This is a genomic window from Hymenobacter sp. (assembly GCF_035709525.1).
In the GTDB taxonomy this organism is placed as follows: Bacteria; Bacteroidota; Bacteroidia; order Cytophagales; family Hymenobacteraceae; genus Hymenobacter.
In genome coordinates, this window is the sequence record NZ_DASTEP010000093.1 from 1 (window position 1) to 41788 (window position 41788).

The 41788-nt window shown below is 66.8% G+C and carries 16 protein-coding genes; 10 read left to right on the top strand and 6 right to left on the bottom strand.

Going from position 1 to position 41788, the window contains the following annotated elements; all coding sequences use genetic code 11:
* Positions 1 to 83 precede the first annotated feature (83 nt).
* Together purU and VFO93_RS08045 are read left to right on the top strand one after the other, a co-directional pair.
* Positions 84 to 917 carry a formyltetrahydrofolate deformylase gene (gene purU, locus VFO93_RS08040; RefSeq protein WP_325133841.1) on the top strand — a complete coding sequence of 278 codons (834 nt, stop codon included), beginning with the start codon at positions 84 to 86 and terminating at the stop codon, positions 915 to 917.
* Between the two features lie 81 nt (positions 918 to 998).
* Entirely contained in the window at positions 999 to 3179 is a 2181-nt protein-coding gene (locus VFO93_RS08045; protein ID WP_325133842.1) for a bifunctional alpha,alpha-trehalose-phosphate synthase (UDP-forming)/trehalose-phosphatase, read from the top strand.
* Positions 3180 to 3680: 501 nt separating this feature from the next.
* On the opposite strand, the gene VFO93_RS08050 is transcribed toward VFO93_RS08045, so the two are convergent.
* Positions 3681 to 5465 carry a glycoside hydrolase family 15 protein gene (locus tag VFO93_RS08050; RefSeq protein ID WP_325133843.1) on the bottom strand — a complete coding sequence of 595 codons (1785 nt, stop codon included), beginning with the start codon at positions 5463 to 5465 and terminating at the stop codon, positions 3681 to 3683.
* 69 nt (positions 5466 to 5534) lie between these two features.
* Positions 5535 to 5873: a helix-turn-helix domain-containing protein gene (locus VFO93_RS08055; RefSeq protein ID WP_325133844.1), complete on the bottom strand. Its 339-nt coding sequence runs from the start codon at positions 5871 to 5873 to the stop codon at positions 5535 to 5537.
* Positions 5874 to 6177: 304 nt separating this feature from the next.
* On the opposite strand from VFO93_RS08055, the gene VFO93_RS08060 reads away from it, so the two are divergent.
* The 4 genes from VFO93_RS08060 (at position 6178) to VFO93_RS08075 (ending at position 17758) form a co-directional block, all read left to right on the top strand.
* On the top strand, positions 6178 to 6936 hold the full coding sequence (locus tag VFO93_RS08060) for a glucose 1-dehydrogenase (RefSeq protein ID WP_325133845.1): 759 nt from the start codon (positions 6178 to 6180) through the stop codon (positions 6934 to 6936).
* 190 nt (positions 6937 to 7126) lie between these two features.
* The gene (locus VFO93_RS08065; protein WP_325133846.1) at positions 7127 to 8536 is read left to right on the top strand and encodes an MATE family efflux transporter; all 1410 of its coding nucleotides are present in this window, start codon (positions 7127 to 7129) and stop codon (positions 8534 to 8536) included.
* Positions 8537 to 8841: 305 nt separating this feature from the next.
* Complete coding sequence (locus VFO93_RS08070) at positions 8842 to 12354, top strand: fibronectin type III domain-containing protein (protein ID WP_325133847.1); 3513 nt, start codon at positions 8842 to 8844, stop codon at positions 12352 to 12354.
* 277 nt (positions 12355 to 12631) lie between these two features.
* Positions 12632 to 17758: a reprolysin-like metallopeptidase gene (locus tag VFO93_RS08075; protein ID WP_325133848.1), complete on the top strand. Its 5127-nt coding sequence runs from the start codon at positions 12632 to 12634 to the stop codon at positions 17756 to 17758.
* Positions 17759 to 17866: 108 nt separating this feature from the next.
* On the opposite strand, the gene VFO93_RS08080 is transcribed toward VFO93_RS08075, so the two are convergent.
* Both VFO93_RS08080 and VFO93_RS08085 read right to left on the bottom strand, forming a co-directional pair.
* A complete protein-coding gene (locus VFO93_RS08080) occupies positions 17867 to 19654 on the bottom strand; it encodes a hypothetical protein (RefSeq protein WP_325133849.1) in 1788 nt (595 codons plus the stop codon).
* Positions 19655 to 19897: 243 nt separating this feature from the next.
* Positions 19898 to 20596 carry a phosphatase PAP2-related protein gene (locus tag VFO93_RS08085; RefSeq protein ID WP_325133850.1) on the bottom strand — a complete coding sequence of 233 codons (699 nt, stop codon included), beginning with the start codon at positions 20594 to 20596 and terminating at the stop codon, positions 19898 to 19900.
* Positions 20597 to 20779: 183 nt separating this feature from the next.
* On the opposite strand from VFO93_RS08085, the gene VFO93_RS08090 reads away from it, so the two are divergent.
* The gene (locus VFO93_RS08090; protein ID WP_325133851.1) at positions 20780 to 22108 is read left to right on the top strand and encodes an amidohydrolase; all 1329 of its coding nucleotides are present in this window, start codon (positions 20780 to 20782) and stop codon (positions 22106 to 22108) included.
* 206 nt (positions 22109 to 22314) lie between these two features.
* Here the strand turns inward: VFO93_RS08090 and VFO93_RS08095 are convergent, their stop codons facing one another.
* Together VFO93_RS08095 and VFO93_RS08100 are read right to left on the bottom strand one after the other, a co-directional pair.
* Complete coding sequence (locus VFO93_RS08095) at positions 22315 to 23073, bottom strand: hypothetical protein (protein ID WP_325133852.1); 759 nt, start codon at positions 23071 to 23073, stop codon at positions 22315 to 22317.
* Positions 23074 to 23157: 84 nt separating this feature from the next.
* Complete coding sequence (locus VFO93_RS08100; RefSeq protein ID WP_325133853.1) at positions 23158 to 23931, bottom strand: hypothetical protein; 774 nt, start codon at positions 23929 to 23931, stop codon at positions 23158 to 23160.
* A gap of 148 nt (positions 23932 to 24079) precedes the next feature.
* Here VFO93_RS08100 and VFO93_RS08105 point away from each other — a divergent pair, with 148 nt between their 5' ends.
* The 3 genes from VFO93_RS08105 to VFO93_RS08115 all read left to right on the top strand — a co-directional run.
* Entirely contained in the window at positions 24080 to 26866 is a 2787-nt protein-coding gene (locus VFO93_RS08105; RefSeq protein ID WP_325133854.1) for a 4-alpha-glucanotransferase, read from the top strand.
* A gap of 742 nt (positions 26867 to 27608) precedes the next feature.
* Positions 27609 to 32483: a beta strand repeat-containing protein gene (locus tag VFO93_RS08110; protein ID WP_325133855.1), complete on the top strand. Its 4875-nt coding sequence runs from the start codon at positions 27609 to 27611 to the stop codon at positions 32481 to 32483.
* A gap of 710 nt (positions 32484 to 33193) precedes the next feature.
* Positions 33194 to 41788: beta strand repeat-containing protein (locus VFO93_RS08115; RefSeq protein ID WP_414653563.1), on the top strand; the 8595-nt coding region annotated here is incomplete at its 3' end.

Here is a 41788-nt window from a genome sequence, read left to right on the forward strand (position 1 = left end):
CGTAAAAAACGCGAACTACAAAGTTCGCGCTACGGTACCCGGACACCGAAAAACCGCTATCCTTGCGGCAAAACCAGCTACTGATGCCGCATCTGCTTCTCATCCAATGCCCCGACGAGCGCGGGCTGATATATAAAATCACGGCCGTGCTCTACGCGCACGGCCTCAACATCGAGCGCAACGACGAGTTTGTGGAGCGCGATGGCAACGTATTCTTTATGCGGACCGCGCTAACCGGCGAAGTAGCTGCGGCGGCGCTACTCGCCGAGCTGCGGGCAGCCCTGCCCCCGGCCGCCGACATCCGGCTGACCGACAACCGCCGCAAGAACCTCGTGCTGCTCGTGACCAAGGAGCACCACTGCCTGAGCGAGCTGCTGGTGCGCCACGCCTTCGGCGAGCTCAATGCCAACATCCTGGCCGTGGCCGGCAACCACGAAGTGCTGGGCGAGCTCACGCGCCGGTTCAACTTACCGTTTCACTACCTGCCGCACGAGGGGCGCAGCCGCGAAGCCCACGAGGCCGAGGTGCTGGCGCTGCTGGCAAGCTACGCGCCCGACTATGTGGTGCTGGCCAAGTACATGCGCATTCTGTCGCCCGAGTTTGTGGCGCCCTGGGTTAACCGCATCATCAACATTCACCATTCGTTTTTGCCGGCCTTCGTGGGGGCCAGCCCTTATGCGCAGGCCTACGAGCGGGGCGTGAAGCTCATCGGGGCCACGGCGCACTTCGTGAACGAGCAGCTCGACCAAGGGCCGATTATCGCCCAAAACGTGATTCCGATAAACCACACCCAGCGCGCGCGCGACCTGGCCCAGGCCGGGCGCGACGTCGAGAAAATAACCTTGGCGCGGGCCCTCAAGCTGGTGCTTGACGAGCAAGTGTTTGTGCACCGTAACAAAACGATTATTTTCGACTAGCCGCGGCTGGAAATTGGGTTTAACCTGGCTTTTAGGTGAATTTTCCCGTATCAGGTAGGATTCACTATTTCTGTCAGGTCTATGTCCCGCACGCTAATCGTCTCTAATCGCCTTCCCACCAAAGTGCAGCGCACCGACGACGGGCTCACCTTCCAGCCCAGCGAAGGCGGGCTGGCTACGGGCCTGGGCTCCATCTACCGCCAGGGCGACAACCGCTGGATAGGCTGGCCGGGGCTGTTTGTGGAAAGTGAGCAGGAAGAAGACCACATTCGCACCGAGCTGGCCGACGACAACATGACGCCGGTGTTCTTGACCGAAGACGAAATCCGGGATTTCTACGAGGGTTTCAGCAACTCCACCCTCTGGCCTACCTTCCACTATTTCAGCGAGTTAGCCACCTACGAGCAAACCCACTGGGACGCCTACGTGGCGGTGAATGAGAAATTTTGCGAAGCCGTGCTGGCCCAGGCCGGGCCGGAAGACACCATCTGGGTGCACGACTACCAGCTGCTGCTGCTGCCCGAGATGCTGCGCCGGGCACGGCCCGAGGCCAGCATCGGGTTCTTTCTGCACATTCCATTTCCGTCGCAGGAGCTGATACGGGTGCTGCCCTGGCGCACCGAGCTGATGCGCGGGATGCTGGGGGCCGACCTCATTGGCTTTCACACCTTTGGCTACATGCGACACTTTCTCAGCGCGGTATCGCACCTGCTGGGCTACCCGGCCCACAACGGCCAGATTGAGACGCCCAACCGCTCGGTGCGCGTCGATGCCTTCCCGATGGGCATCGACTACCAGCGCTACGCCGAGGCGGCGGCCTCCGAGGCCACGGCCGCCCACATCACCGAGTACCGCGAGGCCCTGCGCGATACGCGGGTGATTCTCTCTATCGACCGGCTCGACTACACCAAGGGTATCGCGCAGCGCCTCAAGGCGTTTGACCTGCTCTTGCAGCGCTACCCCGAGTGGCGCGGGCAGGTGAGCCTGTTGATGCTGGTGGTGCCTTCGCGCGACCAGGTGGCGCAGTACGCCTCGCTGAAAGAGGAAATCGACAACCTCGTGGGCCGCATCAATGCGCAGTACCGCACCATCAGCTGGAACCCGATTCTGTACTTCTACCGCTCGCTGCCGCTAGAGGAGCTGACGGCCCTCTACCGCCTGGCCGAGGTAGCGCTGGTGACGCCCGTGCGCGACGGCATGAACCTAGTGGCCAAGGAGTTTATTGCCAGCAAACTCGACCAGCGCGGGGTGCTGATACTAAGCGAGCGGGCGGGCGCGGCCCGCGAATTGTCGGACGCGCTGCTCATCAACCCCACCGACGTAAACCAGGTAGTGGAGGCCATGCACGACGCCCTGGTGATGCCCGAAGAAGAGCAGCAGGCGCGCCTGAAAGCCATGCAGGCGCTGGTGAAACGCTACAACGTATTCTCGTGGACCAAGCTGTTTATGAACCAACTAGCCTACACCAAGATAAAGCAGCACACGCTCGAAGCCGAGCAGCTGACGCCCGCCGTGACCAAGCAGCTGCTGGCCGATTTCCACGCCGCCGAGGGCGAGCGCCTGATACTGCTCGACTACGACGGCACGCTGGTGGGCTTTCATCCCAACCCCCAGCGCGCCCAGCCCGGCGAGGAGCTGCGCCTGCTGCTGCGCGCCCTCTCGGACCTGCCCAATACGCGGGTGGTCATCATCAGCGGGCGCGACCGCGACACGCTGCAAAACTGGCTCGGTGATTTACCGCTTGACTTCATTGCCGAGCACGGCGTGTGGCTGCGCTCGGCCGGCGAGGACTGGCACCTGTTTCAGCCGCTGCGCAACGAGTGGAAGCGCGAGTTGCGCCCGGTGCTGGAGCTGTACGTGGCCCGCACCGCCGGCTCGTTTATCGAGGAAAAAGACTACTCGCTGGTGTGGCACTACCGCCGTGCCGATGCCGACCTGGGCCAGGAGCGCGCCCGCGAAATGCTAAGCCACCTCACCTTCATGACCGCCAATACCGACCTGCAAGTGCTGGAAGGCAATAAAGTCATCGAAATCAAAAACGCGGGCATCAACAAGGGCACCGCCGCCGCCCGCTGGCTGGCCCAGTACCAGCCCGGCTTCGTGCTGGCCCTCGGCGACGACCGCACCGACGAAGACACCTTCCGGGCCATGCCCGAATCGACCTACACCGTGCGCGTGGGCACCGGCGTGCGCTCGCTGGCCCGCTTCAACCTAGCCTCGCCCACCGAGGTGCGCCAGCTGCTGCGCAAGCTGCTGGCGTAGCGGCAACCAAAAAACGTGGGCGGGCGTTATATTCGCAGCATAAACAAGGGGCTGACCCTCACGGCCCAGCCCCTTGCCAACCTTACAAGTAGTGGACGGCCGCCGACAGGGCGCCGCCGCTAATTGCCAGCCCCACGAGCCACTTTAGTAGCCCGTTAGACATCCGAAGCTTGAATATCAATTCAAACTCCGTTTTCGCACGTTCGTTTCTCATTGTGAGTGAAGAATGTAGGTGCCTGGTACACCTGCTTCTTTGAAACCCTGGCTGTTCCACGAGCCGGGGTTTCGTCTTTTTAGGGACGACCCGTGTGGTGAGGTGACATAACCGTGCGATGCGGTAAAGGTACTGTCTTGCTACGTCGACTGACTATATATACTGGGGGCAAACCGGGGCAAATAAAAAAGGGCTTGCGTACTACACAAGCACCTCCTTTAATCATTCTTAGTGAATAACTTACTGTTTAATAGCAAGTTAAATGCAGCCCCACTTTGCCCCCGGTGTCAACTTACGAAATTGGGTTTATCTAACTTCTTGGCAATGCGATACGCCGCGTTCACTAAGCCCACGTGGCTGTAGGCCTGCGGGAAATTGCCCCACTGCGAGCCGGTTTTGGCGTCCACGTCCTCGCTCAGCAGCCCGAGGTGGTTGCCATACGAGATGAGGTGCTCAAACTCGCGCACGGCATCATCGAGGCGGCCCACGCAGGCCAGCGCCTCTACGTACCAGAAAGAGCAGATGAGAAACGTGGTTTCGGGCGTGCCGAAATCGTCGGGGTGGCGGTAGCGGTAGAAGAGGCCTTCAGGCGTTTTCAACTCCTTTTCCAGCTCTACGAGGTGGTGCTTAGCTTTTTCCGAAGCCGGGTCGAGGTAGCCCATCGTGATGAGCTGAATGGTGCTGGCGTCGAAATCAGTCGAGCCGATGGCGTTGGTATACGCGCCGCGCTCTTCGTGATAGCACAGCTCGATGCGGCGCTCGGCCTCGGCCAGCAAGCGCGTGGCAAAGGCTTCGAGCTCGGTGTCGCCGTGCTGGCGGGCCACTTTGAGGGCGGCGTGGCTGCCGGCCCAATGGAATAAATACGTGTAGCAGTGCTTCTGGGCGATGTGCCGGAACTCCCACAAACCCGCGTCGGGCTGGTCCATGGTGGCTTCGATGAGGCGCAGGCACTCCTCTACCAGGCTCAGCGGGGCGGCGCGCTCGGGGTCGCGGAAGCGGCAGTCAGTATAGAGCGGCAGCAGGGCCACCAGCACCTGGCCGTACACGTCGTTCTGGATGTGCGTGTAGGCGTCGTTGCCGATGCGCACGGGCTGGTTGCCGAGGTAGCCGGCCAGTGGCAGCTCAGTTTCCGTCAGCGTGGCCTGCCCGCCGATGCCGTAGAGCGGCTGGTACTTGCCCACTACTTTGGTCGAGATGTTGGCGATATACTGGAAGTACCGCTCTATCTCCTCAAAGTGGCCGATGTTGTTGAAGGCCGTGAGCGTGTAGTAGGTGTCACGCATCCAGCAGTAGCGGTAGTCCCAGTTGCGGGTGCTGCCGGGGGCCTCGGGCAGGCTAGTGGTGCTGGCCGCGATGATGGCCCCGGTGTCTTCGTACTGGTGAATCTTGAGCGCCAGCGCCGAGCGAATCACCGCCGACTGGTGAAAATTGCCGATACTGGTGCTTTTCACCCAGTTGCGCCAGTAGGTTTCGGTGCTTTTGAGGAAGCGCTCGCAGGTGCTTTCGAGCGGCGCTTCGAGCGGCGCGCCGTAGGTGAGCACGAGGTACTTGGTTTCGTTGAGCACGAAATCTTCCTCATCGAGCACGTAGGTGAGCGGGATGTTGGTAGTGAGGCGAATCTCCTCTTCCAGCCCCAAAAACGCGATGTGGTTGGAGCTGCGGCGGCGCGTGAGCTCCTGCTCGCCGTAGCTGCCCACCGGGCGGCAGGCCACCCGCACGCGGGGCGTGCCCGTCAGCGGCTCCACCTTGCGGATGAACATCAGCGGTTTATAATACCGCTCGTACTGCAAAAAGCGCGGCGCAAAGTCCGTAACGCGGTAGCTGCCCTCGGCCGTGGTGATGGTGGTGCGCAGCACGTTGGTGTTGGTGTGGTAGCGCTGCTCGGAGGTAAACTCGGCGCTGGCGGGCTTGATGCTGTACTCGCCGCCCTTCTGCTCGTCGAGCAAGGGGCCAAATACGAAGCTGCTGTCGAAGCGCGGCCAGCAAAGCCAGCGCACGGCCGTGTCGGTGCCGATGAGGGCCAGGAAGGCGCAGTTGCCGACCACGCCCATGTCATAGGTGTGTTTTATCATAAGGAAGAGGAGCCCCGGCTACGCACCGGGCTGGTAGTAGCGGGGTGTACCTCATTCGGGCGGCCGGGGTTATGCGCCGAGCGGGCATTGCCCCGTCTCGCCGGCGCTGTGCCAGGCGCACAGCTGGTCCAGGATGGGCAGCAGCAGCGCCCCGCGCTCGGTAAGCCAATACTCGACGCGCGGCGGCAGCTCGGCAAAGGCCTCGCGCTGCACGATGCCGTCTTCTTCCAGCTCCTTGAGCTGCTCGGTGAGCACCTTGCGCGAGATGAGCGGCACGCGCTGGGCCAGCTGCCCAAAGCGCCGCCGCTGCGCCAGCTGGGCAATAATGATGGGCTTCCACTTGCCGCCCAGCACGCCCATCGTGCGGGTCATGGTGCAGGTCGAGGTTCCAAATGCAGCGTCGCGCATGGGGAGGTTGGATGGTAAGGTTGGGAATATGCATCGTCATGCTGAGCGGAGCGCAGTGAAGTCGAAGCATCTTGGCAGGTTCGTTGCGAACGATAGAAGTTAGTTGACCAGCTAAGATGCTTCGACTTCGCTGCGCTCCGCTCAGCATGACAGCAAAAGGGGCACGGGGTTCTGCCCCGCGCCAAAACGGCCGTTAGTTACGCCGAAGTAACCAGTTTGTGGGGCAAAATGATTGGCTTTAGTAACCAGGAGTAACTATCACTAGTTCCTTGCCGAAACCAACCCCAAACACCCTTTTTTCAACATGGAAACCTCTCAGAAACTCGCCGGTAAAATCGCCCTCGTCACGGGCGGCAACTCGGGCATCGGTCTGGCCACGGCCCAGCGCTTCGTGGCCGAGGGCGCGTTCGTCTTCGTCACCGGCCGGCGGCAGGCCGAGCTCGATGCGGCCGTGCAACAGCTTGGCGACCAGGCCATCGGCATTCAGGGCGACGTAAGTAGCCTCGCCGACCTCGACCGGGTCGTTGCGACCATCAAAGCGCAAAAAGGCCGCCTCGACGTGCTGTTTGCCAACGCCGGCATCGCCGAGTTTGCGCCGCTCGAAACCGTGACGGAGGCGCAGTACGACCGGCAATTTGACATCAACGTGAAGGGCACTTTTTTCACGGTGCAGAAGGCCTTGCCGCTGCTGGCCGACGGCGCGGCCATCGTGCTCATGGCCTCCATCGTGGGCATCAAGGGCTTCGAGGCCAACAGCGTGTACAGCGCCACCAAGGCGGCCATTCGCTCGCTGGCCCGCACGCTCACTACCGACCTCAAGGCGCGCCGCATTCGGGTGAATGCCGTGAGCCCCGGCCCCATCGAAACGCCCGGCCTTAACAACGTCCTCCCCGACCCTGCTCAAATGGCGCAGTTCAAAGCCCAGATGGCGGGCGGCGTGCCGCTGGGCCGTATCGGCGAGGCCGACGAAATCGCCAAAGCCGTGGTCTTTCTGGCTTCGGACGACAGCAGCTTCGTGACCGGAGCCGAGCTGTTTGTAGACGGCGGCATGGCGCAGGTGTAGTAGTGAGACATGAGACGGTAGACATGAGACATGAGAAAGCTGAACCAGCAGTTCTCATGTCTCATGTCTACCGTCTCATGTCTCACGTTAGCCAGACGTTCTTAGCAAACGTAGCCGCACGGCTGGCAGCACCCGCTGCCAGCCGTTTTTTGTGCACCCTGCCGCCCGCCCCGCCGTACTACCGGGGCGTATGACTACTCCCGCCGCCCGCCCCCACCTCACGCAAGGCCCCATTCTCAAATCGCTGCTGGCGCTGGCCTGGCCCATCGTGTTTGGCAACTTGCTGCAAACCGGCTACCAGCTGGTCGATGCCTTTTGGGTGGGGCAGTTGGGGGCGCGGGCGGTGGCGGCGGTGGCCATCAGCTTCCCGATTAATTTTCTGGTCATTGCGCTTGGGTCGGGGTTTTCGGTGGCGGGCTCGGTGCTGGTGGCCCAGAATTTCGGGGCCCGGAATATGACGATGGTCAACCACATTGCGCGGCAGGCGCTGGTGCTCGAAACGGGGCTGGCGCTGCTGCTCACGGTGGGGGCGCACGTTGCCTCGCCCTACATCCTGCACCTGCTGGGCGCGGGGCCCGATATTTTTGAGCAGGCCAATCAGTTTCAGCGGGTGCTGTTCTGGGGGCTCACGTTCAGCTTCGGCTTCCTCATGTTTCAGGCGCTCATGCGGGGCGTGGGCGAGGTCAAGATTCCGCTGTATATCAACCTCGTAACGCTGGCGCTCAATTTCGCGCTCGACCCGCTTTTTATTTACGGCTGGGGGCCGGTGCCGGGCATGGGCGTGGCGGGCTCGGCGGCGGCTACCATCATCACGCAGGCCATCAGTTTGGCGGTGGGGGTAGCGGTGCTGGTGCGCGGCAAGTCGGGCATCAAGCTGAGTCTGAAGGGCTACCGGCCCGACTGGCCGCTGCTGGGGCGCACCTTCCGGCTGGGCGCGCCGTCGAGCATCGACTTGTCGGCGCGGGCGCTGGGGCTGTCGATGCTGACCACGCTGGCGGCGGGCTTCGGCACTACGGTGCTGGCTACCTACGGCATTGGCTCGCGCATTATCGCGCTGGGCATCATTCCGGCGCTGGGTATTTCGCTGGCCTGCTCCACGCTGGTGGCCCAGAACATCGGGGCCAGAAACCTGCCCCGCGCCGTGCAAACGGCCAACTACGCCATTGGCGTCAGCTTCGCGGGCTTGCTGGTAGTGGGGGCGGCCATCTGGGTGGCGGCACGGCCGCTGGTGGGCTTTTTTCTCCGGGGCGATGCGGTAGTGGCCGGGCAGGCGGTGGAGTTTATTCGCATTGCGGCCTTGAGTTTGTGCTTCACGGGGGTGCAGCAAACGGTGTCGGGCGCGTTTCGCGGGGCGGGCAATACGCTGTCGGCGATGGTGCTGACTATCACGGGCATCTGGGTGATGCAGTTTCCGGTGGCGTGGTACCTGTCGCACCACACGGCGCTGGGTTTCCGGGGCATCTGGTGGTCGTTTGTGGTGGCCAACGTGGGCATTGCCGTGGTGGCGGGGCTGTGGTACTGGCGCGGCCACTGGCACAGCCAGGAGCTGGCCGACCCGCTGCAAAAGCAGGTCGATAAAGAAGTGCCGGCCGAAAGCTGAGCGGGAACGCGGGCGCGGCACTCGGGCGCGGGTGGTTTCGGCATTGACGTACAGGCGGCGGGTGTAGAGACGCATCCTTGCGTCTCGCGTTAGACGAGGCTGAATGACGCGAGACGCAAGGATGCGTCTCTAACCCGTCTGTTCACTGGCAGAAACAATTCTAAGAGTGCATAAGCCACCGCCGCTACGCCCGTGCTTACCCAGTGCGCGTATGTTGCCTACGTTACCGCGCCTCGCCAAAACCGCTTACCTTTAGCCACTTCCTATTTCATCCCCCTACTCATTTTTCAACCTCTACCCTGCTTATGCAAAACCTCAACTCGCTGGCCTCGGGGCTGCGCGCGGCGCTACGGCGCAGCCTACCCGGGGTGCTGGGCGTGGGCGTGGCCTTCGCGGCCCAGGCCCAGCAAACGCCCGCTAGCTTCTTTAGCGACGATGCCGCCGCCCGCCAGGCCGCCGCTACCTCGCCCCTGAAGGCGGCCCTGGCCGCCAGCCGCCCGCTCACCCTCAATGTGGCCGGGCTGCGCGCCGCCCTGGCCACGGCCCCGCTCGAAAGCCGGGCCGGCACCCAGGCCTTGCTGCTGACCCTGCCCCTGCCGGGCGGCACCAACGCTACCTTCCGGGTGCAGGAAGCGCCCGTGATGGCCCCGGCCCTGGCGGCGCAGTTTCCCGGCATAAAGACCTACGTGGGCGTGGGCGTGCAAGACCCCACGGCCACGCTGCGCCTCGACCTCACGCCCCAGGGCTTTCACGCCCAGGTGCTGTCGCCGCGCACGGGGGCGTTTTACATCGACCCCGCCAGCCGGGCCGATACCCAGCACTACCTCAGCTTCTGGAAGCGCGACATGCCGGGCAATTCCTTTGCCTGCGACGTGGTAGAAACGGCTACCAAAGGCAGCACCGGGGCCAAAGGCGCGGCTGGCACGGCCCAGCGCGCCGTGGGGCCCACCCTGCGCACCTACCGCCTGGCCGTGGCGGCCACCGGCGAGTACACCCGCTTTCACTGCCGCACGCTGCCGGCCGGCTCTACGGCCGCCGACTCGGTGGCGGCGGGCCAGGCGGCCATCGTCACGAGCATCAACCGCGTGGTGGGTGTGTATGAGAAAGAGCTGGCCGTGCGCCTGGTACTCATAGCCAACAACAGCCAGCTGGTGTACATCCGGCCCAACGCCGACCCCTACACCAACAACAGCGGCAGCGCCATGCTGGCCCAAAACCAAACCAGCCTCGACGCCCTCGTGGGCGCAGCCAACTACGACGTGGGCCACGTGTTCAGCACGGCCAGCGGCGGGGTGGCGGGCCTGGGCGTGGTGTGCCGCAATGGCCAGAAGGCCCGCGGCACCACCGGCACCAGCTCGCCGGTGGCCGATGCCTTCGACATCGACTACGTGGCCCACGAACTGGGGCACCAGTTTGGCGGCAGCCACACCTTTGATGGCAACGCGGGCAGCTGCGCGGGCGGCAACCGCAGCGCGGCCTACGCCTACGAGCCCGGCTCGGGCACGACCATTATGGCCTACGCCGGCATTTGCGGGGCGCTCAACAACACGCAGGTGAACTCGGACGCCTACTTCCACGTGGCCAGCTACGACCAGATACTCGACTACCTGAGCACCACCAGCTGCGCCGCCACCACCAGCGTGGCCAACAACCCGCCCACGCCGATACTGCCGGCCAGCGGCAAGGTGCTGCCCATCAGCACGCCCTTCAAGCTCACGGCCGGGGGCTACGACTCGGACGGCGACGCCATCACCTACTGCTGGGAGCAGTACGACCGCGCCGCCACTACCCGCGCGCCGGGCGATGCCCAGGTGGCCGGCGTTACGTCGCCCATCTTCCGCTCGTACTACCCCACCACCGACCCCACGCGCTACTTCCCGCGCCTGAGCGACCTGGTGAGCAACACCGTGACGCTGGGCGAGCGCCTGCCCACGGTGTCGCGCCCGCTCAACTTCCGCCTCACCCTGCGTGACCGCTTCACGGCGGCCAACACGGGCCTGGGCGTGGTGGGCGGCGTCAATAGCGGCCTGCCCATCTTGCCGGTATCGCTCACGACCACCAGCGCGGCGGGGCCGTTTCTGGTAACCTCGCCCAACACGGGCGTGACGCTGCCCGGCGGCAGCAGCCAGGTCATTACCTGGGACGTGGCCGGCACCACCGCCAACGGCGTGAACTGCGCCAATGTCAACATCCGCCTCAGCACCGACGGCGGCCTCACCTACCCCACCGTGCTGCTGGCCAACACGGCCAACGACGGCTCGGAAGCCGTGACGCTGCCCAGCGTGGCTACTACCACGGCCCGCATCATGGTGGAGGCGGCCGACAACTACTTCTTCGACATCTCGAACGCCGACTTTATCATCTCGGCGCCTACCGTGGCTTGCGGCGCGCCTACCGGCGTGGCGGTAAGCGCCATCACGGCTACTACGGCCACGCTTAGCTTCGTGGGCGGCACCTCGGCCACGGGCTACACCATCACCACCGTGCCGGCTACTACCACCGTCACGGCCACGGCCTCGCCGGTGAATTTAACCGGCCTGATTTCGGGCACTACCTACACCGTGAGCGTGCAAAGCAGCTGCGCGGGCGCGGCCATCTCCACGGCGGCCACGGCTACCTTCAGCACCACGCCGCCGCCGGTGTGCAACGAGGCCACGGGCTTCACGTTCACGGGCGTCACGGGCACGTCGGCCACGGTGAGCTTCACGTCGCCTTCGGCGGCCACCAACTACTTCATCACCCTGCTGCCGGGCGGCGCTACCCAGACCGTCACCAGCCCCACGGCCAGCTTCACGGGCCTCACGCCGGGCGTGGCCTACACGGTAATCGTGCAAACCAACTGCTCGGCGGGCGGCGTGGCTACTACCTCGGCCCAGTTTGGCACCACGCCCTCCAACGATGCCTGCACCAGTGCTGTAGCGCTGACCGTCAACCCCACTTGCGTGGGCATCACGGGCAGCATTTCGGGGGCTACGCAGTCGCAGGCAGCGTCTTCGTGCAGCGGCGGGGCCAGCACCACGGCCAACGACGTGTGGTATAGCTTCGTGGCTACCAGCCCGCTGCACCGCGTGTCGGTGACGGCGGCGTTCGACGCCGTGGTCGAAACCCTGTCGGGCAGCTGCGGCACGCTCACCAGCGTGGCTTGCGTAGATGCCAACGCCTCGGGCACCGAAAACCTAAACCTGACCGGCCTCACGGTGGGCACCACCTACTACGTGCGCGTGTTTGCCTACACCACCAACACGGCCCCCGTGTACGGCACCTTCACCGTGTGCGTAGTGCCGGTGTGCCCCGCCCCTTCCGGCCTCACCGTGAGCAACCTCACGGCTACTTCGGCCACGGTTAGCTTCGTGGGCGGCGCGTCGGCCACGGGCTACACCGTCACGACCTCGCCGGCCACGACCACCTACACCGCCACGGCTTCGCCCGTGAACCTGACCGGCCTCGCGCCCGGCACGACTTACACCGTGAGCGTAGTAAGCGCCTGCCTGGGCAACACTACCTCGACCGCCACGGTAAGCCTCACTACTACCACGCCCACGGCCACGCAGTCGGCCTTCGCGGCCGGGCAGGTATCGGTAGCGCCCAACCCCGCCCACGGCAGCTTCACGCTGACCTTGCCGGCGCTGGGCAGCCAGCGCACGGCCCAGGCTACGCTGCTCAACGTGCTGGGACAGGCTGTGGCCACTCGCACCATCGCCCTTACGGCTACCGGCGCTACTGCCGAGTTCAGCACCCGCGCCCTGGCGCCCGGCATGTACGTGCTGCGCCTCGTGGCCGGGGCCGAGACGGTCGTGCAGCGCGTGGCGGTGGAGTAGCAGGTGTTGGGCGTTGGGTGTTGAACTGGCCAGCGTTTTAAAGAACCTACTGCCAGAGCACCCAACGCCTAACACCAAGCACCCAACACCCAAAAAAGAAGGCCCGCACCATCTGGTGCGGGCCTTCTTTTTTGGGTGTTGGGCCAGCGCAACTACCTCCGCAGGCCTTTTCAATTTCTTCTTGAGCGAGAACAGCTAGATTAATCCAACAACAAGCATTACTATACTTACTTTTGACGGTGTATTTACCCCCACCATTCCCCCTTCTTTTTTACTTATGGCAAAGCTCTTCTCTCTGGCTACTGCTATGCCACCGGGCCAGGCCCGGCGCTGGCTAAGCGGCGCGCTCGGCCTGCTGCTGCCCGCGCTGGGCGCGCAGGCGCAGCAGCTCGCGCCACCCTCGTTTTTCAGCACCGATGCCAGTGCCCGCCAGGCGGCGGCCGCTTCGCCGGTGGCGGCCAGGCTGCGCGGCGCGCGGCCCCTGACCCTGAACGTGGCCGGCATGCGCGCCGCCCTGGCCACCGCGCCCCGCGAAGGGCGCGCCGCCGCTGCGCCGCTACTGCTGGCCCTGCCGCTGCCCGATGGCAGCACGGCCACCTTCCGGGTGCTGGAGGCCCCGGTGATGGCCCCAGCCCTGGCGGCGCAGTTTCCGGCCATCAAAACCTACGTGGGCGTGGGCGTGGAGGACCCCACCGCCAGCGTGCGCCTCGACTTCACGCCGCAGGGCTTTCACGCGCAGGTGCTGAGTGCGGCCACGGGCGCGTTTTACATCGACCCGGCCAGCCGCACTACTACTACGCAGTACCTGAGCTTCTGGAAGCGCGACATGCCGGGCAATTCCTTTACCTGCGAGGTAAAGAACAGCCGCGTGGCGCGGCCGGCGGGCGGTGCCAACCAGCGCATCACGTCGCGCACGCTACGCACCTACCGGCTGGCGCTGGCCGCCACCGGCGAGTACACAGCCTACCACGGCGGCACCGTGGCGGCGGCCCAGGCGGCCATGGTCACGAGCGTCAACCGCGTGGTGGGTGTGTACGAAAAAGAGCTGGACGTGCGCCTGGTGCTGGTGGCCAATAACAGCCAGCTCATTTACACCAACGCCGCTACCGACCCCTACTCCAACGACGACGGCAGCGCCATGCTGGGCGAAAACCAGGACAACGTAGACCAGCTTATTGGCAATGCCAACTACGACATCGGCCACGTCTTCAGCACGGGCGGCGGCGGCATTGCGGGGCTGGGCGTGGTGTGCCAGCCGGGGGCCAAGGCGCAGGGCGTGACGGGCTCGCCGGCCCCGGTGGGCGATGCCTTCGACATCGACTACGTGGCCCACGAGATGGGGCACCAGTTTGGCGGCAACCATACGTTTAACAGCACGGCGGGCAGCTGCAACGGCAACCGCAACCCCAGCACGGCCTACGAGCCGGGCTCGGGCTCAACCATCATGGCCTACGCGGGCATTTGCAGCGCCAGCGACTTGCAGCCCAATTCGGACCCGTATTTCCACGTCGCCAGCTTCGAGGAAATTCAGGCGTACATCGGCACTACCCAGTGCGCGGCCACCAGCAGCACCGGCAACTCGGCCCCGGTGGTGACGCTGCCGGCGGGGGGCAAGGTCATGCCCATCGGCACGCCCTTCCGGCTCACGGGCAACGCCTACGACCAGGATGGCGACGCCCTCAGCTACTGCTGGGAAGAGTTTGACCTGGGCGGCAGCGGCTCGCCCACGGCCACCCAGACGGCCAACAACAACGTGCCGCTGTTTCGCTCCTTCAACCCCACGGCCTCGCCCACGCGCTACTTCCCGCGCCTGAGCAGCCTCGTGGATAACACCGTAGTTATCGGCGAGCGCCTGCCCACGGTGTCGCGCAGCCTCAAGTTTCGCCTCACCGTGCGCGACCAGCACCTTGGTGCGCAGGGCATCGTGGGCGGCATCAACAGCGGCTTCTCGACGGTAGACCTGACGACGACCAGCGCGGCCGGGCCCTTCCTGGTAACCGCGCCCAACACGGCCGCGACCTGGGCCGGCGGCACCAGCGAGACCGTGACCTGGAACGTAGCCGGCACCACCGCCAACGGCGTGAACTGCGCCACCGTCAACATCCGCCTCAGCACCGACGGCGGCCTCACCTACCCCACCGTGCTACTGGCCAACACGGCCAACGACGGCACCGAAAGCGTGACCGTGCCCACCGTGAGCACCACCACGGCCCGCATCATGGTGGAGGCGGCCGACAACTACTTCTTCGACATCTCCAACGCCAACTTCACCATCGTAGCACCGGCTACGCCCTGCGTGCAACCCAGCAACCTGGCGGTGAGCAGCCTCACGCGCACTACGGCCAGCGTGAGCTTTACGGGCAGCGGGGCGGCATCTTATACGGTTACGACCTCGCCGGCCACTACCACCCGCACCACTACGACCTCGCCGGTGAGTTTGACCGGGCTCACGGCCGGCACTACTTACACGGTGAGCATCACGGGTAATTGCGGCAGTGCCGGCTCTTCGGCCACGGCTACTACCACCTTTGCCACGCCTGCCCCGCCTGCCTGCAACGAGGCCACCAACCTGGCCGTGCGCAACGTCACGGGCACCGGGGCTACGTTTAGCTTCACGCCCGATGCCACGGCCGGCACCTACACCATCGCCACCGTGCCCGCCACTACCACCCAAACGGTGGCCGCCGGGCCGGTGAGCTTCACGAACCTAACGCCGGGCACGAACTACACCATCTTCATCACGAGCAACTGCGCGGGCGGCGGCACCGTCACCGACGCGCTGGCCTTCGCCACCCGGCCCGGCAACGACGAATGCAGCACGGCCGTGAGTTTGACCTCGGGCACCAGCTGCGTGACTACGGCCGGCACCCTCACGGGGGCCACCGAGTCGCGGCCAGCCTCGGCGTGCAGCGGCTACGTGAGCCCCTCGGCCAATGATGTGTGGTACACCTTCGTGGCCACCGGCCCCACGCACACCATCCGCGCCGCGGGCACCCCCGACGGGGTGCTGGAAGTGCTGACCGGCACCTGCGGCAGCCTCAGCAGCCTGGGCTGCATCGACGCGTCGGGCTCGGGCGGCGAGACCTTCTCCAGCAACAACTTCGTGCGCGGCACGCGCTACTACGTGCGCTACTACGCCTACGGCCTCACGCCCACCGATGGCACCTTCACCATCTGCGTCACCAACCCGGCCTGCAACCCGCCCACGGCGCTGGCGCTGGCGGCCAGCACGGCTACCTCGCTCACGGTCAGCTTCACGGCCGCCAGCGGCACCAATGCGGCCAGCTACACCGCCACCGCCACGCCCAGCGCGGGCGGCGCGGCCCAGACGGTAACGGCCACGACCTCGCCCGTCACGTTCGGCAACCTGACGCCGGGCACCAGCTACGTGGTGAGCATCGCCACCAACTGCACCAACAGCGGCCCCTCGGCTACGGCTACCGCCACCTTCAGCACCGCCGCGGCCCTCACCGACCTCACGGTGAGTACGGCGCAGGCCGTGGGCGGGGCGTATAACAACGTAACCATCACCGGCACCGGCGCGGCCACGCTGGCTTCCAGCCTCACCGTGAATGGCGTGCTGACCGTGCAAAGCGGCGGCTCGCTCCAAACCGACGCCACCTTCGACGTGCAGGGGCCGGGCAGCCTGGTGCTGGCTGCCGGCGCGACGCTGATTGAGGTGAATGCCACCGGCCTGGCCAACGCCACCGGCGGCGGCTTCGCGCTCACCGGCGCGGCGGGTCTTTCCTTCAGCCCCGATGCCAACTACGTATTCGTCGGCACGGCCGCCCAGCAAACCGGACCGCTACTGCCCAACGGCGCGCGCAACCTGACGGTGAACAACCCCGCCGGCGTAACGCTGACCAACAACCTGGCCGTGCGCCAGGTGGTGCGCCTGCAAAGCGGCAACCTCACGCTGAACGGCAAGGTGCTGCGCCTGCTATCGACAGCGGCGGGCACGGCGCTGGTCGATAACACGGGCGGCGCGGTGCTGGGCAGCACGGCCTCGATGCAGCGCGCCATCACGGGCGGCGTGCAAAGCGGGCCGGCTTACCGCCACTTCAGCTCGCCGGTGGCGGCGGTGGCGGTCGACAGCCTGGGCACGGGCGGCGTGGCCCCGGTTTTCAACCCGGCCTACAACACCAGCGCTACGCCTAGCCTGGTAACGCCCTTCCCCACGGTGTTTGGCTACAACCAGGACCGCATCGCCACGACTACCTCCAACTACGGCGACTTCGACAAGGGCTTCTTCTCGCCCGCCAGCGGCAGCGACGTAATGACGCCCAGCCGGGGCTACACCGTGAACACGCCGCCCACCGCTACGCCGGTGCGCTTCACGGGCACTTTCAACACGGGCGCGCAAAGTGTGGGGCCGCTGGCGCGGGCCAACGCTACCGCCGCCACCGGCTGGCAGTTGCTCGGCAATCCCTACCCCTCGCCCCTCGACTGGAGCACCGTGACCTCGACGCAGCGCCCCGGCGTGGGCGCGGCCATGTACGTGTTTGAAAGCACCAGCCAGTACAACGGCGTGTACCGCACCTACGTCAACGGCATGGGCAGCGCCTCGCCGCTGATTGAAGCCGGCTCGGGCTACTTCGTGCAGGTAGCCGCGGCGGGCACCACCGGCAGCGTGAATTTGACCAACGCCAACCGCGTCACCACCTTCGGCACCCAGACGCCCTTTGGCCGCCCGGCCGCCGACCCGCGCCCGCAGCTGCAACTGCGCGTGGCCGGCGCGGGTTTCACCGATGAAGCCTACCTCTACTTCGAGGCCGGGGCCACGGCGGGCGTCGATGCCGACTACGACGCCACCAAGCTGCCCAACAGCACCGGCCTGAACCTGGCCGCGCTGGCGGGCTCCGCGCCGCTGGCCATCCAGGGCCTGGCCCCGCTCACCGGCACGGCCGAGGTAGTGGTGCCGCTGGCGCTGGCTACGCCGGTGGCCGGCAGCTTCGCCTTCGAAGTGGCCGACTTGGCCAACTTCGCGGGCCTGTCCGTGTATTTGCGCGATACGCAGGCTGGCACCCAGCAGCCGCTGCTGGCGGGCACGCGCTACGCCTTCACGCAGGCGGTGGGCGCGGCCACTACCGGGCGCTTTGCGCTGGTGTTCCGCCCGGCCGGGGTGCTGGCTACCCAGCCCGGCCTCAGCGCCGCGCAGGTCAGCGTATTCCCCAACCCCGCGCACGGCAGCTTCACGGTGCAGCTGCCGCCGCTGGCGCGCCAGCGCGCCGTGCAGGCTACCCTGCTGAGCGTGCTGGGCCAGCCCGTGGCCAGCCGCAGCATCGCGCTGAACGCGGCCGGCGCGTCGGCCGAGTTCGACACCCGCGGCTTGGCCGCTGGCGTGTACGTACTGCGCCTCGTGGCCGGCGACCAGGTGCTAACCCAGCGCCTGACGGTAGAGTAGGCGTTGTTTCTGGTTTCTGGCTGGCGCTTGCTAACCAGAAGTCAGAAACCCAAAAAGGCCCGCACCAGTTGGTGCGGGCCTTTTTCGTAGGGCTTTGGTAGTAAAGGGCTACTCTACCGTGAGGCGCAGGGCGGCGCTGCCGGCGCGCACCGCGTACACGCCCGGGGCCAGCCCGGCCGCCACGCGCGCCGTGCCGGTGGCATCGGCCGTGGCCGTGGCCACTACCCGGCCCAGGCCGTCGAGCACCTGCACCGCCGCGCCGGGCGCTACGCCGCCGAGGGTGGCCGCCCCGTGGGCGGGATTGGGGTAGAGGGCGGCCCCGGCCGCCGGGGCGGCGGGCGCGGCGGCCAGCGGCAGCAGGGTATTATCGACGAGGCGGGCCAGCACGTTGAGGCTGCCGGGCGCGGCGCTGGCCAGGGGCAGCGCGCCGAAGTTGGCGGGGCTCATCACGCTGCCCACGGCGAAGATACTTTGGCCGCTCACGGCCACGCCTAGGCCCTCATCGACCTGCCCGCCGCCGGCCACCTGCGCCCACTGCACGGTGGCGGTGGGGCCGTTGTCGAGGTACTTGGCCACTACCAGGTCTTTGTGGCCGATGCCCTGGCCTATCAGCGTCTGGGTACCTATGGTGTTGCCCGCGCCGCCAAAGTAGGGCGGGTACACCTGGTTGGGCCCGCCAAAGATGCTGCCGGCCACGTACACGCTGGTGCCGCTCACAGCCACGGCCTCGCCGCTGTCTTCGCGGTCGGCACCGGCCACCTGCGCCCAGTTGAGGGTAGCGCTGGTGCCGTTATCAGTATACTTGGCCAGCAGCAGGTCTTGGGTAATGAGGGGGGTAGCCCCGACCTGGGCTGCCGTGCCGGCCAGCACCACGCCGCAGTCGTTTTCGGTGTTGTTGGTAAGGTGGCCGGTTACGTACACGCTGGTGCCGCGCACGGCCACGCCCCGGCCGGCGTCGGCCTGGGTGCCGCCGGCCACCTGCACCCATTGCAGGGTGGCCGTAGCGCCTTGGTCAAGGTACTTGAACAGCACCAAATCGGGGCTGGCGATGGGCTTAACGCCGTTTACGACCACCCCGGCCGGCCGGCCGGCGCTGCCAAACGTGACGGCCTGGGCATTGGTGGAGGTGTTGGTGATGTAGCCCGTCAGGTAGAGGTTGGGGCCACGGGCGGCGATGGCCGCGCACACGTCGGTGCCGAGGCCGCCGCCCGCGTAGGTCCAGCCCTGGCTGGCGGCGCGGCCCGCGTCGGTGAGCTTGGTGAGGTACCAGTCGCCGCCGCCGTTGCCGGCCACGTACAGGCTCGGCCCATCGGCGGCAATGGCCTCCCCGCTGGTGCCGCAGGCCGTGGGCAAGGCTTGCACCCAGCCTAGGGCAGCACTGGTGCCCTGGTCGGTGTACTTGGCCACCACGATGTTGAAGCCCCCGAAGCCGGTGAGCGGCACCGGGCTGGTGGCCGCCGTAGTGCCGCCAAACGTCATGTTGGTGAAGCCCGGCGTGAAGCCGCTGTTGAAGGTACTCACCACGTACACGCTACCGCCGCTCAAGACCAGGCCCGCGCCCCGGTCGGAGAAGTTGCCGCCTCCGCGCTGGGCCCAGGCCCAGGTGTTGGTAGCCGACAAGTACTTGGCCACGAACATATCGGAGTCGCCGTTCTGGCTTACCAGCACGGTGCTGCCAAAGGTGGCCGTGCCCTTGAACATGCCGGTCACGAAGACGTCGCCGCTGGCGTCGGTGGCCACGGCGGTCGTCACGCTGGCCAGCGCGCCGAGGCCCGTGGTGTGGGTGCCGGTGGCCACCTGGGCCCAGGCGGGGGCCTGGGCGCGGGCCCCGGCCAGCGGGGCGGCCAGCAGCCAGCAGCAGAAGGCCCGGCGGGCATAGCGTAGTAGTGTTTTCATAAGCAAAAAAGAAGTACCCCCCGCCGCCGGGCAGGTCATTTGTACCGCGCCGGGGACTGGCCTGGCTTGCAAGGTAATGCACTTCTTCTTACGTTGTATCAGCGCCTTGCGCGGGCCGGCCCCCGGCGTGCGGGGCGGCCAGCCGGGGCCCGGCGCGGCCCCCACGCAAAAGGCCCGCCCCCGCTAAGCGGGGGCGGGCCTGAATACTACTTACAGCAACGTGCCGGGCAGTTGCCCGGCCGGCTACCAGCCGCCCGGGGCCGCCACCGCCCGCGTGATGAAGCCCGCCGCCCAGTAGGCCAGCCAGGCAAAAAAGGGCGCGGCCAGCACATCATACGAGTAGTGCACGCGCTGCACCAGCACCAGCAAACCCACCAGCACGGCGGCCACGGCCAGCCCGGTGCGCCACCAGCGCCCGCGCACGGCCAGCGCCAGCAGCACCACCGTGGAGGTGTGCCCCGAAAAGAACAGGTCTTTGGTCATGGCCTCGCTGGCTTCGGTGTGGTACACGAGCGCCAGAAACGGGTCGGGCATGGCTATCAGGTCGGCGGGCGGCAGCAGCGGCAGCGCCCAGATGGTAGCCATGCGCAACACGGCCAGCAGCAGGTAGGCCCACAGGCCGCGCAGCAGCAGCGCGGGGTGGCGGCCCAGCCAGCCCAGGCCCGCCACGCAGGCCCCGTACATGAGCACGAAGATGGGCACCGCTACCTGGCGGCAGGGTAGCAACGCCAGCAGGGGGTCGGCGAGCAGCTGCCCCGGCCGCTGCTGCACGTACACGAAGTAGGGCGGCAGCGCCACGCCCACCACCGCCACCAGCAGCAGCACTACCAGCGCCGCCCGCCCCCGAAACGCGGGCTGCGCCAGCGCCTGCGCCCAGGGGCCGGGGGCAGTGACATCGTACTCGGAAAGGGTGTGGGTAGAAAACGAAGGAAGCACGCGCATGGCAATCTGCAAAAGGCAAGGGCCGGATATTACCACAAAATTAAGCACTTCGGTAGCATCCGTGCTAACGTGGGGGTAACATTCGGGCGGGCGGGTAGCGTTCCGGGGGCGCGGGGCGGGCGAGGCGGCCGGGGGCGGCGTCCAAGCGGGCTGCCGCAGTCGGTGCGGCGTACCTTGGCAGGCATGAAGCACCTGTTTCCCTCCTTTCTCGCGGCCCTGGGGCTGGCCCTGGGCACCCCCGCTGCCCGCGCCCAGGCCCCGGGCGGGGCCGCCGGCCCCGCCGCGCTGCACGCCCGCATCGCGCAGTTGGCCACCGCCGGGCAGGCGCAGGTGGTGGCCTGGCGGCGCGACCTGCACCAGCACCCCGAGCTCGGCAACGAAGAAACCCGCACCGCCGCCCTCATCGCCGCGCAGCTCAAGCGCCTGGGCCTCGAAGTGAAAACCGGCGTGGCCCGCACCGGCGTAGTGGGCATCCTAAAGGGCGGCCGGCCCGGCCGCGTGGTGGCGCTGCGCGCTGACATGGACGGCCTGCCCCTTACCGAGGCTACCGGCCTGCCCTTTGCCAGCACCGCCAAAAGCACCTACCTCGGCCAGCCCGTGGGCGTGATGCACGCCTGTGGCCACGACACCCACGTGGCCATGCTGCTGGGCGCAGCCGAAGTGCTCAGCAAGCTGAAAGCCGACCTGCCCGGCACGGTCAAGTTTATCTTTCAGCCCGCCGAAGAAGGCTCGGTACCCGGCACCGTGGGCGGGGCCAAGCTGATGGTGCAGGAAGGCGTGTTGGAAAACCCCAAGGTAGACGCCATCTTCGGGCTGCACATCTGGGCCTCGGCCCCGGTGGGGCAGTTGCAGTACCGTCCTCGGGGCCAGATGGCCAGCTCCGACCGCTTCTCCATCAAGGTAGTGGGCCGGGGGGCGCACGGGGCCAAGCCTTGGAGCAGCATCGACCCGGTGGTGACGGCCGCCGAAATCATCACGGCCCTGCAAACCATCGTGAGCCGGCAGGTAGACCTGACCCAGGACGCGGCCGTGGTAACGGTGGGCACCGTGCAGGCGGGCGTGCGCTACAACATCATCCCGCCCGATGCTACGCTCTCGGGTACCATCCGGGCGCTCAGCCCCGAGACGCAGCAGCGCATCTGGGCCGCCATCAAGCGCACGGCCACCGGCATCGCGGCGGCCAACGGCGCCACGGCCGAGGTCAGCATCGAGCCTTACGTGCCGGTTACCTTCAACGACCCCGCCCTCACCGCCCGGATGCTGCCCACCCTGCAAGCCACCGCCGGCACCCAGAACGTGGTCGAAATAAAAGCCGTGATGGGCGCCGAGGACTTTGCCTGCTACCAAGAGAAAGTGCCGGGCCTCTTCGTATTTCTGGGCGGCATGGCCCCCGGCACCGACCCCGCCACCGTGGCCGACCACCACACGGCCGGCTTCCGGGTAGACGAGGGCGCCCTGCCGCTGGGCGTGCGCACGCTGGCCGCGCTGGCCGTGGACTACCTGGCTCGATGAGTGGATGAGTGGATGAGTGGATGAGTGGATGATAGTGTCATGCTGAGCGGAGCGCAGCGCAGTCGAAGCATCTCTATCGCTTCGTTGCCGGCGCTAGAAGTTAGTACTGAGGTAGAGATGCTTCGACTGCGCTGCGCTGCGCTCAGCATGACACTATCATCCACTCACCCACTCACCCACTCATCCACTCACCCAAAAACTCCTCCCTAATCGAAGTGCACCAGCGGCTTGCCCCGCTTGCGGTGAAAGGCGTACTCCACCTTGAGCGAGGCGGTGGCGAAGTTGTCCTTCTTCTCGGGGCTGGCGCGCTGGCTAATGTCGTCGAGCAGGTCGGTGCTGGTGAAGTACACCAGGCCCTCAAGCGTAAAGGCGAGCGCGCGGCTGGCTTGCAGCGTGAGGCCGCCGCCGACGGGCAGCACGCCGGCCAGCAGAGGGTAGCCGCCGGGCCGCTCGGGGGGCAGCGCCACGCGGCCGTAGGGCGGCTCGGGGTTGTTGGCCGAGGTCTGGGCGCTGTTGAGCAGCAGCCCCACCCCGCCCTGCACAAACAGCTGCACCGGGGTGGGGCGGTGGTTGGGGCCGAGGTACATGCTTTTATCGGCCAGCAGGTTGTAACGCACGAAGGTGGTGAGCGCCCCGCCGCTGGAGGTGAAGCGCAGCCCGCGGCTCACGTTGTAGTCATTTGCCTCGAGCCGCACGTAGGCCAGGTCGGCCCCGAAAGAGAGGTGCGGGCTGAGCGGGCGCACCAGCCCCAGGCTAAAGGCCGGGCGGCTGGAGATGCGGTTGGTAAGGTCGCCGTCGTAGTAGGCGGCGCCGGCACCGAAGGTGAGGCGGGCGGGCGGGCGGCGGTAGGGCTGGCGGCCAGGCGTGTAGAAGTGGCGGGGCAGGTGGTAGTCGGCCGGGGCAGCCAAAGCCGGGGCGGCAGCCAGCAGGCTGCCGCCCAGCAGGGCCGTAAGTACAGAGCGCATAAGAGCAAAAAGACAGAAGTAAACGTGGCAGCCAGAAGCTGCCACGCAATACGCGCTCCGCCTTACAAAGTCTGGGCCACACCCCTAGTCGTAGCGCACCAGCGGCTTCTTTTGGCTGGGCTTGAGGCCGACTTCGACCTTGAGGCCGGCGGTGATGAACTTGTCGAGCTTGTCGGCGTTGCCGCGGGCGCTCACGTCGTCGAGCAGGTCGGTGCTGGTGAAGTAGTACAGGCCTTCGAGCGTGACGGCGAAGTAGGGGCTGGTACGCACCGTGACGCCGCCGCCCACCGGCAGCACGCTGCCCAGGTGCGGGTAGAGGTAGTTGGTGTTGCGGCGCTCGGGCTCAAGCTGGGTGGTCACGCCGGCCACCGTCTGGTAGGCTTTGGGGTTGAAGAGCAGCAGGCCCACCCCGGCCGTGGCAAAGGGCTGGAAATTGGCCCAGCTGAAGGAGGGACCAAAATTCATGCTCTTATCGGCCAGAAAGTTATAGCGGGCCATCACGGTCAGCGTGCCGTTGGTGCCCTCAAAGCGCAGGCCGCGCGCGGGGCGCTGGTCGGTGGCCTTGAGGCGGTTGTAGCTGAGCTCGGCGGCCAGCGAGAAGTGCGGGCTCATGGGCCGCACCAGCCCCAGGCCAAAGCCGGGGCGCAGGGTATTGTCGGGCAGGCGGCCGGTGATGTCGCCGTTGTACGTCGCAACGTTGACGCCGAACGTCACGCGCATGGGCGGGCGGCGGTACGATTGCAGCTCGGAGTTGTGCAGGCGCTGGGGCGCGTGGTAGCCGGCGGGGCGGCGCTGGGCCAGGCCCGGCAGGGCCGCCAGCAGGCCCCCGGCCAGAAAGAGGGTAGAAAGAAGGCGCATGAAAAAAGGGTATGACTATAAGGGGGTAAAGATAGACAGAACCATGAGCCATTGCGCAAGCCCGGCGTCGAGCTTAGGGGCCGGGCCGCCGGCCCAACCGCGCCCGGCGGGGGGCCGTATCTTGCGGCACTTACCTTGGTTTGCTTCGATGACCGTTCATTTCTCCCTTCCCTACCGCACTACCTACGGCGAGCGCCTCGTGGTGTGCGGCTCTTTGCCGGCCCTGGGCCACTGGAGCCTGCCCCAGGCCCTGCCCCTGCACTACGACGAAGCCACCGCCCGCTGGAGCGCCGAGCTGGAAGTAGCCCCCGACACCGCCGCGCCCATTACCTATAAATACGTGTTGCTGACCGAGGGCGGCGGCGTGGTGTGGGAGTGGGGCCCCAACCGCCCCCTGCCCCTGCCCGCCGCCGGCACCCCGCGCCTGGAGGTGCGCGACTACTGGCGCGTGCCCGTGCAAGACGACCACGAGCTGTTTACCTCGGCCTTTACCCAGGCGCTTTTCCGCCGCCCCGCCCCCGCCTCGGCCCCCAAAGCCGCCGCTGCCAAGGTGGCCAAAGGCAAGCCGAAAGCCACCGCCCCGGCCGCTCCCGAGGCCGCCGCCCCCGCCCCTATCCTGCGCCTGCGCCTGGCCGCGCCCCGCGTGGCCAGCCAGCACCAGGTGTGCGTGCTGGGCTCCGACCCGGCCCTGGGGGCCTGGGACCAGGGCCCGCCCGTGGTGCTGTCGGATGCCGACTACCCCTACTGGCAGGCCGACGTGGCGCTGGCCAATCCCGAGGCCGAGCTCCAGTATAAATACGGCCTCTGGGATGCCGCCACCCAAACCGTGGTGCAGCTCGAAACCGGCGACAACCGCACGCTGCCCGGCGGCCCCGCCGCCGGCACCCTGCGCGTGGCCGACGACGAAGGCTTTCGCTACGCGGCCGGGCCCTGGCGCGGGGCCGGCGTGGCGGTGCCCATCTTCTCGCTGCGCAGCGAAACCGGCCTGGGCGTGGGCGAGTTCAACGACCTGAAGCTGCTGGTAGACTGGGCCGTGCAAACCGGCATGAGCGTGGTGCAGGTGCTGCCCATCAACGACACCACGGCTACGCACACCTGGGTCGACTCGTACCCCTACGCCGCCATTTCGGTGTTTGCCCTGCACCCGCAGTATTTGCACCTGGAGAGCATTGCCAAGCTCAAGGACAAGAAAGCCGCCGCCGAGCTGAGCAAGCTGCGCGAGGAGCTCAACGCCAAGGACTTCGTGGACTACGAGCCAGTGATGAACGCCAAGTGGAAGTTTCTCAAGCTGCTCTACAAGCAGGAGAAAGCCAGGTTTCTGGCCGACCCCGAGTTTCATAAGTTCAAGGCCGAGCAAGGGTCGTGGCTGGTGCCCTACGCCGCCTTTTCGGGGCTGCGCGACCGCTTTGGCACGGCCGACTTCCACGAGTGGCCGCAGGAGTTTCGCGCCCCGCACGGGCTGGCCGAGCTGGTAGACGAGCACGGCCCGCACTTCGACGAGTTTGGGCTGCATTTCTTCACGCAGTTTCACCTCGACAAGCAGCTGACCGCCGCCGTGCGCTACGGCCGCGAGCGCCACGTGGTGCTGAAGGGCGACCTGCCCATCGGCATCTACCGCCACTCGGTGGATGCCTGGACGCAGCCCGAGCTCTACCACATGGACCAGCAGGCCGGTGCCCCGCCCGATGACTTCTCCACTACCGGCCAGAACTGGCGCTTCCCCACCTACAACTGGGAGCGCATGGCCGAGGACAACTACGCCTGGTGGAAGCAGCGCCTGAGCCACCTGGCGCGCTACTTCGACATGCTGCGCATCGACCACATCCTGGGCTTTTTCCGCATCTGGGAAATGCCGGCCGACTCGGTCGAGGGCCTGCTCGGGCACTTCTCGCCGGCCCTGCCCCTGCACCGCGACGAGATACAGCGTCGCCTGGGCTGGTTCGACTACGGCCGCCTGTGCGCGCCCTACATCCGCTGGCACTTGCTGGAGCGCACCTTCGGCAGCGATGCCCAGGCGGTGTTCGACGAGTTTATGGTGGCCGATGAGTACCAGGCCATTCAGCTGCGGCCCCGCGTGGCCAGCCAGCGCCAGATAGAGGCGTATATCGATGAGCAAATCAAGCTGCATCCCGAGCGCGAGGAGTTCCTGCTGCGCGTGCGGCCGGGCCTGTACCACTTTGTGAATGAGGTGCTGTTTGTGCCGGCCGGCAACGACTTGTACCACCCGCGCATCACGATTAACAAGTCGGACAGCTTCAAGGAGCTGGATGGGGAGGAAACCAAGCGCCGCCTCTACGACGACATTTACGTCGACTACTTCTTCCGCCGCCACGAAGACTTCTGGCGCGAGCAGGGGCTGGTGAAGCTGCCGCCCGTGCGCTACGCCACCAACATGCTCATCGCGGGCGAAGACCTGGGTATGGTACCCGCCTCGGTGCCCGGCGTGATGAAGCAGCTCGGCATGCTGGGCCTCAACATCCAGCGCATGCCCTCCGACCCCCAGACCGAGTTTGGCCACCCCGACCGCGCGCCCTACCTCTCGGTGGTGAGCCCGGGCAGCCACGACATGAGCACGCTGCGCGGCTGGTGGGAAGAAGACCGGGTACGCACCCAGCGCTTTTTCGAAACCATGCTGGGCCGCATGCGCCAGCTCGCACCCTATTACGCCGAGCCCTGGGTGATTCGCGAAATCATCGTGCAGCACCTGCACTCGCCGGCCATGTGGGCCATTTTCCCGCTGCAAGATTTGCTGGCCATGGACAACCACCTGCGCCGCGATAACCCCCACGACGAGCAAATCAACGTGCCCAGCAACCCCCAGCACTTCTGGAAGTACCGCCTGCACCTGCCCCTGGAGGAGCTCACCGATGCCGTGGGCCTCAACGAGCAGCTGCACGCGCTGGTGGCCGAAAGCAGCCGGGGCGTGCCCTACTAGCCGACTGCGCCGGCCGGGCCGGCTTTCAGTCCTCTTGCCAAAAAAAGCGGCTGCCCTGGTGGGCAGCCGCTTTTTTTGGGCCCGGCGAAGGCGGCGGGCAGCTCCTGCCCGGCTAGCCAGAATACTATTTTTTCGGCGGCGCTTGCTACGCGCTGGCGCACCGCCCGGCCCGGCGGGCACAAAGGCGCTAGCCCGCCCGAAACGACAAGCCGATGGCCGCTATATAGTACTTATCCGAGCAAATAATATAACTAAACCCAACAGCAATTGCATTAATAATTGAATAACAGCTATTTGAATAGTATTCACTACCCGGCTGGCTTGCCGGGCCGGGGCGGGCGGCTCTTGGCTGGGCGTCGACTACCGTTCACCCACTAAAAAAGGGTGTTCATACTGTAAAAGCTCTTGTTTAACGAATAAGCGCGGGCTACGGATTAGGTTAACCAATAATTTTGAAGCGCCCTAAAAAGGATTTATTCGCTATAAAATTTACCTCCCGCTCTGCCTCACTTCTTCTGACCTCTGCTTTTTTATACACTACCAGCTTAGCCAACGCCTGCCCTGGCCGGCGGCGCGGCTTCTGCTAAGCCCCCCCTCACGACCCAGCTTTTGCGGCATTACCCGCGCGGCGGCGGCCCTCCTGGCCGCCGCTCATCGGCGCAGCCTTGCCCTTGCTTTTTGCCCTACCCTACCTCCTGCATCAAGACCTCCGACACCCTTTAGCGCTTCCCTACCGCTTTTTATGAATCATTCTTTACGCCTGCTTGGCTTGGTGCTGGCCACCGGAGCACCGCTGGCACCACCGCTGCCGGCCCTGGCCAAGGCCACGCTGCCAGCCACTACCGCCACCCTGGCGGGCAACAGCCGGGCCACGGCTGCCCGCGCCCGCCAGCCGCTAACGTACCACCCCATCTCGGGCTACGTGTTTGAGGATGTGAACTATGGCGGCGGCATCGGCCACGCGTTCGGGGCCGCGGGCACCGTGGGCCGGCCGGGTGTCCGCGTGGAGATTTACTCCTCGTCGGGCGGCTTTCTAGGGGCTACGAACACCGACGCCAACGGCTACTACAGCGTTTCGGCTTTTTCGGATACCTATACTGTGCGCGTGGTTAATGCCACAGTAACGAGCAGCCGCCCGGGCTACTTGAGCAGCCTGGTGCCCGTGCAGACCTACAACAACTACAATAACAACACGAACATCGTGGGGGGCCGAGCCCCCGAGAAGGTAGACGCCGGCGCGAACACCAGCAACGCCTCGCTCGGCAGCCTGAACACGGCCACGACCATCGCCCAGAGCCAAGCGTCGGTTTACACGGACACCTACAACGTCAACTTCGGCTTCAACTTCGACGTGGTGGTGAACACCAACGACGCGGGCCAGGGCTCGCTGCGCCAGTTTATCCTGAACGCCAACGCGCTGGGCAATGAAACTGACCTGGCCCAGGACGGCTACTACACCAACGCCCAGGACCTGGCCCCCACCTCGAGGGCCGCCGGCCGCGCCGGCGTAGCCCTACCCGCCGATTTCGAGTCGAGCATCTTCATGGTTCCGACCGGCCGCCTCAGCAGCGGCGTGGCCGTCATCACGCCAGCCTCGGCCCTGCCCCAGCTTACGGGACCCTGCATGTCGGTAAACGGGCTGACCCAGACCTACAACATGGGCAACACCAACGATGTGCTGCTGGGCCTGGGCGGCACGGTGGGCACCCAGGCCACGCCCCTGAGCCAGCTCAACGGCCCCGAGGTGCAGCTGGTGGGCAACGCAGGCATCGCCTTTGGCCTCGACGTGGCTAGCTCGGCCACCAACGCCCGCCTCGGTGGGCTGGCCATCTACGGCTTCGGCAACGCGCCCGACAACGATGCGGCGGCCAACATTCGCAGCGCCGCCACCGGCGTCATCATCGCTCTGAACGTGCTGGGCACTCCCGCCACCGGCTTCGCGGCCCCGGCCACGCTCACCAACGCCGACAATGTGCGCCTGGTGGGCGGCACGAGCGGCCTGGTGTATAGCAACCTCATCGGCTTTGCCAATGGCAAGGGTATAACCACCATTACCGGCGTCACTAACACGCTGGTGCAAAACAACGAGCTGCGCGCCAACGGCCAGGGCAAAGCCAGCAACGACGGCGTTGACATCAACGGCAGCAACAGCACCATCCAGTATAACCTGCTCACCGGCACTTCCAGCCTGGGTTTTGATAGCTTCCGCTCGGCGGGCGGCAACACCATCGTGGGCAACACTGTGACCGACAACGGCCGGGGCACGGCCAGCCTGGCCCCCGACGAAACGGGTGGCCTCCGCATCTACGGGGCCGGCAACCGCGTGGCGCAAAACAGCATTAGCGGCAACTACGGCGCGGGCCTCCTGCTGGTGGGCACCGGCACCAACCGCGCGGCCGCCGGCACCACGGTTATCAGCCAGAACGCCATCTCTGGCAATGGCACCGTGACGGCCCGCAACGGTGCGGCTGCTACCGGCCAAGTGGGCATCGACCTGCAAGCCAACGGCGACAACGAAGCCGGCGGCACCGCGCCCTTCGTGACGCGCAACAGCGCCGCCACCACCGGGGCCAACAACCTCCAGAACTACCCCGTGCTGCGCACGGCCAGCATCGTGGGCAGCAGCCTGGTGCTGACCGGCTACGCCCGGCCCGGCGCGGTTATCGAGCTGTTTCTGGCCCAGGCCAACCCCGCTACCCCCAACGCCACGGGGGCCAACTTCGGCCAGGGCAAAACCTACCTCACTACCCTCACCGAGGGCACCAACGACGCCGACGCCAGCACCAACCAGAGCTACGGGCCGGGCACCATCAATGGCTTTGCCCAGGGCACGGACAACAGCGCCAACGGCTTCTCGTTCAGCATTCCGCTCAGCAGCCTGCCCGGCGGCACGCTCGCGGCGGGCGCGTTGCTCACCAGCACGGCCACGCTGGGCGGGGCTACCTCCGAGTTTTCGGGCAATGTGGCGGCCGTAGCCATCGCCGCGCTCACGGGCTACGTGTATGAGGATGCGAACTACGGCGGTGGCGCGGGCCGCAGCCGCGCTGCGCTGGGCACGGCCGCCAGCGGCCGCCCCGGCGCTACCGTGGAGCTCTACGACGCTAGTGACGCGCTCGTGGCCACTACCACTACCGACGCCAACGGCCACTACTCTTTTGCCGCCAACCCTGCCGCGGGCTACACCGTGCGCGTGGTGAATGGCAGCGTGAGCAGTGCGCGCCCCGGCTCGGTGGCCGGCCTGCTGCCCGTGCCCACCTACAGCGGCACAGCCTCGCGGGTGGGCGGCGAAAACCCCGCCCTCGCCGATGCCGCTGCCAACACCGGCAGCCAGACGCTGGGCGCACTCAGCACCAGCACCAGCGTGCCGCAAAGCATTGCCCCGGCCAGCGTGGGCACCGGCGCTACCAACAGCGGCCCCGACTTTGGCTTCAACTTCGACGTGGTGGTGAACACCAACGACGCGGGCCAGGGCTCGCTGCGCCAGTTCATTTTGAACAGCAACGCGCTGGGCGGCGAAAGCAGCCTGGCCCAAAGCGGCTCTTACACCGACGCCCGCAATCTGAGCGCTGGCAACACGGCCGCCAGCCAGGCCGGCGTGGCCCTGCCCGCCGGCTACGAGTCGAGCATCTTCATGATTCCGGCCTCGGCCCTGCCCGATGGCAAGGTAGCCGTCATCACGCCGGCCACGGCGCTGCCCCAGCTCACGGGCACCAATACGATTGTGAACGGGGCCACCCAGACCTACAACATCGGCAACACCAACGACGCGCTGCTCGGCAACGGTGGCACGGTGGGCACGCAGGCTACAACCCTGAGCAAGCTCAGCGGCCCCGAGGTGCAGCTGGTGGGCAGCACGGCCATCAATATGGGCCTGAGCCTAGCCGGCGCGGGCAGCCAGGTGCGCGGGCTGGCCATCTACGGCTTTGGTAATTTCTTCGACAATAACAGCAACAGCAACCTCACCATTACGGCCAGCAACGTGCTCATCGCCGACAACGTGCTCGGCAGCGCGGCCACCAGCTTCGCGGTGCCGCCCGTGGCCAACAACAACTCGAACGTGCGCGTGGCCAGCGGCACGGGCGTGAGCTTTACCAACAACCTGATTGGCTTTGCCAATGGCTCGGGTATTTACCTGGCCCCGGACGTGGCCGGCACCACCATCAGCGGCAATGAGATTCGCGGCAACGCCCGCACCGGCTCCATCTACGACGGCATCGACTCGCACGGCAGCGCCACTACGGTTGCGGGCAACCTGCTGGCCGACGGCGCGGCGCAGGGCTTTGACAGCTACACCAGCACGGGCGGCCATAAGGTAACGGGCAACACCTTCACCAACAACGGCATCGGCAACAGCACCGACCAGACGGAATCGGCGGCCGTGCGCTTCTACGGCACGGGCAACACCTTCAGCCAGAACATCTCGACCGGCAACTACGGGGCCGGCGTGGAAGTAGCGGGCGGCACCACCGTTATCTCGCGCAACTCGATTTACAGCAACGGCACCAGCCTGTCGGCCAAAGGTGCGGCCGCTACCGGCAACATCGGTATCGACCTGATTGCCAGCGGCGAAAACGAAAACCTCGGCACTTCGCCCTTTGTGACGCGCAACAGCGCCGCCACCACCGGGGCCAACAACCTCCAGAACTACCCCGTGCTGCGCACGGCCCGGCTCACGGGCAGCAGCCTGGTGCTGACCGGCTACGCCAAGCCCGGCGCGATTATCGAGCTGTTCCTGGCCCAGGCCAACCCCACCAGCGTCAACGCTACGGGGGCCAACTTTGGCCAGGGCAAAACCTACCTCACTACCCTCACCGAGGGCACCAACGACGCCGACGCCAGCACCGGCCAGAGCTACTCGGGCCCCATCAATGGCTTCGACCAGGGCGCGGACACCAACGCCAGCGGCTTCACGTTTACGATAGCGCTGACCTCGGCGCAGCAGGCGCTGGTGCAGGCGGGCGCGCTGCTCACCAGCACGGCCACGCTGGGCGGGGCTACCTCCGAGTTTTCGGGCAATGTGCGCGTCGTCAATGCCCCGGCCCCGCTGCCGGTGGTGCTGAGCGCCTTCACAACCCAGGCCGTGGCCAACCGCGATGCCCTGCTGAACTGGGCTACCGCCTCAGAAGTCAACAACGACTACTTTGAGGTAGAGCGCAGCTTCGATGGCGCTACGTTCACCAAAATCGGCACCGTGGCCGGGCGCGGCACCACCGCCGTGGCCTCGGCCTACACCTTCACCGATGCGGGCGTGGCCGCCCAGGCCACCGGCCCCGTGTACTACCGCCTGCGCCAGGTAGACCTGGGCGGCACGGGCACCTACTCGCCGGTGCGGGCCGTGCGCTTTGGGCAGGCCGCCACCGTGGCCCTGGCCCCCTACCCCAACCCCGCCGCCGACCGCACCACCCTCGACCTGAGCGCCCTCGACGCGGCCACCACCGTGCGGGCGCAGCTGCTCGATGCCACCGGCCGGGTAGTGCGCAGCTGGGCGCTGGCCGGCGGCCAGCCCCAAGCGCTAACCCTGCGCGACCTGGCCAGCGGCCCCTACCTACTGGTAGTGGCCGGCACGCAGCCCGATGGCTCGCCGCTGCGCCAGACCCTGCGCCTGTCCAAGCTCTAATACCCTGGCGCGGCTAGCTGCTGCTTTCGAAAGGCCCTTCTCGCAGGAGAAGGGCTTTTTTGCGTGTAGGCCCAGGCGGGCCGGCAAGGCGGGTCGTCATTCGGCTTTTGTATCAAACCCAGATAATGACCAGGTGCTGGAATACTAAACCACCCACCTAACAGGGTGATTTTTTGATACCTCGGGAGCATCGTTCTACCATCACGCATTTACTTGTAATAATACAAAATAAATATTAAGCTGAACGCTTTATAATATCTGATTTACAGATGCTTATGTGTTTTACAAAAATGACCTTTGCTATTAATAATAATGATTTGCATCAATTAGTGAGCGCTCCTAATCAGGCTATTTCACTTTAAAGCAACACCGTAACCAGCAAAAGTACCATTACTGAAAAATTCGGCGGTGCCCGTCCTACTCAAGATTAGATTAATACCAAAATCACTCGGAGTCGCTACAGCTATAATACAACTTCTGAAAATGGCTCCGGCGGCGCTTTTTTATTTTTGCTGCTACTAAACGACTTGCATTTATTCATCAACTTACTCTATATCTACTCCTTACTTTTTATGTCGAACATCTTACGCCGCAGGCGCTGGATAACCGGCCTTTATCCAGCCGCTTGGCTTAGTACCATACTGTCTGAAAGAGCCGGCGCTGCTGCGCCGCCCTTTTCAGTACCAGCCAGCAGCCTTTTCATTTTTGCGATGGTGCTGCTCGGCGGGCTGGGCGGCAGCCGCGCCTGGGCCCAAACCACCTGCCCGGTAACGGCCGCCACGCTCAACTTCGCTACCCGCCCGGCGGGCGAAAACTGGCAAAACCGCGCCACCGAGGGCGTGCCCACGGTGTACTCGGCCACGCGGCTGGGCACTACCTACACTACTACCACCAACGCCGGCACTACCTCGCTGCAAACGGCCGCGGTGAACGGCGGGCAGTCGCTGGCCTGGAACGCCACTTATAACTCGGGCGGTAGCAACGCCTCGGTTACGTTCACCTTTGCGCAGCCCGTCACCAACGCCCGCATCCGGGTGCAGGACATCGACGCGGTGTATAACGCGGGCCTCGCGGGCCTGCTGTCCAATGGCTACGTCGACCAGGTGACGTTTACGGGCGCGCTCGTCAGCAACGGCGTTACGACCGGCGTGACGCCGACCCTGAGCCGCGCCAATGCCGTGACTAGCTACAACACCATCAGCGGCAACGTGGCCACGGGCCGCGAGGCGGGCGGCGACAACACCAGCGCCGACGATGCTACCATTATCGCTGCTTACGCCACGCCGGTTACGTCGATTACCCTGACGTTCCGCAACGCGACGGGCGCCTCCATCCTGAATGCGCAGTCGCTGGGCATCGACAACCTCAGCTGGTGCCGCGTGGCCCCCACGGTGGCCAACGTGACCACGGCCCCCGTGCTGAGCACGGCCACCCAGGTGGGCCTGGCCGGCCTCGTGGGGCAGGCCGATGGCGCGCTCACTTACACCATCCGCTCGCTGCCGGCCGCTGGCACGCTGCTCTACAACACCACCGGCACCACCTACGCCGCCGTGGCCCTCAACCAGACCCTGACGCCCGCCCAGGCGGCCAGCCTGCGCTACACGCCCAGTACCGCCTTCACGGGGGCCAGCACCAGCTTTACCTATTCGCTGAGCGACGACGCTACGCCGGTGCAAACCTCGGGCACGGCTACCTACACCATTCCGCTGCAATACCCGGTGGCCTGTGCGCCCGGCACGGCCACGCCGTTTGCCTTTGGCAGCCGCCCGGCGGGCGAAAACTGGCAAAACCGCCCCACCGGCGTGGCTGCCCCCGGCACCAACGCCACCTTCGTGAGTTCGAGCAACTACAGCTCGGGCGCGCCGACGGCGTCGGTTTTTCAGGTAAGCAACTTCAACGGCGTGAACACGCTGGGCTGGCAAAACGACTACGCGCCCGGCAACGTCAACTCGTCGTCGATAACGTTCAATTTCAGCCGCCCGGTGTCCAACTTCACGGTGAAGGTGCAGGACATCGACGTGGGCACTGACTACATCGACCGCATCACCTTTGTGGGGGCCAACGGCGGCACCACCGTGGTGCCGGCCCTGCTGGCCGACAACCCCGGCGCGGGCATCGTGGCCATTAATGGCAACGTGGCCACTGGCGTGGCCAACACCGCGAGCGCCGTCGACGGCACCGTGACGGCCTACTTCGGCAGCCCAATCACCAGCCTCACCATCACCTATGCCAACGTAGGCAACGCCGCTGACCCCGCCGCGCAGGTAGTGGGCATCGACCAGATGACCTGGTGCGAAGCCCCGCCCGTGGCCCTCGACGTAACCACGCCTACCGTGCTGAGCTCGGTGGGGGCCGCCAGCATCAGCGCGCTGGCTTCGACCATCGACAGCGCCCCGGCCAGCTACGTGCTGGCTTCGCTGCCGACCACGGCGCAGGGCGTGCTGTCGTACAACTCGACGGGCTCGACGTACACGGACATCACGGCGGCCAACTTTGCTTCGCTGACGCTTACGGCGGCGCAGGCGGCCAGCTTGCGCTTTGCGCCGGCGGCCGGCACTAGTGGCAACGTCACGTTTACCTACCGCGCCAAGGATGGCAACAACCAGACCTCGGCCAGCGCGGCTACCTACACCATTCCGGTGAGCAATGCCGCGTGCGTGACGACGGCCTCGCTCAATTTCCGCAACACCACACCGGTGCCCGACGACTGGCGCGCCCACGCGGCGCTGGCCGCGCCGGCCGGCTCGGCCTTCACCACCATCAGCAGTGGCGGCTTTACCTCGCCCGCCACGGCCACGACCAGCAGCCTGGCTACCGTGGCCACGGCCAGCGGCCTGAACGGCGTGCAAACCCTGCAATGGATGAGCGACTACGCCAACACCACCGACAACACCTCGACGGTAACGTTCACCTTCAACCGCGCGGTGAGCAACTACACCCTGCGCGTGCAGGACATCGACCGCTCGGAAACCGCCGCCGCCAACGGCAACCCGGCCACGGCCTTTATCGACCAGGTAACCTTCGTGGGCAGCAACGGCGGCACGACCGTGCTGCCCTCGCTGACCGCGCTGGGCGCGGCCAACACGGTAGCCATCACGGGCAACGTGGCCACGGGCACCACCAACATCACGAACACCACCGACGGCACGGTAACGGTGTATTTCGCCAGCCCGGTTACGTCGGTTACCATTACCTATCGCAACCTCTCGACCTTCCAGGCCGACCCCACCGCCAACGCCATCGGGCTGGAGGAAATGACCTGGTGCCGCCTGGCCCCGGTGGCCGCCAACATCACGAACACCAGCCGCCCCGCCGGCCAGGCCGCTACGGCCGTGAACGCCCTGAGCGCCACCGCCGACGGCACGGTCGCCAGCTACACCATCGCGGCGCTGCCCCCGGTTTCGCAGGGTATTTTCTACGTCAATGGCGTGGCCCTCACCAGCAGCACCCTGACGCTGACCCCGGCCCAGGCCGCCCAGCTTTCGTTTGCCCCGGCGGCCGGCTTTGGCGGCACGGCCGGCTTCTCCTACGTGGCCACCGACGACGCGGGCACCGTGAGCAGCCCGGCTACCTACGCCGTGCCCGTGAGCAATACCGGCGCGGCCGGCACGGCTTCGGCCTGCGCCATTCCTGGTAAGGACGGCTCGCCCACGCTGCTCGACAACCCCAACACCTACTACCCGGCCACGGCTTCGGCGGCGGCGGGCGCTACCAGCCTCGTGGTGGGCGTGGGCACGCGCGGCAGCACGCCGGCGGCCTCGAACACCATTGCCAAGGGCGACCTGCTGCTGGTAATTCAGATGCAGGGCGCGGACATCAACTCGACCAACACCGACAGCTACGGCGATGGCGTGGCCGGCGGCGGGGCCAGCGGCAACCTGACTTCTAACCTGCAAGCCGGCACCTACGAGTACGTGGTGGCCAGCAACACTACGCCCATCGACGTGACCGTGGGCGGCACCATTACGCTGACTTCGGCCCTGGTGAACAGCTACGTGAACGCGGCGGCTACGGCCTCGGCTGGTCCGCGCCGCTTCCAGGTAGTGCGCATTCCGCAGTACGGCAACCTGACGCTGGGCGCGACCATCGCGGCCCTGCCCTGGACCGGTAGCGTGGGCGGCATCCTCGCCCTCGACGTAGCCGGCCAGACCAACTTCAGCGGCAATAGCATCGACGCCTCGGGCCGGGGCTTCCGCGGCGGCGGGGGCCGCACCCAGGCCACGGCGGCCGGCGCTAACCTCGACTACGTGGGCACCTCCGCCACCAACGCCCACGCCCAGAAAGGCGAAGGCCTGGCCGGCACCCCGCGCTACGTGAATGTGCCCGGCACGCCCAACGACGCCACCACCAACGCGACCATCGACAACGGCAGCGCCAACGAAAACTACGCGGGCGGCAGCTTTAGCCGCGGCGCGCCCGGCAACGCCGGCGGCGGCGGCAACAACAACATCGACAACAGCGGCGGCGGCGGCGGGGCCAACGGCGGCACCGGCGGCCGCGGCGGCAACAAGTTTGCCGGCAGCAGCGAGCCAGTGGGCGGCGAGCCGGGAGCGGCTTTTGGCCCCGTGAGCAGCGCGCGCCTAGTACTGGGCGGCGGCGGCGGCGCGGGCAGCACCAACAACAACACCGGCACGCCCACCAACGGCGCGGCCAGCAGCGGCGCGGCGGGCGGCGGCATTGTGCTGCTGCGCACGGGCACCGTGGCGGGCTCGGGCAGCATCGTGGCCAACGGCGGCAGCGCCAACGGCAGCGTGGCCGACGACGGCAGCGGCGGCGGCGGCGCGGGCGGCTCTATCCTGCTTACGGCCCAGAACCCGGCCGGCCTGAGCGGCGTGACCCTGGCCGCCAACGGCGGCAACGGTGGCTCGAACACGGGCAGCGCCAGCGGCAACGGCCCCCACGGCCCCGGCGGCGGCGGCGGCGGCGGCGTAGTACTCGCCAACGGCCCGGTAGCCAGCGCCTCGGCCGCGGCCGGGGCCAACGGCACCACCCGCAACGGCGGCACCAGCATCGCCTACGGCGCGGCCGCCGGCGCGGCGGGCATCGTGAACACCCAGATTAGCAACGCTATCGCGGGCACTACGGTGGGCACCACCTGCGCCGCCGATGTCACGACCTCCATCACCGGCCCGGCTACCCTCACGCCGGCCCAGCCCTCGGGCACCTACACCGTGACCTTCGTCAACGAAGGCCCGGCCATGGCCGCCACCGTGACCCGCACCGTAACCCTGCCCTCGGGCGCGACCAACATCTTCGTAAACGGCGCGGCCTACATGCCCACGATGGCTAATACCATCGACTTCGGCACGGCCGCCTCGATGGCCAGCGGGGCCACGAGCAGCTTCACGTTCAGCTTCACCCCGGCCACCACGGCCACGGGCACGCAGAGCATCACGAGCAACGTAACCACCGTGAGCGGCCAGGGCGCCGACGGGGCCCCCAACGCCTCGGCCATTCTGGCCACGGTGCCGCCGGTGGCCGATGTAGCGGCTACCATCGTGCCCGGCGCGGCTGTGCCGGCTGGCACACTGGCCTCGGCCAGCACGCCGCCTTCGTTCACGGCTACCTTCAGCAATAATGGTCCGGCCAGCGCGCTGGGGATGACGGCTACGGTGCAGCTGCCGAAAAACCTGACCAACGTAACGGCCTCGGGCGGCGGCGTGTACGACGCGGCTACCGGCCTGGTGTCCTACGCCAGCTTTACGGGCCTGCCCAACGGCGGCAGCCTGGTATCGATTATCAAGTTTGACGCCCCGGCCACCGGGCCGGTAATGGCCACGGCCAGCGCCACCACTACCTCCAGCGAAGCCGGCCAGACGGCCAACAACCGCCAGACCATGGGCCTGACTTTGACGCCGGCCTTTGACCTGGCTACCAGCCTCAGCGGCCCCGCCACCAGCGTGGCCGGCGACCTCGTAACCCTGGCCCTTACGACCAGCAACAACGGCCCGAGCGCCGCCCCCACCGTGGTGCAAACCGCCCAGCTGGCTACCGGCCTCAGCAACGTGTACGTAAGCAACGGCGGCTACTACAACACTAGCACCAGCGCTACCAGCGTGACTTACAACGGCGTAACCTACAGCGTGCCGGCCGGCGGGGTAATCTACCCGCCGCTGGCCAGCCTGCCCGCCGGGCAAGCGGTAGCCAACACCGTGAGCTTCGTGATGCCGGCTTCCGGCTTCGCACCCTCGGCCTCGGTAGCGCCCGCCACGGCCGCCGCCGGCGAAACCAGCCCGGCCAACAACCTGGCTTACCTCAACGGCCCGACCAGCACCCCGCTGAGCCCGGCCGCCGCCACCGGCAACCCCGCCAACGTGTACACCAAGCTCAGCGCCTCGGCCGCCACGGTGGCCGTGGGCAGCCCTATCACCCTGACCGTGACGACCGGCAACAACGGCTCGGCTACCTCGGCCGGTGGCTCGGCCACGGGCGTGGTGCAAACCGTGCAACTGCTGCCCGGCCTCGCTACTAGTGCCTTGCAGGTAGATGGCCAGGCGGGTACGCTCAGCGGCAACACGATTACCTTCCTGACCAGCGGCGCTACCTATAATACGCTGACGGGCCTGGTGACTTTCCCGGCCATCAGCCAGGCTAGCGGGGCCAACGTGAGCCACACCCTGACGCTGACCGCCCCGGCCAGCACCGGCAACAACGGCCAGCTGCTCGCTACCGCCATGGTAACGACGGCCAACGTGGACCCCGTGCCGGCCGACAATGCCGCCGCCACGGCCATCGTGCTGACGCCCGCCACCGACCTGGCCGCCACCCTCACGGGCCCGGCTTCGGCCACGGCCGGCCAGGTGGTGAGCTACATGGCTTCCTTCACCAACAACGGCCCGATGGCCGCCAGCGGCTACAACGCCAGCGGCACCCAGACGGCCGGCGTACTTGCCAGCGTGCAGCTGCCGGTGGGCCTCAGCGATGTGGCGATAACCGACGCGGCGGGCGCTACTGCCACCATGGCCAGCTACAACCCGCAAACCGGCGTGGTGACCTTCCCGGCCCAGCCCGACATGGCGGTGGGTGCTACCCAGGCGTATACCCTGAGCTTCGTGGCCCCGGCCCGCAACCTGGCCGTGAGTGCCCTGGTAAGCTCGGCTACGCCCGATGCCACCCCGGCCAACAACAGCGCCGTGGTGAGCACCACCATCGCGCCGGCCGCCGACCTGCGCACCAGCGTGAGCGGCCCGGCCGTGGCCGCCATCGGCAACGCCGTAACCTACACCGTGGCCACGGCCAACGCCGGCCCCTCGGCAGCGGCGGCCGTGGTGCCCACCCTGCAATTGCCCACCGGCTTCTCGGGCACTACCCTGCTGGTAGCAGGCCAGACGGGCTCCTTCAACGGCACGACCAATACCTACGACTACCCCAACGGGGCCAAGTACAACTTGGGCTCGGGCGTGGTTTCCTTCCCGGCCACGGCCAGCTTGGCCAGCGGCAGCAGCGTGCTCAACTACGTGACCTTCCTGATGCCCGACGCCTCGGGCGGGCAGGTGGCGGGCGTGGCCTCGGCTACCTCGACCACTGCCGACCTCAGCCCCGGCAACAACGCCACCAGCGTAGCCACCAGCATCGCGCCGGCCACGGCGGCCACCGCCGACCTGGTAACCTCGCTGACCGGCGCGCCGGCCTCGGCCCCGGCCGGCTCCGACCTCACGTTCACGGCCCGCTACCGCAACAACGGCGCGGCCGCCGCTACCAACGTGATGCCCACCTTGCAGCTGCCCGCCGGCCTCACCATCGGCAGCATCAGCAACGGCGGCGTGTACAGCCCGGCCACCGGCCTGGTGACGTGGCCCGCCATCTCCAGCCAGCCCAGCGGCGACGAGCAGGCCTACACCGTAGTAGTAAAAGCCCCGGCCAACGGCCCGGTGGCAGCCTACTCGTCGGCCTCGTCGGACACAAGCGAGCCCAACACGAGCACGGCCCAAGGCAACACCGTGGGCTCGGCCAGCGTGGCCGTGACGCCGGTGTTTGATGCCGTGACCCGCCTCGGCGGCCCGGCCTCGGCCCCCGCCGGCACCACCCAGACCTACACCGTGACGACCGGCAACGGCGGCCCCTCGGCCACCGGCGCGGCCACGACGCAGGTCGTGACTTTGTCGGCCGGCGTGGCCCCGGTAGCGGGCAGCATCACGGGCGGCGGCACGTATTCGAGCGCGAGCAACACCATCACCTGGACTATCGCCGCCGGCCAGCCGGCCGGGCAAGCCGGGGCCGTGGCCAACACCTTTGCCCTGGTGCAGCCCGCCGCCGGCGTGGCCCTGTCGGCCAGCGTGAGCGTGGCCGGCGACAGCGACACTGGCAACAACGCCGCGACCCTCAGCACCAGCGTGCCCAACCAGCAGCCCACGGCGGCGGCGGTCGTGAACGCGCGGATGCCCTTCATCGGCAACACGGCCGGCACCAGCCCCACCGCGCCCTACGGCGTGCTGCTGTCACCGCTGGCCGGGGCCGACTTCGAAAGCGCGCTGGCTGCCAGCCCCTACACCGTGGCTACCCTGCCCAACGCCACCACCCAAGGCACGCTGTACTACAGCACGGGCGGCACCTCCTACGCCCCCGTGACAGCCGGCCAGGCCCTGACTGCCGCCCAGGCCACTACTCTGCGCTTCCTGCCCCAGGCGGGCTACGTGGGCAACGCCTTCTTCACGTACTCGACCACCGACGCGGCCGGCAACCAGTCGCCCGCCGCCACCTACACCGTGGCCGTGGGCAGCGACCTCGCCGCCACCTACGCCACCTACAACGCCACCAAAGGCAGCTACGCCAACGGCGACGTGCTGGCGCAGTTTGCCGATGCCACGGCCAGCCGCTACAGCAGCGCCGGCAGCCTCTACGATGCCCAGGGCAACGCCCTGGCCGGCACGGCCAACGGCCTCAGCAGCGCCGTGCTCACGGCGGGCACCCTGCCCGCCGGCGTGAGCCTGGATGCGGCCACCGGCCGCCTCTACGTGAGCGACGCCAGCCAGCTCGTGCGCTCCGGCGCGCCCAGCACCTACACCGTGACCATCGCTACCACTGATGCCAACGGCGGGGTGACGACGCAGCCCGTTTCATTCACCATCGGCGCGCTGCCGCTGCCCGTGGTGCTGGTTGACTTCACGGCGCAGGCCGTGGCCAACCGCGACGCGCTGCTGCGCTGGGGCACGGCCTCGGAGAAAAACAACGACCACTTCGACATCGAGCGCAGCCTCGACGGGGTGCGCTTCGCTACCATCGGCCAGCTGGCCGGCCACGGCACCACCAGCGCCGCCAGCTCCTACACCTTCACCGATGCCAACGTGGCCGCCCAGGCCAACGGC

Excerpts from the sequence above, each read along its gene's own strand:
- purU (WP_325133841.1), top strand. The coding sequence starts at position 84 with ATGCCGCATCTGCTTCTCATCCAATGCCCCGACGAGCGCGGGCTGATA.
- VFO93_RS08045 (WP_325133842.1), top strand. The coding sequence starts at position 999 with ATGTCCCGCACGCTAATCGTCTCTAATCGCCTTCCCACCAAAGTGCAG.
- VFO93_RS08050 (WP_325133843.1), bottom strand. The coding sequence starts at position 5,465 with ATGATAAAACACACCTATGACATGGGCGTGGTCGGCAACTGCGCCTTC.
- VFO93_RS08055 (WP_325133844.1), bottom strand. The coding sequence starts at position 5,873 with ATGCGCGACGCTGCATTTGGAACCTCGACCTGCACCATGACCCGCACG.
- VFO93_RS08060 (WP_325133845.1), top strand. The coding sequence starts at position 6,178 with ATGGAAACCTCTCAGAAACTCGCCGGTAAAATCGCCCTCGTCACGGGC.
- VFO93_RS08065 (WP_325133846.1), top strand. The coding sequence starts at position 7,127 with ATGACTACTCCCGCCGCCCGCCCCCACCTCACGCAAGGCCCCATTCTC.
- VFO93_RS08070 (WP_325133847.1), top strand. The coding sequence starts at position 8,842 with ATGCAAAACCTCAACTCGCTGGCCTCGGGGCTGCGCGCGGCGCTACGG.
- VFO93_RS08075 (WP_325133848.1), top strand. The coding sequence starts at position 12,632 with ATGGCAAAGCTCTTCTCTCTGGCTACTGCTATGCCACCGGGCCAGGCC.
- VFO93_RS08080 (WP_325133849.1), bottom strand. The coding sequence starts at position 19,654 with ATGAAAACACTACTACGCTATGCCCGCCGGGCCTTCTGCTGCTGGCTG.
- VFO93_RS08085 (WP_325133850.1), bottom strand. The coding sequence starts at position 20,596 with ATGCGCGTGCTTCCTTCGTTTTCTACCCACACCCTTTCCGAGTACGAT.
- VFO93_RS08090 (WP_325133851.1), top strand. The coding sequence starts at position 20,780 with ATGAAGCACCTGTTTCCCTCCTTTCTCGCGGCCCTGGGGCTGGCCCTG.
- VFO93_RS08095 (WP_325133852.1), bottom strand. The coding sequence starts at position 23,073 with ATGCGCTCTGTACTTACGGCCCTGCTGGGCGGCAGCCTGCTGGCTGCC.
- VFO93_RS08100 (WP_325133853.1), bottom strand. The coding sequence starts at position 23,931 with ATGCGCCTTCTTTCTACCCTCTTTCTGGCCGGGGGCCTGCTGGCGGCC.
- VFO93_RS08105 (WP_325133854.1), top strand. The coding sequence starts at position 24,080 with ATGACCGTTCATTTCTCCCTTCCCTACCGCACTACCTACGGCGAGCGC.
- VFO93_RS08110 (WP_325133855.1), top strand. The coding sequence starts at position 27,609 with ATGAATCATTCTTTACGCCTGCTTGGCTTGGTGCTGGCCACCGGAGCA.